Consider the following 55,668-nt stretch of genomic DNA (forward strand, 5'->3'; position numbering starts at 1 on the left):
GGGCCCCCCCCCCCCCCCCCCCCCCCGCCCCCCCGGCGCCCGCGGCCCCCCCCCCCCCCCCCCCCCCCCCCCCGGCCCCGACCCACCCACCGCACCCCGGGCGCTACCCGCACCCCCACCGAACCCGCACAGGCGCCGCAGGCACACACGCACCCCACCCCGCACAGGCGCCGCAGGCACCCCCCGCCCAAGCGCCGCAGGCACCCCGCACCCGCAAGCCCCCTGCCCCCACACAAAACGGCCCCGCCCACCCAGGACGGGACCGTTCGAGAAGCCACCCGTCAGCGACGCGCGACCCCCTCCGCCCGGGCGGCCGCGGCCACCGCCGCCGTCACCGCCGGCGCGACCCGCTCGTCGAACGGCGACGGAATCACGTACTCCGCCGAGAGGTCGTCCCCCACGACCGAGGCCAACGCCTCCGCCGCGGCCAGCTTCATCCCCTCGGTGATCCGAGAGGCCCGCACCTGCAGCGCCCCCGCGAAGATCCCCGGGAACGCCAGCACGTTGTTGATCTGGTTCGGGAAGTCCGACCGCCCGGTGGCGACCACCGCCGCGTACTTGTGCGCGACCTCGGGATGCACCTCGGGGTCCGGGTTGGCCATGGCGAACACGAACGCCCCCGGAGCCATCGACGCCACCGCTGCCTCCGGCACCGTCCCGCCGGAAACCCCGATGAAGACGTCCGCGCCTTCCAGCGCCGCCTCCAGCGACCCGCTCCGCCCGGCCTTGTTCGTGAACTCGGCCAGCTCCCGCTTCACCGGCGTCAGATCGTCCCGGTCCGCCGACACGACCCCCTTCCGGTCCGCCACGGCGACGTCCCCGACACCGGCCTCGACCAGCATCTTCGCGATGGCGACGCCCGCCGCTCCCGCGCCCGAGATCACCGCCCGCAGCTCGCCCAGCGACCGCCCGCTCAGCCGCGCCGCGTTCCGCAGCGCCGCCAGCGTCACGACCGCCGTACCGTGCTGGTCGTCGTGGAAGACCGGGATGTCCAGCCGCTCCTGCAGCTTCCGCTCGATCTCGAAGCACCGCGGCGCCGAGATGTCCTCCAGGTTGACCCCGCCGAACGACGGCGCGAGCCGCGCCACCGTCTCGACGATCTCGTCCGCGTCCGTGCAGTCCAGCGCGATCGGCACCGCGTCCACGCCGCCGAACTGCTTGAACAGGATCGCCTTCCCCTCCATCACCGGAAGGGAGGCCCGCGGCCCGATGTCCCCGAGCCCGAGCACGGCCGTACCGTCCGTCACGACCGCCACGACCGACGACTTCCATGTGTACTCGTCGACCAGCTCCGGCTGCTCGGCGATCGCGCTGCACACTTTCGCGACACCGGGCGTGTACGCCAGGGACAGGTCGTCCTTGTCCCGGACCGGCACCGTGGCCCGCACGGCCATCTTGCCGCCGCGGTGCAGGGCGAACGCGGGATCGAGATCGAGGGAGTCGAGGGAGTCGAGGGAGGACCCACTGCCGCTGACGCCGCCACCGACGCCGCCGGCACTGAGCCCGCCGCCGACACCGGGACTGTCGTCGTCACTGATGCTGTCGCCGACGCCGATGCTGTCGCCGACACTGTCGCTGCGAGGATTGACGATCTCCGCTGCCACTTCGTAGTACCCCTTAAGAGTTCATGGTGTGAGGGTGTGTCCGCTCCGGGTGAGGAGCGGGCGGGACCGCGCAAGACCCAGGTGATTGATGCGTACGGGCCTGTACGCGACGAGCGCGCCGCACACGCGCCCTGAGCCCCGGATGAGGGGTGTGAAGAACCTTCATACCGGACGCGGGCTCCCCAGGACGAGTCCAATGGGCGCAAGCTCACACACCGGCCCACGCGTGCCCCCGGGGAGGCCCGCATAACGAACACGATCAGTCATATGCCAGTGACATGACCCACACCATCACTTCCGGCCAACATCCCGACAACTCTTGACACCACCCCGGAGAAGCCGCGCCTCGCCCCATCCCGCCCCGCCTCACCGAAGATCTTCCGGCCGGAAGCATCGATTCCCGCAAACGTTCGGTCGCGATTGACCGGCCTGCTCCGGTTCGCGACACCACCCGTTATCCGATTTTGACATCACAGGTCCCCTGAACGGCTCCGTCCGAATGGCAAGATGCCGTAATCGCACGAGGTCGCGGCACTCGAAGAGGTGTGCCCAAGCCGACCCCCGTGCGCTGCCGTCGACGACCGCCGCACGCACCCCGTCGACCGTCGACCGTCGGCCCACGGCGCCCGCCGGCCCCTCCGTCGGACGCCCCGCCCCATCGGCTGCTCCACCCATCCGCCGGAGGAACCCACATGACCGCACGCTCCACCCGTCGTACGACCGCCGTGTCCTCCCGCACCGCCGCGGTCGGCGCCGTCGCGGTCGCGGGCGCGCTGCTGCTCACCGGCTGCGGCGACCAGACCAAGGACGACGGCTCCGACGGCACGAAGTCGTCGAGCAGCGCCCCGCTGGCCGACAAGCTCCCCCAGGCCATCCGCGACAAGGGCGTCATCAAGGTCGGTTCCGACATCGCCTACGCGCCGGTGGAGTTCAAGGACGACTCCGGCAAGACGGTCGGCATCGACCCGGACCTCGCGGAGGCGATGGGCAAGCAGCTCGGCGTGACGTTCGAGTTCGAGAACGCCACCTTCGACACGCTCATCGGCGGCCTCGCCGCCAAGCGCTACGACATCGCCATGTCGGCCATGACCGACACCAAGAAGCGCCAGGAGGGCATCGACGCCGAGACCGGCAAGAAGGTCGGCGCGGGCGTCGACTTCGTCGACTACTTCACCGCGGGTGTCTCCCTCTACACCAACAAGGGCGACGACCAGTCCATCAAGACCTGGGACGACCTGTGCGGCAAGACCATGGCCGTGCAGCGCAACACCTTCTCCCACGACCTCGCCAAGGAACAGGCGGCGAAGTGTACGAAGGACGGCGAGAAGACCCTGAAGATCGAGGACTTCAGCACCAACCCCGAGGCCGAGACCCGGATGCGCTCCAAGGGCGCGGACGTCGTCTCCGCCGACTTCCCGATCGCCGCGTACTCCGTGAAGAACTCCGGCGGTGGCGAGTACTTCGAGCTGGTCGGCGACCAGGTCGAGGCGGGCCCGTACGGCATCGCCGTGGCCAAGGACAACACCGAACTGCGTGACGCGCTCCAGGCGGCCGTCCAGGCGATCATCGACAACGGCGAGTACAAGAAGATCATCGACAAGTGGGGCGTCGCGGACGGCGCGGTCACCGAGTCCAAGATCAACGGCGGCTCCTGACCCGGCACCGCCCGGCTCGGCCCGGCCGACTCGGCACCGCCCGGCTCGGTACCACCCGGCTCGGCCCGCCCGACTCGGCACCGTTCGACTCAGCACCGTTCGATTCGACATCGTTCGACTCGGCACTGAAAGGCTCCACCCGTGACTGCTGACGTCAGCAAGACGGACGGTCCCGGCACGACTCCCCCCGCCCGCCCGGAGGCCGTCAAGGCCGTCCCGGTCCGGCACCCGTGGCGGTACGTGTCCGCGGTCGTCGCCCTCGCCCTGCTGGGCGCCGTCGTCTACGCCTTCGCCCAAGGCAAGATCAACTGGGCTGCGATCCCCGACTACTTCTTCGACGACCGCATCCTCGAAGGCGTCTGGAACACCCTGCTCCTGACCGTGCTGTCGATGCTCATCGGCATCGTCGGCGGCATCCTGCTCGCGGTGATGCGCCTGTCGAAGAACCCGGTGACCTCGTCCATCGCGTGGTTCTACATCTGGTTCTTCCGCGGCACCCCGGTCCTGGTCCAGCTCTTCGTCTGGTTCAACCTCGGCCTGGTCTTCGAGTACATCAACCTGGGTCCGGTCTACAAGGACTACTGGTCGTCCTTCATGACGCCGCTGCTGACGGCGCTGCTCGGCCTCGGCCTCAACGAGGCCGCCTACATGGCCGAGATCTGCCGGGCCGGCCTGCTCTCGGTCGACGAGGGCCAGACCGAGGCGTCGCACGCGCTCGGCATGAGCCAGGGCAAGACCCTGCGCCGGATCGTCATCCCGCAGGCGATGCGGGTGATCGTGCCGCCCACCGGCAACGAGGTCATCAACATGCTGAAGACGACCTCGCTCGTCTCGGCGGTGCAGTACTACGACCTGTTCAAGGAGGCTCAGGACATCGGCCAGAACGCGGGCTCCACGGTGGAGATGTACTTCCTCGCCGCCGCCTGGTACCTGATCATGACCTCGGTCCTGAGCGTCGGTCAGTACTACATCGAGCGCCACTACGCCCGGGGCTCGACCCGCGCCCTCCCGCCGACCCCGCTCCAGCGCTTCCGCTCCGCCGTCCTCCCCACACGCCGCCCGAAGGGGGTCCCGGCATGACCCGGACCGCGACACCGGCCACCACCACCCCCATGGTGAAGGCCGAGGGCGTCCACAAGTCCTTCGGCCAGGTCGAGGTCCTCAAGGGCATCGACCTCCAGGTGAACTCCGGCGAGGTCTTCTGCCTCATCGGCCCCTCCGGCTCCGGCAAGTCCACCTTCCTCAGGTGTATCAACCACCTCGAAAAGATCAACGCCGGGCGTCTGTACGTCGACGGCGAGCTGGTCGGCTACCGCCAGAAGGGCGACAAGCTCTACGAGCTCAAGGACAGCGAGGTCGCCCTCAAGCGCCGCGACATCGGCATGGTGTTCCAGCGCTTCAACCTGTTCCCGCACATGACGGCCGTGGAGAACGTCATGGAGGCCCCGATCCAGGTCAAGGGCGTACCGCGGGCCCAGGCCCGGGAGCGCGCCGGCCAGCTCCTGGAACGCGTCGGCCTCGCCGACAAGGCCGGCAACTACCCCTCCCAGCTCTCCGGCGGCCAGCAGCAGCGCGTCGCCATCGCCCGCGCCCTGGCGATGGACCCCAAGCTGATGCTGTTCGACGAGCCGACCTCGGCCCTCGACCCGGAGCTGGTCGGCGACGTCCTGGACGTCATGCGCGACCTCGCGGAGTCCGGCATGACGATGGTGGTCGTCACCCACGAGATGGGCTTCGCCCGCGAGGTGGGCGACAGCCTGGTCTTCATGGACGGCGGCGTGGTGGTCGAGTCGGGCGACCCGCGCGACGTCCTGACCGATCCGCGGCACGAACGGACGAAGGCGTTCCTGTCCAAGGTGCTCTGAGGGACGAGGGGCGGCACGGCGCCGCGCGGACCGCCCCTCGCCCACGTCCCCTCCCGCCTACTTCAAGGCGAGCAGCAGCGTGTCCGACGGCGAGCACCACACCGGCCGCGCTTCCCCGAAGCCCTTCTCCCGCAGCACGCGCGCGTGCCACGCCACCGGCGGGGTGTCCCCCTCCGCGTGCTCGCCGTAGAGGGCGAACCGCCGGGCCGTCGGCTCCGCGAGCACCGGGTCCTCGGCGGCGAGCTGCCACCACCGGGACCAGTCGAGGGCGCCGTCCCGCTCGGCGGCCGCCATCTCCGCGTGCCGCCGCTCCCGCTCCGCCGCGTTGATCCGGGGCGTCGTGTCGTCGATCATGTGGTCCGCGTTCATGAAGACACCGCCGTCGCGGACCAGCTCCGCGACCCGACCGTAGAGGGCCGCGAGGGGTTCGGTGTGGAGCCAGTGCAGGGCCGTGGCGGTCAGTACCGCGTCGTACGAGTCGTACGGCAGCCCGCTCGCCCACGCGGGGTCCCTCAGGTCGGCGGTGACCAGCGAGACCCGCTCGTCCCCGGCGAAGGTGCCCGCCGCGATGGCCAGCAGCGCCGGGTCGAGGTCGACCCCGGTACTGGTGGCCCCGGGGAACCGGGCGAGCACCCGCGCCGTGATGCTCCCCGTGCCGCAGGCCAGGTCGAGCACCCGCGGCGCCGTGCCGACGAGCGCCTCCACCATGTCCAGCATGATCCGGAACCGCTCCTCGCGGTCGGGCATGTACCACTCCTGCTGCCGGTCCCAGCTCCTCTGCCAGGCCTGCCAGTCGGTACCGGTCGTGGCCGTGTCCGCGTCCGCCATCGAGCCCCTCCTCAGGTGCCGTCACGTAATACCCTGAAACCACGATCAGCCATTACCCGACCGCAGGCACGACCCTAGAGCCCCTCCGTAAGGACTACAAGTGGAACTGGCCTATTACTCGGATTACGCCGTACGACTCGTCAACACCGAGGAGCCGGAGCGGGGCAAGGACTCCCTGACCTCGGTCGAGGCCGTCCGCGAGCTCTTCGGCGCCAACCAGTCGGCGGCCCGGCGGGCCGCGGAGGCGGACGTGACCCGGTTCCGCGGGGTCCGCGCCCGCCTGCGCGCGGTGTTCGAGGCGGCCGACACCGGTGACGAGACCCTCGCCGTCGACCTGCTGAACTCCCTCCTCCTGGAGTTCCCGGTCAGCCCCCAGATCTCCGGCCACGACCACCGCGACGACGACGGCCGCCCCCTGTGGCACATGCACCTGGCCGACCACCCGTCCAACGCCACGGCCGGCTACGCCGCCATCGCCGCCATGGGCCTCGCCTTCCACCTCACGGAGTACGGCGTGGACCGTCTGGGCCTGTGCGAGGCGGCCCCGTGCCGCAACGCCTACCTGGACACCTCCACCAACCGCTCCCGCCGCTACTGCTCCGACCGCTGCGCCACCCGCGCCAACGTGGCCGCCTACCGCGCCCGCAAGCGCCTGGAGGCGGACCGGCCCGACAGCACCGGCCTGACCGCCGACAGCGCCCAGCGCACCAGCGCGAACGGCGACCGCCGCCCCGGCCCGGGCGGCCGGTAACGCAGCCGTACCCGCCCCAGCACGAGCTCCTCGGGAACGGCCCCGTAATCGGTGCTGTCACCCCCCGCGTACGGGTTGTCCCCCAGCACCCACCACCCGCCCTCACGCGGTTCCACGGCCCGCTTGACGACGAGCAGGTCCTGCTGGAAGGGATGCCGCAGCACGACCACGTCGCCCGGCCGGACCCTCGCCCCCCAGTGCACCACCACCACATCCCCGTGGTGCAGCGTGGGCACCATGGACGGCCCGGTCACCTCGGCCGGCCCGAAGGGCAGCGTCCCTCTCGCGCGCTCGGTCCCCTGCGACAGCTCCGGCATCACCCGGCACCTCCCCGGTCATTCCTCCACCAGTCCCAGTCTCACCCCGGACTTTTGTCCCAAGCCCATGGGGGCACTCGCGAAATCGCCTCCTCCAGGGAGTAATGTCCCCCCTGAGAAGACGATCACGAGGAAGGAACGCTTCATGCTTTCCCGCCTGTTTGCCCCCAGGGTCAAGGTCAGCGCCCACTGCGACCTGCCCTGCGGCGTGTACGACCCGGCCCAGGCCCGTATCGAGGCGGAGTCGGTCAAGGCCGTCCAGGAGAAGATGGCCGGCAACGACGACCCGCACTTCCAGGTGCGCGCCACCATCATCAAGGAGCAGCGCGCGGAGCTGGCCAAGCACCACGTGTCGGTTCTGTGGAGCGACTACTTCAAGCCGCCGCACTTCGAGAAGTACCCGGAGCTGCACCAGCTGGTCAACGACACCCTGAAGGCCCTCTCGGCCGCCAAGGCGTCCACCGACCCGGCCACCGGTCAGAAGGCCCTGGACTACATCGCGCAGATCGACAAGATCTTCTGGGAGACCAAGAAGGCCTGACGACCGCTCCGCTTTCCCAGGTCCCCCAGGCCGCGATCGGTGCACCATCGCGCGCCCACGGGCACCCCGAGGGGGCCCGCGGACGGGAGACGGGCCCCGCACCCATGTCGCGTGTCGCGGTGCGGGGCCCGTCGGGCCGGAGCCTTCGGCGGTGCGGCCGCACGCGGTCAGGCGCCGTGCGGACCTGCGGGCTCCGGGGTCGCGGACCTCGGCTGGTTCCCGGGCCCCAGATGTCTCTCTGACCTCTGCCGTTTCCCAGACCCGGCCTCAGGTGCCTGCCGGGCTTCACACCGGCCCCGGTGTTTCTCCGACCCCAGGTGTTTCTCACACCCCAGGCGTCTCTCACACCTCAGGCGTTTCTCCGGGTCACGAACTCGGCCAGCGCGAGCAGGCCCCCCGCCGCCTCCGGGTCGGGCACGGCCCGGGCCAGTTCCTGCATCGCCCGGCCCATCCGGTCGGCCGCCTCGGCCTGGGCCCAGTCCCGGCCGCCCGCCCGCTCCACCAGCAGCGCCGTGGCGGTGAGGTCCTCCGTGGCCTCCTCGTAGGGCGCCGCGTAGAGCGCGGCCAGCTCGGCCGCCGCGGGGGTGCCGGAGGTGAGCGCCGCCACCACCGGCAGCGACTTCTTGCGGGCCGCCAGGTCCGCCCCGGCCGGCTTGCCGGTGCGGTGCGGGTCGCCCCACAGGCCGATGACGTCGTCGATCAGCTGGAAGGCGAGCCCGGCCTCCCGGCCGAACGCGTCCAGCGCCCGTACGTCCTCCTCCGGGACGCCCGCGTACAGCGCGCCCAGCGCCGCGGCGCAGCCCAGCAGCGCGCCGGTCTTGGACTCGGCCATGGCGAGGGTCTCGCCGAGGGTGATCCCGGCCGGGTTACGCCGCTCCATCGCGGTGTCCGCCTGCTGCCCCACGCACAGTTCCACGACGCAGCCGGCGAGCCGGGCGACCGCCGCCGCGGACGCCGGGTGCGGGTCCTCGGCGAGCAGTCGCAGGGCCAGCGCCTGCAGGGCGTCACCCGCCAGGACCGCGTCGGCGTCCCCGAACACCGTCCAGGCGGTGGGCCGGTGGCGGCGGGTGGTGTCCCGGTCCATCACGTCGTCGTGCAGCAGCGTGAAGTTGTGGACCAGTTCCACCGCGACCGCCGCCCGCACGGCCGCCGCCCTGGCCCCGGGCCCGCCGAGCGCGGCGGCCGAGGCGAGGACCAGCGCGGGCCGGATCGCCTTGCCGGCGTTGCCGGCCGCCGGTGTCCCGTCGGCGTCCTGCCAGCCGAAGTGGTAGAGCGCCACCCGGCCCAGCGGGCCCGGCAGCGACGCGAGCGCCGCCCGCAGGTCCGGGTCGACCGAGGCCCGCGCCCGCCGCAGCAGCTCCGCCGCCTCGTGCCCGTCGGCGCCCTCGGGCTCCACGGCTCCCCTCTCCCCGGCGGGCCCGCGTTCCCCGGCGGGCCCGCCCCTGTCCGGCGGCACGTGCCGTTCCAGTGTCACGGTGGGCCGCGGTGCCCCGGGGGACCGGTCGCGAGCCCCCGTCATCCGCTCACCTCACGCCGGCGGGACCACGACGCGCCGGGCGTCACTGCCAGCGGCCGATCTCGACGTTCTCCAGCACGCCGAGCGCGTCCGGCACCAGCACCGCCGCCGAGTAGTAGGCCGTCACCAGGTACTTGATGATGGCCTGTTCGTTGATGCCCATGAAGCGCACCGACAGGCTCGGCTCGATCTCGTCCGGGATGCCGGTGGCGCGCAGGCCGATGACGCCCTGGTCCGCCTCGCCGGTACGCAGGGCGATGATCGAGGACGTGCGGGCCTCGGTGACCGGGATCTTGTTGCACGGGTAGATCGGCACGCCGCGCCAGGTGGGGATGCGGTTGCCGGCGATGTCGATGGTCTCGGGGACCAGGCCCCGCCTGTTCAGCTCGCGCCCGATCGCGGCGATGGCGCGCGGGTGGGCGAGGAGCAGCTTGGTGCCGCGGCGGCGGCTGAGCAGTTCGTCGAGGTCGTCCGGGCCGGGCGCACCGTCGTGCGGCTGGATGCGCTGGTCGTACTCGCAGTTGTGCAGGAGGCCGAACTCGCGGTTGTTGACCAGCTCGTGCTCCTGGCGCTCCTTGAGCGCCTCGACCGTCAGCCGGATCTGCTGCTCGGTCTGGTTCATCGGCTGGTTGTAGAGGTCGGCCACGCGCGAGTGGATGCGCAGGACGGTCTGGGCGACGCTCAGTTCGTACTCGCGGGGCTTGGCCTCGTAGTCGACGAACGTGTGCGGGATGTCGGGTTCGCCGCTGTGGCCGGCGGAGAGGTCGATCGCCTTCTCGCCGTGCTTGTTGGTGGCCTGCCGGGGCTCGGCGCGGCGCTGCTGGAGGTGCTCGCGCAGGGAGTCGCTGCGCTCGGCGATCTGCTCCACCTCCTGGCGGGGCAGCACCAGTACGGTGCAGGCGGTCACCGCGCGGGCCGTGTACTCCCAGATGGCGTCCCCGTCGAGCAGGGCCCGGTCGCCGAAGTAGGCGCCGTCGGCGAGGACTCCGAGGACCGCGTCGTCGCCGTAGGGGCCGGTGCCGATCTTCTCCACCTTGCCGTGCGCCAGCAGGTGGACCTCTTCGTTCGGGCTGCCGAACGAGGCGATGACGTCGCCCGGTCCGAACTGCCGTTGCTCACAGCGGCGGGACAGTTCCGAGAGCACCTCGTCGTCCTCGTAGGACCGCAGGGCCGGCAGTTCGGTCAGCTCCGCGGGGATCACCTCGACGCGGTCGCCGGTCTTCACGAACGTCACCCGGCCGTCGCCCACGGCGAAGGTCAGGCGCCGGTTCACACGGTACGTACCGCCCTGGATGTCGACCCAGGGCAGCATGCGCAGCAGCCAGCGCGAGCTGATCTCCTGCATCTGGGGAACGGACTTGGTGGTGGTGGCCAGGTTCCGCGCCGCCGCCGTGCCGAGGCTCTGCTGCGGCCTGGTCTGCTCGGTGCGGACCTCTTCGCCTACCGACATAAGGAATTGCCCTCCCGGTCATGCCCGGCGCACCCGCGCCGGGCATCGATGTGCGGGCCTCAGCCTTCCTCACCCGGCGTGCCGGTGCTATTACCCGAAAGAGCGGGAATGGGACACCGGCCCCCGGGGCAGACTTGGGCCTTCGGTCCCGCGCTCCCGGGGCTCCGCGGCCCGGCGCAACGCCCTTGTCGGAAAAGGACGTTGTCCGAAACAGACCGTACGGAGACCGGACAGGCGGTAGACGTGGCTCCGTTTTGGTACAAGCACCGTACGAGGCGGTCGCGTCGGGCGGCCGCGCGGAGCGAAGGAGCCGGTGATGGCCGCACCGATGTCCGCGAGCAGTTTCCTCAGAGCGCTGAAGGCCGAGGGCCTCACGGTCGTCGAGGTCGGCGACTGGCGCACGCACAACCGCAACTCCAAGGGCGCCTGGGGCCCGGTCCACGGCGTGATGATCCACCACACCGTGACCAAGGGCAGCGCGCGGACCGTGGACATCTGCCGCAAGGGCTACGAGGGGCTGCCCGGCCCGCTGTGCCACGGCGTCATCACCAAGGACGGCAGGGTCCACCTGGTCGGCTACGGCCGCGCCAACCACGCCGGCCTCGGCGACGACGACGTACTGCGCGCGGTGATCGCGGAGAAGGGGCTGCCCAAGGACAACGAGGCGAACACCGACGGCAACGCCCGCTTCTACGGGTTCGAGTGCGAGAACCTCGGTGACGGCGAGGACCCGTGGCCGGAGAAGCAGCTGGAGGCCATCGAGAAGGCCGCCGCGGCCGTCTGCCGCCACCACGGCTGGAACGAGCGGTCCGTCATCGGGCACCTGGAATGGCAGCCGGGGAAGGTGGACCCGCGCGGGTTCACCATGAAGGCGATGCGCGAGCGCATCCGGGACCGCCTGAAGTGACCGGGCCCCGAGCCGCCGGCGCACCGGGGTGACAATGGCAGGGTGACCAGCGACGACGTACCCGGCCTGACCGCCCTCGGCCCCCGGCTGCCCTCGCCGGTGCGGGAGCTCGCCGACGAGCGGTTCGAGCGGCGGGGCGTGCGGCTGCTGCTCAAGCGGGACGACTTGATCCATCCGGCGCTGACCGGCAACAAGTGGCGCAAGCTGGCGCCCAACCTCGCGGCCGCCGCCGGCCGTACCGTGCTGACCTTCGGCGGGGCCTGGTCCAACCACCTGCGGGCCACCGCCGCCGCCGGGCGGCTGCTCGGCCTGGCCACGGTCGGCGTGGTGCGCGGCCACGAGCTGGCCGGCCGCCCGCTCAACGACTCGCTCGCGCGGTGCGCCGCCGACGGCATGCGGCTGCACTTCACCGACCGGTCGACGTACCGCCGCAAGACCGAGCCAAAGACCCTGGCGGCCCTCCTGGCGGCGGCCGGGGCGCCGGAGGCGTACGTGGTGCCCGAGGGCGGCAGCAACGCCGCGGCGGTGCGCGGCTGCCGGGCCCTCGGCGAGGAGCTGGCCGGCCGGGCCGACGTGGTCGCCGTCGCCTGCGGCACCGGCGGCACGCTGGCCGGGCTGGCCGCCGGTCTCGGCCCCGGGCAGCGGGCGCTCGGCGTCCCGGTGCTGAAGGGCGGCTTCCTGGAGGGCGACGTGCGGCGGCTCCAGGAGCGGGCGTTCGGCGGGCCCCGCGGTGCCTGGAGCCTGGACGACCGCTTCCACTTCGGCGGCTACGCGCGCGTGCCCGACGAGCTGGACGCCTTCGCCGCCGGCTTCGAACGCCGCCACGGGCTGCCCGTGGAGCGCCTGTATGTCGCCAAGATGCTGTACGCGCTGCTCACGCTGACCGAGGAGGGCGCCTTCCCGCGCGGCACGACCCTGGCGGCGGTGGTCACCGGCCGGCCGTTCCCGTAGGCGTCACACCGTCTCCCGGTACGCCGCCGCCTCCTCCAGGTCCAGCCGGCGCAGCAGCGTGCGCAGCATCTCGTCGTCGATGTGCCGGCCGTCCCGGAGCCTGACGAAGACCTCGCGTTCGGCGCCGATCATCTCCCTGGACAGCCGCCGGTAGGTGTCGTCGACGGTCTCCCCGGTGACGGGGTCGGCCCGGCCGAGCCGTTCCCAGACGGCGTTGCGGCGGCGTTCCAGGACCGTGCGCAGCCGCTCGGCGAGCGGTCCGGGCAGAGCGTTGCGCGGGTCGGCGAGCAGGTCGTCCAGGCGCTGCTCGGCGGCCCGGGACGCCTGGGCCTGGGCGTTGGCCTCGGCCAGGGTCTCGGCCTGGACGTCGTGGCCGGGGAAGTCCAGCAGGCGGATCAGCGGCGGCAGCGTCACGCCCTGGACGACCAGGGTGCCGATGACCGTGGTGAAGGTGAGGAAGAGGATCAGGTTGCGTTCGGGGAAGGGTTCGCCGCCGTGCACGGTCAGCGGGACGGAGAAGGCGATGGCCAGGGAGACCACGCCCCGCATGCCGGCCCAGGCGATGACGAAGGGCTGTTTCCAGGTCGGGTCCTCCTCACGCGCGCGCACGCGTGCCGAGACGGCGCGGGGCAGGAAGGTCGCCGGGTAGCACCACACGAACCGGGCCGCGACCACCACCAGGAAGAGGGCGAGCGCGTACCAGGCGGCCCGGACGCCCTCGTACGCGCCGAGGCCCTTGAGGACCACGGGGAGCTGGAGGCCGATCAGGGCGAAGACGGAGGACTCCAGGACGAAGGCGACCATCTTCCACACCGCCTCCTCCTGGAGGCGGGTGGCGAACCCCACCTCCCACGCGCGGTGGCCGAGGTACAGGGCGACGACGACGACCGCCAGCACCCCGGAGGCGTGCACCTGTTCCGCCACCGCGTAGGCGACGAAGGGGATCAGCAGGGAGAGCGTGTTCTGGAGCAGCGGTTCCCTCAGGCGGGCGCGCAACCGGTGCAGCGGCACCATGAGCACCAGTCCGACGCCGACGCCGCCCACCGCGGCGACCAGGAACTCGCCGATCCCGCCGGCCCAGGTGGCGCCCTCGCCCACCGCCGCCGCGAGCGCCACCTTGTAGGCGGTGATCGCGGTGGCGTCGTTCACCAGGGACTCGCCCTGGAGGATGGTGGTGATCCGGGACGGCAGTCCGACCCGGCGGGCGACGGCCGTGGCCGCGACGGCGTCCGGCGGTGCCACCACCGCGCCGAGCACCAGGGCGGCGGTCAGCGGCAGGTCCGGCACGATCAGGCAGGCGGCCCAGCCGACGACGCAGGTCGCGAAGAGCACGTAGCCCACGGAGAGCAGGGCGACGGGCCGCAGCTGGGCGCGCAGGCCCAGGTAGGAGCTGTCGGTGGCCGCCGTGTACAGCAGCGGGGGCAGCAGCAGCGGCAGCACGACGTGCGGGTCGAGGGTGTAGTCGGGCACGCCGGGGACGTAGCTGACCGCCAGTCCGGCCGCGACCAGCAGCAGCGGCGCGGGCACCGGTGCGCGCCGGCCCGCCGCGGCCACCGCCGCGCTCCCCGCCACCAGCGACAGCAGCGGCATCACGTCCATGGTTCCCGCCCGCCCTCTTCCTCCGCGCGGTCCCCCGCGCGCCCGTCGTAACCTGGCAATCATGAAACAGTGCACGCACGCCGACGCGCTGCCGCACCCGGAGCCGGAGCCGCTCAGCGGGACCTGCCCGGAGTGCCTGGCCGAGGGCACGGACCCGGTGCAGTTGCGGCTCTGCCTCACCTGCGGCCATGTCGGCTGCTGCGACTCCTCCCCGAAACGGCACGCCACGGGGCATCATGAACAGACCGGGCATCCCGTGATGCGCACCTTCGAGCCGGGCGAGGACTGGCGCTGGTGCTTCGTCGACCACATGCTCGTGTAGGGACCGAAGGGCGGCGGGAGGGTACGGTTCGACCGCCTGACGTCTGGGTACGTCAACCCGGCGCACGCTCTTCCGATTTGGTCCCGCCCAACCCCTAGCCACTGTGCGTATTCATGTGTTTACTATGAGTGACAGCAAGGGGTTGGGGTCTCGGGGACAGGAAAGCATGGAGCGCGATAACGTCACCGCTGAACCACTGAACCACGTATCGCGTCACCGCGTTACCCGAGGGGCGACCCTCGGCCCTGAAACGCTTGTACCACCTTGGAGGTGAGGGTGTCCCAGTTCGCAGGCGAGCCCGCGACCCAGGACTTCGTCGAAGTCCGGCTGCCGGCCGCGGGGGCCTACCTGTCGGTGCTGCGTACGGCGACGGCCGGCCTCGCGGCCCGTTTGGACTTCACCCTCGACGAGATCGAGGACTTGCGCATCGCGGTGGACGAGGCCTGCGCGATCCTGCTCCAGCAGGCCGTGCCCGGCTCCGTGCTCAGCTGTGTCTTCCGCCTCGTCGACGACTCGCTGGAGGTCACCGTGTCGGCGCCGACCACCGACGGCCACGCGCCCTCGCGGGACACCTTCGCCTGGACCGTCCTGTCCGCGCTGGCGGGCAAGGTCTCCTCCGCCGTGGACGAGGACGACACCGTGTCGATCAGCCTCTACAAACAGCGCGGCGCGGGACCCGGGCCGGCGTGAGGAAGGACGGGCCGGTGCGGGACGAGGAGCGCGGCACACGGGGGCTGCCGGCCGAGGGCGAACATCCTGCGAGCGGAGCCCGGAGCAGGGCGGGCGGCATCGACGGCATCCCCGAGCAGGCCCGTCCGCATCCCGAGGAGACCGGTGCCCAGTCCGGCGTCCCGGGCGGCGGACAGCGGGCCGGGGAGCGGGACGGCGCCGCGCAGAGCGTGCCTTCGGACGGGCGGAGCGGGGGCGATCCCGTCCCGCCCGGCCGATCGGAGGCGAGGGCTCCGGAAAGGGCTACGGGCGGGACGATGAGCGAGCACGAGCGACGATCCGAGGACGAGGTGCCCGGCGCGCGGGGCGTGCCGGAACAGCACGGCCGGCACGACCCGCAGGACCGCGGCGGGGCCCGTGCCCTCTTCGCCGAGCTGCGCCGCATGGACGCCGGCACCCCGGAGTACGCGGAGCTGCGCAACCGGCTGGTGCGCATGCACCTGCCGCTCGTCGAGCACCTCGCCCGCCGCTTCCGCAACCGCGGGGAGCCCCTCGACGACCTCACCCAGGTCGCCACCATCGGCCTGATCAAGTCGGTCGACCGCTTCGACCCGGAGCGCGGCGTGGAGTTCTCCACGTACGCGACCCCGACGGTGGTCGGCGAGATCAAGCGGCACTTCCGGGACAAGGGCTGGGCGGTGCGGGTGCCGCGCCGGCTCCAGGAGCTGCGGCTGTCGCTGACCACGGCGACGGCGGAGCTGTCCCAGCTGCACGGCCGCTCCCCCACCGTGCACGAGCTGGCCGAGAAGCTGGCCATCTCGGAGGAGGAGGTCCTGGAGGGACTGGAGTCCGCCAACGCGTACTCGACGCTCTCGCTGGACGTCCCCGACACCGACGACGAGTCCCCGGCGGTCGCCGACACCCTCGGCGCGGAGGACGAGGCGCTGGAGGGCGTGGAGTACCGGGAGTCGCTCAAGCCGCTCCTGGAGGACCTGCCGCCTCGGGAGAAGCGCATCCTGCTGCTGCGGTTCTTCGGCAACATGACCCAGTCGCAGATCGCCCAGGAAGTCGGCATCTCCCAGATGCACGTCTCCCGGCTGCTGGCCCGCACCCTGGCCCAGTTGCGGGAGAAGCTGCTCGTGGAGGAGTGAGCCGCGGCCCCGCCGCCGCTTCCGCCCCCTGTGCCGCCCGTGCTACTTCCGCGGCTCCCCGGGTCCCCTGATCCCGAGGGCCCGGGTGGTCTCGGGGTGGACGATCAGGACGAGCGCCGCGACGGCCACCACGGCCAGCACGATCCCGGCGGGAATGGCGACGCTGTCGGCCTGGAGCAGGTTGTAGGCCACCGGCAGCGCCATGATCTGCGTGATCACCGCCGGGCCCCGGCTCCAGCCGCGCCGGGCGAGCAGACCGCGGGCGGCGAGCAGCGGCAGCAGGGCGAGGACGATCAGGGTGATGCCGCCGGTGACGGCCTGGGAGCGGCTGTCGGGGTGCCCCGTGAGGCCGCCGACGAGCATCCAGGCCCCGCCGACGACGAGCGCGAGTCCCTCCAGTCCGGCGAGTACGGCCGCGGCGGTCAGCCGGGCGGGACGGGCGTCCGCCTCCCCGGCGGGGGAGGCTCCATCGGTGCTGGGGGTCGGCTCACTGCTCACCCCAGCAGGGTAGCCCGCACCGTCCGGCCGCCCGTGGCGAGCCCACGCCGCCGCCCGGCCAACCGGCCGACCGCCCTGCCACCGACCACCTGGCCACCGCCCGACCGCCCTGCCACCGGCCGCCCTGCCACCGGCTGCCCTGCCACCGGCCGACCACCACCCGGCCGCCCGACCACCGGCCGCCCCGCCGCCGAGGCCGGCCACCGCCCGGGCGCCCCGTGGCGCGTTCCCCACCACCGACGCACTGCGCAACACCTTCCCCACCGCCACCGGAACACCCCGTGGCGAGGTTCACGTCGGCCGCGCCGCCTGATCCACCGATCGGTCTGGGCCCGGTACCACCCAGTAGGTACGCTCGGACCCATGCGTGCACTCCTCGTGGTCAATCCGGCGGCAACCACCACGAGTGCGCGCACGCGCGACGTACTGATCCACGCGCTCGCCAGCGAGATGAAGCTGGAGGCGGTCACCACCGAGTACCGCGGCCACGCGCGCGACCTGGGCCGGCAGGCGGCGCAGAGCGACGACATCGAGCTGGTGGTGGCCCTCGGCGGCGACGGCACGGTCAACGAGGTCGTCAACGGCCTGCTGCACGCCGGCCCCGACCCGGACCGCCTCCCGCGCCTCGCGGTGGTCCCCGGCGGTTCCACCAACGTCTTCGCCCGCGCCCTCGGCCTGCCCAACCACGCGGTGGAGGCGACCGGCGCCCTGCTGGACGCCCTGCGCGAGGGCGGCGAGCGGACCGTCGGACTGGGCATGGCCTCCGGCACCCCGGGCACGGACGACGAGACCGTGCCGTCCCGCTGGTTCACCTTCAACGCCGGACTCGGCTTCGACGCCGGCGTGGTCGGCCGGGTCGAACAGCACCGCGAGCGCGGCAAGAAGTCCACCCACGCGCTCTACGTCCGCCAGGTGGTACGCCAGTTCTTCGGCGAGGCGCACCGCCGACAGGGCACGATCACGCTGTCGCGACCGGACGCGGACCCGGTGACCGGTCTGGTGCTGTCCATAGTCTCGAACACCTCGCCGTGGACGTTCCTGGGCAATCACCCGATGTACGCGTCACCTAAAGCCTCGTTCGACAAGGGCCTCGACGTGCTCGGTCTCAGCCGGATGACGACGGCCGCGGTTGCCCGGTATGGCACCCAGTTGCTCGCTTCGTCCCCCGAGCGCGGACCCCGGGGCAGACACGCGGTCTCCTTGCACGACATGTCCGAGTTCACCTTGCATTCGAAGGTGCCGCTGCCCCTCCAGATGGACGGTGACCACCTGGGGCTGCGCACGAGCGTGACGTTCACAGGCGTACGCCGTGCACTGCGTGTGATTGTGTGAGCAGAAGCAGCGAAAGTCCTTTCACTCGAACGTTTAGGCCAGGATCCACCCCATGGAAGTACGGCTGTGACCTAGTCGACACCGAAGAATCAAAAAAAACTTTCCGGAAGGGGTTGTATCCGCCGCTGAGGTTTGCGAGTCTCTACGTGGCGATCGGGACGGCCCGCAACATCGGCCTCCACAGATCACCGGAACCCCTCTTCGAATCAAGGACCACGCCAGGGAACCTGGTGGTCGGCCCTTCCCTTGTTGAGGGATTCGTGAAAGCGTTCACATTCACAAGCAATCTGCATGTAATACCAAGGAGAGGTAGCAGCCATGGACTGGCGTCACCGCGCCGTTTGCCGCGAAGAAGACCCCGAGCTCTTCTTCCCCATCGGCAACACCGGTCCTGCGCTGCTGCAGATCGAGGAAGCCAAGGCCGTCTGCCGCCGCTGCCCCGTCATGGAGCAGTGCCTGCAGTGGGCGCTCGAGTCCGGTCAGGACTCCGGCGTCTGGGGTGGTCTCAGCGAGGACGAGCGCCGTGCCATGAAGCGCCGCGCCGCCCGCAACCGGGCCCGTCAGGCCTCCGCCTGACCCACCCGCCCCGCGACAGCCTGAGCTTGGCGGCGCGTGCAGCGAGTACGCATCCCCCGCCCCCGAGCCGCAGCGCGCAGTACCCCGCAGCGAGCACTGGCCCCGGATCATCGTCGATCCGGGGCTTTTTGCTGCGCCGAGCCACCACCGATCACCGCACCGGATCGCCGCACCGAACACCCGCGGCGAACAATCGCACCGAACCCTGCGGCGAATAACCGCGGCGAATCCCCGTGGCGAATGCCGTACCGGCTCCCGCACCGGCTCCCGCACCGGCTTCCGGGCCGGCCCCTGCCGTTACTTCCGCGAGCGCACCGGAATGTCGAAGATCACCCGGGTGCCGCCCTCCGGGGCCGGGACCATGTCGAAGGAGCCGCTCAACTCGCCCTCCACCAGCGTCCGGACGATCTGGAGGCCCAGGTTCCCGGAGCGGTGCGGGTCGAAGTCCGCGGGCAGACCGACGCCGTCGTCCTGGACGGTGACCAGCAGCCGTGACTCCTTCGAGGTGCCGCCGCGGACCGCGGAGACCTCCACCGTGCCGGTGTCGCCCTCACGGAAGCCGTGCTCGAGGGCGTTCTGCAGCACCTCGGTCAGCACCATGGACAGCGGGGTCGCCACCTCCGCGTCCAGGATGCCGAAGTGACCGGTGCGCCGCCCGGCGACCTTGCCCGGCGAGATCTCGGCGACCATCGCGAGCACCCGGTCGGCGATCTCGTCGAACTCCACCCGCTCGTCCAGGTTCTGGGACAGCGTCTCATGCACGATGGCGATCGAGCCGACCCGGCGCACGGCCTCCTCCAGGGCCTCGCGCCCCCGCTCGGACTCGATGCGCCGCGCCTGGAGGCGGAGCAGGGCGGCCACCGTCTGGAGGTTGTTCTTCACCCGGTGGTGGATCTCCCGGATGGTGGCGTCCTTGGTGATCAACTCACGTTCGCGGCGGCGCAGTTCCGTGACGTCCCGCAGCAGCACCAGCGAACCGATGCGGGTGCCCTTGGGCTTGAGCGGAATGGCGCGGAACTGGATCACGCCGTCGGCGGCCTCGATCTCGAACTCGCGCGGCGCCCAGCCGCTGGCCACCTTGGCGAGCGCCTCGTCCACCGGCCCGTGGGTCGGGGCGAGTTCGGCGGTGGTACGGCCCAGGTGGTGGCCGACCAGGTCGGCGGCGAGCCCCATGCGGTGGTAGGCCGACAGCGCGTTCGGGGAGGCGTACTGCACGATCCCCTCCCCGTCGACCCGGATCAGGCCGTCGCCGACACGCGGCGAGGCGTCCATGTCGACCTGCTGGTTCTCGAACGGGAAGGCGCCGGCCGCGATCATCTGGGCGAGGTCGGAGGCGCTCTGGAGGTAGGTCAGCTCCAGGCGGCTCGGGGTGCGCACGGTGAGCAGGTTGGTGTTGCGGGCGATCACGCCGAGGACGCGGCCCTGGCGCCGCACCGGGATCGACTCGATGCGGACCGGGACCTCCTCGCGCCACTCCGGGTCACCCTCGCGCACGATCCGGCCCTCGTCCAGCGCGATGTCCAGCATGGGGCGCCGGCCGCGCGGGACCAGATGGCCGACCATGTCGTCCTGGTACGAGGTGGGGCCGGTGTTGGGCCGCATCTGGGCGACGGAGACGTACCGGGTGCCGTCACGGGTGGGCACCCACAGGACCAGGTCGGCGAAGGAGAGGTCGGAGAGGAGCTGCCACTCCGAGACCAGCAGGTGCAGCCATTCCAGGTCGGACCTGTCGAGGGCGGTGTGCTGGCGTACGAGTTCGTTCATGGAGGGCACGTGGTGAGCGTACCTGGCGGCCCGGGCCGCGGACGGAACCAGCCGTTCCCCGGCCCCGGCCCCGAAGACACCCGCGGGCCGCGGCGCCTGGGAGGGACCCTCAACCCTCCCGGCACCGCAGCCCGGAGCGACAACGGCCGCGGGCTGTGCGGTCCCGGTCGGCCGATGGCCGAGGAGCCGGGGCAGTCAGGGCAGAGAGCTCCGGTTCCTCGGTCCGCCCTCCTGTGCGGGGAGAGCGGAAGCACGAGCCCATTGTGGACTGGACCACTGTCGGTGTCCATGCACGGGGACGGGTTCGCGTTGTCGCTTCCCCACGACTGCTCGGACGTCCGAGCAGTCGGCAGCAGCCTAGCCCGGACGGGTCGTGCGCGGGGCCGGTAAGGGGTCGCTCTGTTAAATTGTTCTGAGGATTGGTCTAAACCACATGACACCGCCCGGCCCTTCCCGGGTGTTCCCGAGTCCCCCTCCTCAGAACGGCAGGCCAGCGTGGAAGTTGTCATCGTTCCGGACGCCAGGGCGGGCGGCGAGCTGATCGCCGAGGCCATGGCACAGCTGCTCAGGCGCAAGCCCGAGGCCCTGCTCGGAGTGGCCACCGGCTCGACCCCGCTGCCGGTGTACGAGGCGCTGGCGGCGAAGGCGCGCGCGGGTGCCGTGGACGCCTCCCGGGCGCGGATAGCCCAGCTCGACGAGTACGTGGGGCTGCCGGCGGAGCACCCCGAGTCCTACCGGTCGGTGCTGCGGCGCGAGGTGCTCCAGCCGCTCGGCATCGGCATGGACGCGTTCCTGGGGCCCGACGGCACGGCGGCGGACGTACCGGCGGCGTGCGCGGCGTACGACCGGGCGCTGGCCGAGGCCGGCGGGGTCGACCTGCAACTGCTGGGGATCGGGACCGACGGGCACATCGGTTTCAACGAGCCGTGCTCCTCGCTGGCCTCCCGGACCCGGATCAAGACGCTGACCGAGCAGACCCGGGTGGACAACGCGCGCTTCTTCGGCGGTGACATCACGCAGGTGCCGCACCACGTGATCACCCAGGGCATCGGCACCATCCTGGAGGCCCGGCACCTGGTGCTGCTGGCCACCGGCGAGGGCAAGGCGGACGCGGTCGCCGCGACGGTCGAGGGACCGGTCGCGGCGGTGTGCCCGGCCTCGGCGCTCCAGCTCCACCCGCACGCCACGGTCGTCGTCGACGAGGCCGCCGCGTCGAAGCTGAGGCTGGCCGGCTACTTCCGGCACACGTACGCCGACAAGCCGCGGTGGCAGGGGATCTGAGCCACGTACGGGAAGGCGCCGGCCCCCACGGGAGGGGGGACCGGCGCCTTCCTCATGCCCGCACGCCCGCGATGACCTCCGCCGCCGCCCGGCCGCAGACCCGGGCCGCGCCGTGGGTGGCCAGGTGCGGGGCGCCGCGGGGCGGGGCCTGCGGGACGCCCATCTCGACCACGACGGTGTCGGGGCGGGCGGCCAGCAGGGTGTCCAGGGCCGCCGCCATCCAGGGGTGGCGGTGCTCGTCGCGGACCACGGCCACCACCCGGTGCCCCCCGGCCGCCCGCAGCACCTCGGCGCCGGCCTCCGGGCCGGTGAAGCTGCCCGTCCGCGTGCCGGGGAGCAGCCGGAGCAGCTCGGCGGCGACGCCCCACGGGGTCTCGTCGCCGACCGCGATGTTCGGGGCGGGGGTGAGCTGCGCGACGTAGGGCGGCGCGGTGAGCGGGGCGGAAGAGGCGGCGCCGGTGACGCGCAGGGCGCGGCGGGCGGCGCGCAGGCCCACCTCCTCGTCGGGCGCGGCCGGCCGTACCGAGGCCCGGGCGGCCGTCGTCCAGCGGGCCAGGGCGCGGACCCGCCCGGCCGCGTCCGCCAGGCGTTCCTCGGGCAGCTCGCCGGAGCGCACGGCGCCGACCAGGGCGTCGCGCAGCCGCCGTACGGTGTCCTCGTCCGAGAGGCCGCCGCCCACGCAGATCGCGTCGGCGCCGGCCGCGACCGCGAGGACGGTGCCGCGTTCGATGCCGTAGGCGCCGGCGATGGCCCGCATCTCGATGCCGTCGGTGACGATCAGGCCGTCGTAGCCCAGTTCGCCGCGGAGGAGGTCGGTCAGGACCCGTGGGGAGAGCGTGCCGGGGAGGTCGGGGTCCAGGGCCGGGGCGAGGATGTGGGCGCTCATGACCGCGCGGGTGCCGGCGGCGATCGCGGCGCGGAAGGGGACCAGGTCGCGTTCGGCCAGCACCGTGGCGTCCGCGTCGATGCGGGGCACCGCGTGGTGCGAGTCGACGGCGGTGTCGCCGTGCCCGGGGAAGTGCTTCGCGCACGCTGCCACACCCGCCGATTGCAGGCCGGTGACGTAGGCGGCGGTGTGCCGGGCGACCAGGGCGGGGTCGGCGCCGAAGGACCGTACGCCGATCACCGGGTTGTCGGGGTTGGCGTTGACGTCGGCCGAGGGCGCCCAGTCGAAGTCGACGCCGCAGGCCGCGAGGCGGCGGCCCAGTTCGGCGGCGACCGCCCGGGTCAGGTCGGGGTCGTCGACCGCGCCGAGGGCGTTGTTGCCCGGGAAGGAGGAGCCGGTGCGCACCTCCAGGCGGGTGACGTCGCCGCCCTCCTCGTCGATGGCGACGAGTACGTCGTCGCGCTCGGCGCGCACCTGGGCGGTGAGCGCGGCGACCTGCTCGGCGGTGGCGATGTTGCGGCCGAACAGGGCGACGGAGGCCAGCCCCTCGCCGAGGCGGCGCAGCAGCCAGTCGGGGGCGGTGGTGCCGGTGAAGCCGGGCTGGAGGACGGCGAGGGCGTCGCGGGTGAGGGTGTCGGTACCCCTGGTGAGGGTGGTCATCGGTGGCGTCAGCCCTTCACGGCACCGGCGGTCAGGCCGCTGACGGCCTTGCGCTGGAGGAAGACGAACAGGATCAGGATCGGGACGGCGAAGAGCGAGGAGGCGGCCATCGTGGCGCCCCAGTCGTTGCCGAAGACGGTCTGGAAGCTCGACAGCCACAGCGGCAGGGTCTGCGCCCCGGCCTCCTTGTTGACCACCAGGACCAGCGGGAACTCGTTCCAGGCGGTGATGAAGCCGAACATCGAGGTGGACATCAGACCCGGCGCGAGCAGCGGCAGGATGACCCGGCGGAACGCCTGGGCACGGGTGCAGCCGTCGACCATGGCGGACTCCTCCAGTTCCTTCGGCACGGCGGCGACGAAGCCGCGCAGCGTCAGGATGGTGAAGGGCAGGATCATCATCGTGTAGAAGAGCGTCAGCGGGACCAGGCTGTTCAGCATCGAGGCGTCCCGGACGATCATGTAGATCGCGATGATCATGACTTCCCAGGGTGCCATCTGGGCGCACATGAAGCCGATGACGAAGCCGCGCCGCCCCCTGAACCGCATCCGGGCCAGGGCGAAGGAACCGAGCAGCGCGACGACCAGCGAGAAGACGACCGCCAGGGCGGTGACGATCAGCGAGTTGGCCGCCATCGTCCAGAAGTTGTCGGCGTCGACCGCCGTCCTGAAGTGCTCGAAGGTGACGTCGGTGGGGAACCACACCGGGTCCTGCGAGATGATGTCGCCGGTCGGCTTGAACGCCGTGGCGAACATCCAGTACACCGGGAAGACGAAGCCGGCGAACAGCACGACGGCCGTGACGTTGGGCCACAGCCGGCCCGGGAGCGAGCGCTTCACGCCTCGTCCTCCTCTTGCTTGAGCACGATCCTGAGGTAGTACGCGGTCAGGCCGAGCATGATCAGGATGGTCAGGACGGCGATCGCCGCGCCCATGCCGTAGTGCTGGTTGCCGACGCCCTCGACGTAGGCGTAGACCGGCAGGATCTCGGTGAGCCGGTCCGGGCCGCCGCCGTTGAAGCTGAAGACCTGGACGAACGCCTTGAAGACCCAGATGATCTCCAGGAACGTCGTCGCGTAGAGGAACGGCCGCAGGAACGGCATGGTCACGGTGGTGAAGCTCCGCCAGACGCCGGCGCCGTCCAGGGCCGCGGCCTCGTACAGCTCGCCGGGGATGGTGGTGGTCGCCGCGTAGAGGTTGATCGCGACGAACGGGACGGACATCCACACGATCAGCAGGGTGACGACGGAGAACGTCGACAGCTGGCTGCTGGTCCAGGAGTAGTCGGCCATCGAGTGCCGGCCGAGCTTGTCCAGGACCCAGTTGACGACGCCGAAGCGCTGGGCGAACAGCCACTGGTAGACGGTGGTCGCGGCGACCACCGGCATGGCCCAGGCCAGCACCAGGCCGATCAGCAGGGTGGTCCGCATCCGCCTGCCGAGGCGGGCGAGGAGGAGGCCGACCAGGGTGCCCGCGACCATGATCAGGGCGACGTTGACCGCCGTGAACAGGATGGAGCGCAGGGTGACCCGCCAGAAGTCCTCTCCGGTGAGGACCTGGGTGTAGTTGTCGACGCCGTTCCACTCGGTGGCGTGCTGGATCAGCTGCGCCATGTTGAGGTTCTGGAACGACAGCAGCAGGTCCTTCAGCAGCGGCCAGCCGAGCAGCAGCACGGTGGCCGCGACGGCGGGCAGCAGCAACAGGTACGGGACGAGCGCGCCGGTGCGCGACGCGGCTCTCGGTGCCGGCCCGCCAAACGTCCCGTCGGCCGTCCTGCTGACGTCCGCCGGGCCGGAGGGCGGCCGTTCGGTCTGCACGGTCATGCTCGCGATCTCTCTCCTCGGCCTGGACGGCTGTCGGCCTGTACGGCGCCGGGGGCGGGGGCCGGCCGGTGGCCGTCCCCCGCCGCTGCCGAAGCTCCTACTGCTGCTGCGCCAGGCGCTTGTTGAACTCGCCCTCGACCTGCTCGGCCGCCTGTGCGGGCGACTTTCCGTTCAGTACGGCGGTCATGTACGTCTTGATGGGGTTGGGGGCGTTCTCCACCGCGGCCCACTCCGGGATCAGCGGCGTGGTGCCGCCGACGGCGGCGGCCGGGGCGGCGGCCTCGGCCGGGGCGTTGCCCTTCAGGTTGGTCTGGAGGGACTCCTTGTTCGGGATGACGCCGTTCTCCTTGGCGAGCTGCCCCTCGAACTTGTCGGACAGGGCGAGCTTCAGGAACTCCTTGGCCAGCTCCTGCTTGGTGGAGCCGGCGGCGACGGCCAGGTTGGAGCCGCCCAGGAAGACGCCCTCGGGCTTGTCGGCCGTGGCGCCGGGGATGGTGAAGTAGCCGATGTCCTGCTCGATCTCCGGGTTGGCCTCGATGGCGGTGGCGGCCTCCCAGCCCATGCCGATGAAGGCGCCGACGTCGCCCTTGGCGAACACCTCGGCCTGCTGCGGGGTGGCCTCGTCCTTGTCCTTGGGGGCGTCGGAGAGGTCCTGGAACTTCTTGTAGGTCTCCATCGCCGCGGCGACCTTGGGGTCGTCCAGGTTGGAGACGTACGTGTCGCCGTCCTTCTCGACCAGTTCGCCGCCCTCGCCGATCACCAGGCCGACGAAGTGGTACCAGTTCTGGCCGGGCAGGTAGATCGGCTCGGCGTCGGTCTTGGCGCCGATCGTCTTCAGGTCCTCGTAGAACTCGTCCCGGGTCCTGGGCGTGTCCTTGATGCCCGCGTCGGCCCAGACCTTCTTGTTGTAGACGACGACGCGGTTGGCGAAGTACCAGGGCGTCGCGTACTGCTTGCCCTCGTAGACGGAGGAGGCGTTGAGGGACTCGGTCCACTCGCCGCCGATCTCCTCCTTGAGGTCGCCGAGGTCGGCGAGGCCGCCGGTCTTGGCGTAGGCGGGGGTCTGGGTGTTGCCGATCTCGAAGACGTCCGGCGGGTTCTCCTCGGAGAGGGCGGTGGTCAGCTTCTGCTGGATGCCGTTCCACTGCTGGATCTCGAACTCGACCTTCGAACCGGTCTGCTTCTCGAAGGCGGCGCCCAGGTCCTTCTGCCACTGGTCGGGGGAGGATCCGTCCATCACCCACACGGTGAGGGTCTGGCCCTTCGTCCCGGCCTCGCCGTCCCCGCCGCCGTCGCCCCCGCACGCCGCGATGGAGACCATCATGCCCGCGACACCGATCGCGGATATCAGCTTGCGCTTCACGCCACCCTCCTCAGGGATGCCACAACCCCCCTGCCTCCCCGCGGTAACTCGCCGACGCGTGACCGCCCTTGGGCCGGGACTGGACCAATGGTGTAGACCAGTACGGGGAGACTGGCCCAGACCAATAGGACTGTCAAGGGTGTTCAACCGGCCTCCGGACCTCCGTGATGCGACCGAGATATGCAGGGACCCTGCATTCCGCGGGCGGCGGACCGGGCCCCGCACGGCGCCCGTACCACAACCCCGCGGACCGTGGCGCGAAGGGGCCGCGGCGGCGGGTACCACGCGGGCTTGACGGCGCGGTGGACTAGACCAACGGTGGCCCCAGAGGTATACAGAGGGGGTCACGGAGCGTGCGGGACCACCCCGCGGCGCTCCGTGCCACGATGTGAGCCGCGGCCGGCCGGGGACGTCGGCCGCTTCGGCATCCGGAGCCGGGAAGGCAGCGATGAGCACCGACGTCAGCAGTGCGGAGAACGAGGGTGGGGCGACCGTCCGTACCGCGCGCGTGCCCAAGTACTACCGCCTGAAGAAGCACCTGCTCGACATGACGCGGACCCAGGTGCCCGGCACGCCCGTCCCGCCGGAGCGCACGCTGGCCGCCGAGTTCGACACCTCCCGCACCACCGTCCGCCAGGCCCTCCAGGAACTCGTCGTCGAGGGCCGCCTGGAGCGCATCCAGGGCAAGGGCACCTTCGTCGCCAAGCCCAAGGTCTCGCAGGCGCTGCAGCTCACCTCGTACACCGAGGACATGCGCGCCCAAGGGCTGGAACCCACGTCCCAGTTGCTGGACGTGGGCTACATCGGCGCCGACGACCGGATCGCCGCGCTCCTGGACATCGCCGCCGGCGGCCGGGTGCTGCGCATCGAGCGGCTGCGCATGGCCAACGGGGAACCCATGGCCATCGAGACCACGCACCTGAGCGCCAAGCGCTTCCCGGCCCTGCGCCGCTCCCTGGTCAAGTACACGTCCCTCTACACCGCCCTCGCCGAGGTCTACGACGTCCACCTCGCCGAGGCCGAGGAGACCATCGAGACCTCGCTGGCCACCCCGCGCGAGGCCGGCCTGCTCGGCACCGACGTGGGCCTGCCGATGCTGATGCTCTCCCGGCACTCGCGGGACCGGGAGGGCCGGCCGGTGGAGTGGGTGCGGTCGGTGTACCGGGGGGACCGGTACAAGTTCGTGGCACGGCTGAAGCGGCCGCGGGACTGACGTGCGCGGACCGGCGCGGGGCCGGGCGCGGACCGGACGGATCAGCGGGCGGCAAACCCGTGTGCGGGTCCTCGCCGCTGCTGAGCGGCTTTCGCGGGGCCGTTCCGGTCCTCGGGACCGATATGCGGACAGGGTCTTCCGCTGTCGTGTAACCGTCACCTAGATTGCCTCCGCGTTACAGGGGTGACCACCTAGGGGACGGAGCCGCCGCATGTCACAAGCCTCAGGAACGAGCTCGGGACCGGTGGTGACGCCGGTGCGCGTGATCATCGGCCTCTGCCTCGTCGCACCGTTCGTCGCCATGCTCTGGGTCGGGTCGTACGCGAGGACCGACCCGGCGTTCATCGGCATCCCGTTCTTCTACTGGTACCAGATGGCCTGGGTACTGGTCTCGGCGGCGCTGACGACGGTCGCGTACAAGCTGTGGCAGCGCGACCAGCGGGCCCGGCGCGCTCCCCAGGGGGGTGCGGCCAAGTGAACGACGGCGTCAACGGCGTGGCACTCGCCGTCTTCGTCCTCTTCTTCGTCCTGGTCACCGCGATGGGCTTCCTGGCCGCGCGCTGGCGCCGGGCCGAGAACGAGGCCAGCCTCGACGAATGGGGCCTGGGCGGACGCTCCTTCGGCACCTGGATCACCTGGTTCCTGCTGGGCGGCGACCTCTACACCGCGTACACCTTCGTCGCCGTCCCCGCGGCGATCTACGCGGCGGGCGCCTCCGGCTTCTTCGCGGTGCCGTACACGATCCTGGTCTACCCGCTGATCTTCACCTTCCTGCCCCGCCTGTGGTCGGTCTCGCACAAGCACGGGTACGTGACGACCTCGGACTTCGTGCGCGGCCGGTTCGGCTCGAAGGGACTGTCGCTGGCGGTCGCCGTCACCGGCATCCTCGCCACCATGCCGTACATCGCGCTCCAACTGGTCGGCATCCAGGCCGTGCTGGACGTGATGGGCGTCGGCGGCGGCCAGGACACCCACTGGTTCGTCAAGGACCTGCCCCTGCTGATCGCCTTCGGCGTGCTCGCGGCGTACACGTACTCGTCCGGGTTGCGGGCGCCCGCGCTGATCGCGTTCGTCAAGGACACGCTCATTTACATCGTGATCGCGGTCGCCGTCGTCTACATCCCGATCGAGCTGGGCGGCTTCGACGACATCTTCGCCGCGGCCGGGGAGAAGTTCGAGGCGGCGGGCGCGGGCGGGGTGACCCCGCCCGACACCGGCCAGTGGACGTACGCCACCCTGGCCCTCGGCTCGGCGCTGGCGCTGTTCATGTACCCGCACTCGATCACCGCGACGCTGTCCTCGCGCAGCCGTGAGGTGATCCGCCGCAACGCCACGATCCTGCCGCTGTACTCCCTGATGCTGGGGCTGCTGGCGCTGCTGGGCTTCATGGCGATCGCGGCCGGCGTCAAGGTGGACAACGGCCAGTTGGCGATCCCCCAGCTCTTCGAGGACATGTTCCCGGACTGGTTCGCGGGCGTGGCCTTCGCGGCGATCGGCATCGGCGCGCTGGTCCCGGCGGCCATCATGTCCATCGCCGCCGCCAACCTCTTCACCCGCAACATCTACAAGGACTTCATCAAGCCCGACGCCACGCCTCAGCAGGAGACCAAGGTCTCCAAGCTGGTGTCGCTGCTGGTGAAGGTGGGCGCGCTGGTCTTCGTGCTCGGCATGGACAAGACGGTCGCGATCAACTTCCAGCTGCTGGGCGGCATCTGGATCCTGCAGACCTTCCCGGCTCTGGTCGGCGGCCTGTTCACCCGCTGGTTCCACCGCTGGGCGCTGCTGGCCGGCTGGGCGGTCGGCATGGTCTACGGCACGCTCGCGGCGTACGGCGTCTCCTCGCCGACGCAGGCGCACTTCGGCGGCTCGTCGGAGGAGATCCCGGGCATCGGGGAGATCGGGTACATCGGTCTGACGGCGTTCGTGCTCAACGTGCTGGTGACGGTGGTCCTGACCTTCGTCCTGCGCGCGGCCAAGGCCCCCGACGGCATCGACCGGACCAGCCCGGAGGACTACACGGCGGACGCGGGCGACCCGGGCGTGGAGGTGGAGCTGCCGCCGGCGACGTCCGGCTCCGCGCACTGAGACGCGCCCCTGGCGGGCGCGGGGGCCGTACCACGAGCCACGACCGGCCCGCGGCGGGCCGCCGAGAAGACCCACGACGGCGGGCCCGCACCCGTGCACGCTCCTCGCCCGGACTTCCGCATCCACCCGGCCCGCCCCACCGGGCACACCACCCTCGGAGAGATCACTCCCACCGCCTGCCTCCACGACTTCGGTGCGTCCGGCGCCCGCCTCGAAGAACTCCGCGACACGGCGAAACGCGCCGCCGGTTCACCCGGGCACCGCCCCGCACGCCCGCCGGCGCACGTCCAGGAGCCCGAGGGCGCCTGGACGTGCGCTCCGCGTCCGTCAGCGGGGCAGGGCCCGCAGCCGCAGCCGGCGCGGCCGGAGCGTGATGCCGATCCGCGGCCGGGCGTCCGACCCCGGCGCGTGCTCGAACCGGAAGGCGGCGGCGATCACGGCGGTGACGAGCGTCAGCTCGGCCATGGAGAAGTGATCGCTGGGGCACTTGCGGTTGCCCACGCTGAACGGGGCCATCGCGTACTTGGGCACTTCTGCGCCCCGTCCGTCGAGCCACCGGTCGGGGTCGAACTCCGCGTGCCGCTCGAAGGAGCGCCGGTCGCGCTGGACCGCGTAGGGGCTGTAGATGACGTCCGCCCCGGCCGGGACGCGGTACCCGCCCAGCTCGGTGTCGGCCACCGCCCGGCGGGTCAGGATCCACACGGCGGGATACAGCCGCATGGTCTCCAGGACCACGTTGGCGGTGTGCGTCAGCTTCCGGACGTCCTCGAACGCCACCGGGCGGTCACCGACGACGTCCTCCACCTCGTCGCGGATCCTGTCGCCCAGCTCCGGGTGGTCGGTGAGCACCAGGAGCAACGACATGAGCACGGAGCCGACGGTCTCGCTGCCGGGGGTGAGGATCGCGATGACCTGGTCGTGGATCTCCTGTTCCCCGATGGGCTCGCCCTTCTCGTCCGTCGCGTCCAGCAAAGCCGTCAGCAAATCGTCCGGTTTGCGGCCGCCGGCCCGGCGGTCGGCGACGATCTCGTCCACCAGGAGATGCAGGTCGGCCAACGCGCGGTTGAATTCGCGGTTGCCCGGCACGGGTATCCGGTAGAGCGGCCCGAGGGGGACGACCATACGCTGGTACATGCCGCTGAACAGGATGGCGAGGTCGGTGCATATCCGTTCGGCACGGTCATCCATGTAGGTGCCGCGCATCAGGCAGCGGGCGGATATCCGGACCGCCACCCGGAAGGACTCCGAGGTGATGTCGAGGACCTGGCCGGAACTCCAGCGCCGCACCAGCGCGTACGCCTCCTCGGCCATGACCGGCCCGTAGGCGGGGATCGCGTCGAGCCGGAACGCGGGCTGGATGGTGCGCCGCTGGCGCCGGTGCGTCGGGCCGTTGGCGGTGGCCACCCCCTCCTTGCCCAGCAGGCTCTCCAGGGACTCCCAGAGCGGGCCGGCGATGACGTAGTCGGGGCTGAGCGCCAGGGCTCCGGTGAGGTGCGGGGCGGTGACGGCGTACACCGTCTTGGGGCCGAGGCGGAGGCGGACCACGTCGCCGTGGTCGCGGAGCCGGACCATGAAGGCCAGCGGGTCGCGGACGAGTTTCAGGCCGTGGCCGAGCAGCGGCAGGCCGCCGCCGGCCAGGGGCGGCTCGGTCGCCGCCGCGGTGGTGCGGGGGTTCGCCGACTCGACGGTCATGCCTCACCTGCCGCTGTGCCGAGGACGCTCTCGCCGGGGACGGCCCCGTCGGTGACGTACGGGGGTGTGGACCGGTCGTTCCAGCTGTCGACGGCGTACCGGCCGGACTCGTGGTGGAACCAGTAGACGGAACCGAACCAGTTGCGCATATTGCCCACGCAGATGTGCACGGCGTTGCTGAGTTCTTTTCCGCACACGGTCCCGTCGGCGAGTTCGTCGGCGAACCGCAGCGCGTCCCGCTCGGCCGCGATGAATTCCACGACGCATTCCTGCACACGCCGCCTCAGTTCCGCCGTCGCCTCTTCGAGGGTCAGCTCCTCATGGGTGATGAGGCTGATTCCGAGATTGTGCACCTCGGCCCCCGCCAATTCCTTCGGTAAGGAGCACAGGTCGTTGTACCAGGCGGCGTATTCCTGGCTCAGCAGTGCCGCCCGCCGGTATGCCGGGTGTTTGCGCACGGGATCCGGCAGCTCGCGGCCCGCGCTCGGCTCCAGCAGGTCCGTCCAGATCCAGTGCGCGAAGGTGAGCCGGCGCAGCGCCAGGTACTCGTCGACGGGCGGCACGACGCCGTGCGCCCGGTTGTGGAACTCGCGGTCGTAGGCGTCGATCACCGCGTGGAAGTGCCGGGCGAACCGGGCGTTCCACGTGCCCGGCAGGAAGGAGTACAGCCGCTCCACGCTGTCCGCCAGCCCGGCCACCAGAGCGTCCTCGTGGTCCAGGTGGTCCCGGGGGGAGTCGAGCGCCGTGTGCAGCCGGTCCCGCAGCCGCCGCCAGGCTGCCGCGCGCCCGTGGACGATGTCGCGGTCGTGCCGGTCGTCCCAGACGAAGAACCAGGCGCTGTAGTCCGCTATCGCCTGGAGCACCTCGTCGGGCGCGCCCAGGTAGTACCCGGCCATGAGATCCGTGTAGCACAGGCCGTCGGCATATTCGGCGACCTTGTCCACGGGCATCAGCCGTTTCTCCAGGAGCCAGGCGCGGGTGTTCTCCTGAAGCTCTGGCCAATACTCGTGGAGGTGCCGGGGAAACGCCGCTTCGACCAGAGGGAGGGAGAGCGGGGGTGGAACCGCCGCCCCGGTCGGTGTCGGTGTGGTGCCGGTTGGGAAAGCAAGCACGAACTGGCCCCTCTCAGCCGCCGGAGGCGCGCACCCGCCGTGTACCGGGCGCACACCCTTGCGTATCACCGCACCACCATTCAGCCCCAGAACTGACCGCACAGGGAACGAATCTGCCTCATTCACCGCCCGAAAGGCCGGGATTGTTCTGTTGTGTGGCGGATTTCGGGGAGAACACGCGCGAACGGCGCCTGTTCCGGTGGGTGTTCCCGGACAGACGCCGTTCGAGAGGTGCGCGGGACTCCCGAGGACCGCGAGGGCCGGACGGGAGGGCCGGGACGGACGGTGGTCCGGCTCAGTCGTTCGCGACCACGGGGTAGCGCGGCTCGTTCTCGGCCATCTGCCGCAGCGCGTCCTTGCGCTCCCGCTTGGACAGCCGGTCGATGTACAGGTACCCGTAGAGGTGGTCGGTCTCGTGCTGCAGGCACCGTGCGAAGTAGCCGGTGCCGCGCACCTTGACCGGGTTGCCCTTCTCGTCCTGCCCGGTCACCTCGGCGTAGTCGGGGCGGGCCAGCGGCGCGTAGGCGGTCGGCACCGACAGGCAGCCCTCGTTGCTGTCGTCCAGGCGGCGCCGCTCGGCGGGCAGCTCGACCAGCTCGGGGTTGCAGACGACGCCGACGTGCCGGACGCCCTCGTCGTCGGGGCAGTCGTAGACGAAGACCTTCAGGTCGACACCGATCTGGTTGGCGGCGAGGCCGACGCCCTCGGCGGTGCGCTGGCTGGCGAACATGTCCGCGACCAGCTGCTGGAGCTCCTCGCCGAAGTCGGTGACGTCCCGGCACTCCTTGTGCAGCACCGGGTTGCCGACCACCGTGATCGGCCGCGAGGTCCCGCGCTCCCGCCAGGCAGCCTCGCGCTCCTCGCAGTCCTCCGTGTCGACGACGTACCCCTCGTCATCCACGGGGAGCACGCCCACGTGCTGCTGATCGGTGTCCTGCTGCGCCATGACGGACGTACGCCTTCCTCAGTGAAACCCGGGTGTGCTGCTCGGTACAGGGTAAAGGGAAACGCGCCCCGGCAGGGGGCGGGACCGCGTCCGTGCGCGGCTCCGCCGCGTGGGCGCGGACGACCACGGCGGACCCGCGGCTAACAGACTTCCTCGAGATCCCGCCAGTCCCGGGAGTCCGGGCTGTCCGCGACCCACCCGTCCAGCAGCCCCCGCACGAGAGAGGCCGGCGCGGCCACCCCGCACTCCCGCTCCGGCACCCACAGCTGCCCGTCCGTCCGGTGCCCGAGCGGCCCCGGGTGCCCCGGCTCACTGTGGTCGTGCGGGTCGAGGTGCTCCCCGTCGCCCTCGTCGGACGGCATCCGGGACTCCGAGCACGTCCGGCACAGCAGCCGCACCGACGACGACCAGTCCTCGGCCGCGAAGCCCGCGTCGGCGGCGAGCTGCTCCAGCGCGTCCCGGTCGGACTCGGTCGCCGCCTCCAGGAGCACCACCCAGGTCGGCACGGGCGAGGGCGCCCACAGCTCGATCTCGTCGAAGACGGGGTAGGCGTCCCCGGCGGCGGTGGTCCGCTCCCCGTGCGGGACGCCGTCGTGCAGCACGACCTCGCCCCAGCGCCGCCCGGACGACGGCAGCGGGATCGACAGCACCTCGACGCGCGCGGGGTCCAGCCGCCGCCCCCACACCACCTCGGCCTCGCCCTCGGGAGAGAGCCGTACGGCCGCGCTGCCCAGCTCCATGCCGAGCGGTTCCCCGGCGTCGGTCGCGGCGCCGGGGAGCCGCAGGCCGTACGCCTGCCAGGCCCGGCGGGCCAGCGGCCAGTCCTGCAGGGCGGTCGCGGCGATGCCGACGTTCCACCAGTCGGGAGCCCCGGTGTCCCGGTCCAGGAGGGCGACGGCCCGCAGGCCCGCCGTGCGGGCCTGCTCCCAGTCGTGCCGGAACTTGTGCAGCAGGGCGAGGTTGAACCACGACTCCGACAGCCACGGCTCCAGGTCGGCGGCCCGCGTCAGCAGCGCCCCGGCGTCCTCGTACCTGCCGTCACCGATCAGGGTGAACGCGCGGTCGGTGGCCTGCCGCCAGGAGGCGGAGGGCCGGTGCCGTACCTTGCCGAAGATCCTCACGATTCCCGCCTGCCAGTTCCGTTCTGTGGGCTGGCTGTGCCTTTCCGCCCCCCGGACACCCTCTCCCGCGCATCAAACCACGTACGGCTGGAGAGGCGCTCATTACCCATGGGTTACCCCGTCGCGCGGGAGGTAAGACCGCGGCGGGACACCGCGAGTGACCTCGCTGTGTCCCGCCGGCCGGCACGATCGGGTGAACCGCGCGTCGGTCAGGTTTCCTGCTGCCGGGCCGGCGCGGCAGCCACGTCGTGCTCGGGGACGGACTCCCCGGACCGGATCAGCTCGATCCGGCCCATGACCTTGGAGCGCAGGTCACCGGGGACGTCGTCCCGTCCGCAGCACCGCTTGACCAGCTTCTTCACGGCCTGCTCCAGGCCGTACTTCTCCAGGCACGGCGAGCATTCCTCGAAGTGCGTCTCGAACTTGGTGCACTCCGTGTCCGGCATCTCCTTGTCGAGGAACTCGTAGAGATGATCGAGGATTTCGCTGCAATCCGTCTCGTGCGGCTCTCCGCAGCTCATGACCCCGAGCCTTTCGCTTCGTTCGACTCTCCGGCGCCGGCCGGGACCAGTCCGCGGTCGCGGGCGTAGTCCTCCAGCATGCCGCGCAACTGGCGGCGCCCCCGGTGCAGCCGCGACATCACGGTCCCGATGGGTGTCCCCATGATGTCCGCGATCTCCTTGTAGGCAAAGCCCTCCACATCCGCCAGGTACACGGCGATGCGGAATTCCTCCGGGATCGCCTGGAGCGCCGACTTCACGTCCGAGTCGGGCAGGTGGTCGAGCGCCTGCGACTCGGCGGAGCGCAGACCGGTCGACATGTGCGACTCGGCGCGGGCGAGCTGCCAGTCCTCGATCTCCTCGGCCGCGCTGCGCTGGGGCTCGCGCTGCTTCTTGCGGTACGAGTTGATGAAGGTGTTGGTGAGGATCCGGTAGAGCCATGCCTTGAGGTTGGTGCCCTCGCGGAACTGGTGGAAGGACGCGTACGCCTTGGCGTACGTCTCCTGCACCAGGTCCTCCGCGTCGGCCGGGTTGCGCGTCATGCGCAGCGCGGCCGAGTACATCTGGTCGAGGAACTCGAGCGCGTCCCGCTCGAAGCGCGCGCTGCGCTCGGCGGTCGTCTCCGGGCTCGCGCCGCCCCGGCCCTCGGGCTGCTCCGCCTGGCCGTTGTCGGTCCCTGCGTCGGTACCGGTGACCGGACCCACCTCCTCCAATGCCGTCACGGAACCGAGTCCGGTCCCGCTCGAATCGGAGGATAGACGACTTCCCGGCCCGCCCGCCGCCCGGACGGGGGCGGTCTTCGCCGCGTGCAGTACCGACCACTCCAGGTCAGGGCGGCTGCCACGGGCGGCGACCGGTTCTGCCGGGCGCAGCCCGTCCACGGGGTGACGGGAGGCGGGCGGGCAGAAGGTGGAACCCATGCGGCGGACTTCCTCTCCTACGACTGCGGTGCTGGGGCGCCAGCACGTACGCCCCTGACAACAGCCGCCGGCCGCCGGTCATTCCCCGGGCTCACTCCAGTGATCCGGTCCACTCCACGACCGCGTCCGTGATCACCGCGAGTGCCTCCTCCTGGGTGAGCGGGGCCCGCCCGGGGACGGCGAAGCCGTGATCGCCGTGGGGGACCTCGGTCAGTCGGTACGGGCCGTCCGGGAACTCCGCCGGCCTGCCGAACGGGTCGTTGCCGCCCTGTACGACGAGGGTGGGCAGGCCGGTGCCGAGCAGTTCGCCGGCGCGGGACTTCTCCGGCTTGCCCGGCGGGTGCAGCGGGAAGCCGAGCGCGAGGACCGCGCGGGCGCCGAGTCCGGCGGCGGTGCGGCAGGCCACGCGGGCGCCCGCGCTGCGGCCCCCGGCGATCACCGGCCGTCCGGGGGCGGTGAGCGCGGGCCACAGGCCCCGCCAGCCGGTGTCCAGGGTCCTCGGCGCGGGCGCCAGCTTTCTGCCGGCCACCCGCCAGGGCTGCTCGACGAGGGCGACGCTCACGCCGTGCGCGGGGAGGGCGGCGGCCAGGGCCACCAGGTCACGGGCCTCGACGCCGCCGCCGGCGCCGTGGCCCAGGGCGAGGACCAGCCGGGCCCTTTGCGCGTGGTGCCAGGTGACGCGGGCCGTCCCCGCGTCCGTCTCGACGGTCTCCTGCGTTGCGTGGTTCACACCAGCAGAGTGTGCCCTCCTCGTCCACGTCAGAAGAGGGTGCCCTCCTGCGGTCCCTCCAGCTCGTTCAGCAGCTCCGGTCCGTTGTTGCGGACGTTGCTGACGGCGGTGGTGACCGGGTAGGCGCGCATCAGGCCCTCGGGCGGCGGGGCGAGCAGCGCGCGCAGGTCGTCCGGGTCGGTGCGGGCCGGGTCGAGCCAGGCGTCCCAGCGGTCCGGGGTGAGCATCAGCGGCATCCGGGGGTGGATCTCGGCGAGCGTGCGCGGGCCCTCGGCGGGCGCGACGGCCAGCGGGGCCGTCTCGGCCTCCGTGGTGATCACCGAGCAGGTCGCCCACCAGGCCGACGGGTGGTCGTCCGGCAGCGTCCGGTCCCGCCAGAACTCGTACAGCCCGGCCATCGCGAAGACCGACCCGTCGGCCGGGGTCACGAAGTAGGGCTGCTTGCGGGACCGCTTCTTCCTGCCCTCGACCTCCAGGTCCCGCTCCTGCCTGCCGGTGACCCACTCGTAGTAGCCGTCGGCGGGCAGGACGCAGCGGCGGGTGGCGAAGGCGCGGCGGAAGGACGGCTTCTCGTGCACGGTCTCCGCGCGGGCGTTGATCAACCGGGCGGCGCCCTCGGGCGTCTTGGACCAGGAGGGGACCAGCCCCCACCGCAGCTTCCGCAGCTGGCGAACCGGCCGGGGGTCGGCGGCGTCCTTGAGGGGGCGGTCGAGGACGGCGTAGACCTCTTTTGTAGGGGCCACGTTGTAATCGGGCCCCAGATTCGTCTCCTCGGGCTCCCACCTCTCGATCTCAAAGACTCCCGCGAGATCCTCGGGTCCACGACTCGCCGCATACCGTCCGCACATACGTGCAACACTGCCAGATCCACCGGACCGGAGGGGCCCTCACCGCACATGGACAGCACCACAGCCACCTCGCTCTGGGACGAGCTCACCGGCACCCAGCCCGACCCCGACCTGTGGGTGGTGATCGCCACCCTGGCCGCCGCGCTGGTGGTCGTCGTGCCGCACCGGCCGTGGCGGATAGCGCGCAACGCCATCACCATCGCGCACGAGGGCGGGCACGGGCTGGTGGCGCTGCTCACCGGCCGGCAGCTCACCGGCATCCGCCTGCACTCGGACACCAGCGGCCTCACCCTCAGCCGCGGCAAGCCGACCGGCCTCGGCATGATCCTGACCGCCGTGTCCGGCTACACCGCTCCCCCGCTGCTGGGCCTGGGCGGCGCCGCGCTGCTGGGCGCGGGGCGGATCACGCTGCTGCTGTGGCTGGCGACCGCGCTGCTGCTGGCCCTGCTGGTGATGATCCGCAACGCCTACGGGGTGCTGACCGTGGTCGTCACCGGCGGCCTCTTCGTCGTGGTGTCGTGGCTGGCCGGTCCGCAGGTACAGGCGGCGTTCGCGTACGCGGTGGTGTGGTTCCTGCTGCTCGGCGGGGTGCGCCCGGTGTTCGAACTCCAGGCGAAGCGGTCCCGGCGGAGGGGGCGCGAAGCGCCGTTCGGGGGTGGTGGCGGGCACCGGGCGGGCGCCGGGGACTCGGACGCGGACCAGCTGGCCCGGCTCACGCACGCCCCGGCCGGGGTGTGGTTCTTCCTGTTCCACATGGTGTCGCTGTGCTCGCTGCTGGGCGGGGGCCGCTGGTTGCTGGAGCTGTGAGACGGCACCGGACGTGCCACCGGCACGTGGGACCGGCCGCATATATGCATGGCACGTACCATGACGGTGTTTCGGTCTGGTTTCACCGCTTTTGATCAAGATCTCCGGCCGCTCTCAGCCACTAAAGTGGGCCCCATGACGCTGAACCCCGCGCACACCGCCCTCTGGCCCGCCCCGCACGCGAGCGGAGCCGTCGACGCGACCGTCCACGTGCCCGGGTCCAAATCGGTCACCAACCGCGCCCTGGTGCTGGCCGCCCTCGCCTCCGAGCCCGGCTGGCTGCGCCGCCCGCTGCGCTCCCGCGACACCCTGCTGATGGCGGGCGCGCTGCGCGAGCTGGGCGTGGGCATCGAGGAGGGCGTCGGACCGGACGGGACCGGGGAGTTCTGGCGGGTCATCCCGGCGGGCCTGCGCGGCCCGGCCACCGTCGACGTCGGCAACGCCGGCACCGTGATGCGCTTCCTGCCCCCCGTCGCCACCCTCGCCGACGGCCCGGTCCGCTTCGACGGCGACCCCCGCTCCTACGAGCGTCCGCTGCACGGCGTGATCGACGCGCTGCGCGCCCTGGGCGCCCGCATCGACGACGACGGCCGCGGCGCGCTGCCGCTGACCGTGCACGGCAGCGGCGCCCTGGAGGGCGGCCCGGTGGCGATCGACGCCTCCTCGTCGTCGCAGTTCGTCAGCGCGCTGCTGCTCTCCGGCCCCCGGTTCAACCAGGGCGTCGAGGTCCGCCACACGGGCTCCGCGCTGCCCTCGATGCCGCACATCCGGATGACCGTGGACATGCTGCGCTCGGTCGGCGCCCAGGTCGACACCCCCGAGTCGGGCGGCGAGCCGAACGTCTGGCGGGTGACGCCGGGCGCGCTGCTCGGCCGGGACCTGACCGTCGAGCCGGACCTGTCCAACGCCCAGCCGTTCCTCGCGGCGGCGCTGGTGACCGGCGGCAAGGTCACGATCCCGGACTGGCCGGCCCGTACCACCCAGCCCGGCGACCGGCTGCGCGAGATCTTCACCGAGATGGGCGGTTCCTGCGAACTGACCGACTACGGCCTGGTCTTCACCGGATCGGGCGCCGTGCACGGCATCGACGTGGACCTCTCCGAGGTCGGCGAGCTGACCCCGGGCGTCGCGGCCGTCGCCGCCCTCGCCGACTCCCCCTCGACCCTGCGCGGCGTCGCCCACCTGCGCCTGCACGAGACGGACCGGCTGGCCGCGCTCACCAAGGAGATCAACGAACTGGGCGGCGACGTCACCGAGACCGCCGACGGCCTGCACATCCGCCCCCGCCCGCTGCACGGCGGGACCTTCCACACCTACGAGGACCACCGCATGGCCACCGCCGGCGCGATCATCGGCCTGGTGGTGAAGGACGTGACGATCGAGAACGTGGCGACGACGGCGAAGACCCTGCCGGACTTCCCCGAGCTGTGGACCGGGATGCTCGGGGCGTAAGGGACGCGGGGAACACCATGCGCCGTTACGGCAAGCACACCGACGAGGACGACATCCGCACCCGGCCGGGCCGCCGCAACACCCGGCCCAGGACCAACATCCGCCCCAAGCACGAGGACGCCGCCGAGGGCATGGTCCTCACCGTCGACCGGGGGCGGCTGACCTGCCTCGTCGAGGGCCGTACGGTCATGGCGATGAAGGCCCGCGAACTGGGCCGCAAGGCGGCGGTGGTCGGCGACCGGGTGGCCCTGGTCGGCGACCTGTCCGGCGCCAAGGACACCCTCGCGCGGATCGTCCGCATCGAGGAGCGCACCTCGGTGCTGCGCCGCACCGCGGACGACGACGACCCCTTCGAGCGGGTCGTCGTCGCCAACGCCGACCAGCTCGCCATCGTCACCGCCCTCGCCGACCCCGAGCCGCGCCCCCGTCTCATCGACCGCTGCCTGGTGGCGGCGTTCGACGGCGGCCTCACCCCGCTGCTCGTCCTGACCAAGTCGGACCTGGCCCCGCCGGACGACCTGCTGGAGCTGTACGGCGCCCTGGACATCCCCTACGTCGTCACCAGCCGTGCGGAACTGGCGGCCGGCGACGCCGCCGACCGCGTCCGCGACCATCTCACCGGCAAGGTCACCGCGTTCGTCGGCCACTCCGGCGTCGGCAAGACCACCCTGGTCAACGCGCTGGTCCCGGACGACCGGCGGCGCTCCACGGGCCATGTGAACGCGGTGACGGGACGCGGCCGGCACACCACCACCTCGGCGCTGGCGCTGCCGCTCGCGGCCCCCGACAGCTGGGTCGTCGACACCCCGGGCGTACGGTCGTTCGGGCTCAACCACGTCGACCCCTCCCGCGTGATCCACGCCTTCCCGGACCTGGAGCCGGGGACGGAGGGCTGCCCGCGCGCGTGCGGTCACGACGAGCCCGACTGCGCGCTGGACGCCTGGGTGGCCGAGGGCCACGCGGACCCGGCGCGGCTGTACTCGCTGCGCCGGCTGCTCGCCACGCGGGAGCGCAGGGAGGGCGACTGACCTTCGCGTTGTTTGCGGGGGCGGGACGCCGGTAAGTGCATAATCGCACCAAGCCGGGCCCAAGCGCGGGCAAAGCGTCCACGGTGTCCGGTCACGGCTGGACCGGCTGGACCGGCTGGACTACGGGAGGACGACACATGGCGTGGCTGCTGGTCATAGTGGCCGGGTTGCTGGAGACCGGGTTCGCCGTGTGTCTGAAGCTGTCGCACGGCTTCACCCGGCTGTGGCCGACCATCGCCTTCGCCGCCTTCGCGCTGGGCAGCTTCGGCCTGCTGACCCTCTCCCTGAAGAAGCTCGACGTCGGCCCCGCCTACGCCGTGTGGACCGGCATCGGCGCGGCGGGCACCGCGATCTACGGCATGGTCTTCCTCGGCGACCTGGTGTCGACCCTGAAGATCGTCTCGATCAGCCTGGTCATCCTCGGCGTCATCGGACTCCAGCTCTCGGGTTCCTCGCACTGATCCCGGCGGGCCGTCACGGCGCCGGCCACCGCGCCAGCGCCGTCCGCACCAGGTCGGCCACACCGCCCTCGGCCGGCGGCGCGGCGACACAGGACAGGGCGAGCCGGACGACGAGTTCGCAGACCCGGGACAGCTCGGCGGCGTCTGCCCGGGCCTTCGGCGCCGCGCTCCCGGCCAGGGTCGCCGCCGCGCGGTCGCGCACCAGCACCACGAGGTCACCGGGTGAGGGCAGCGGCCCGTCCGCCCGGTGCCGGGCCGGGGCCGGGGCGGCGGAGGCCACCGCCGCGGGCGCGGGCAGCCGGGCCTCCCAGCAGCCGGTGAGCAGGGCCCGTACCAGCGCGTTGCGGCGGGCGGCCGACGTGGTCCACTCGGCGGCGGCGGTGAGCCGCGCGTCGGGGCCCCCGGGACCGGCGAGGGCGCGGTCCACCCCGGCCAGGAAGCCGTCCGCCTCCCTGCGCAGCAGCGCCCGCGCGAGCCCCTCCTTGCCGCCGAACTCGTTGTAGAGCGTCTGCCGGGACACGCCGGCCGAGGCGGCCACGTCCACCATGCGCACCGCGGACCAGGGCTGTCGGGCCAGCGCCGCGCAGGCGGCGTCGAGCAGGCGATCGCGCGCCGCGGGCATCGTCGCCTCCCCAGGAGCGAGCGGCTCTGCGGCACAGGTTTGACGCGGTCCGGGGCGCTGTCAAGGGTCCGCGCGCGCCCCCGGGGCGCCACCGGGCGCCCGCGGGCCGGCAGCCCTGTTGGCCCGTCCCGGCCCCCGGCCGATACGGTTGCCGCATGCCCGACTACCTGGACGACCTCCGTCTGGCCCACGTCCTCGCGGACGCCGCCGACGCGACGACCATGGACCGCTTCAAGGCCCTCGACCTCAAGGTCGAGACCAAGCCGGACATGACGCCGGTCAGCGAGGCGGACAAGGCCGCCGAGGAACTGCTGCGCGGCCACCTCCAGCGGGCCCGCCCGCGGGACGCGGTGCTCGGCGAGGAGTACGGCGTGGAGGGCACCGGCCCCCGCCGCTGGGTCATCGACCCGATCGACGGCACCAAGAACTACGTCCGCGGCGTCCCGGTCTGGGCCACGCTGATCGCCCTGATGGAGGCGGGTGAGGGCGGCTACCGGCCCGTCGTGGGCGTGGTCTCCGCACCCGCCCTGGGCCGCCGCTGGTGGGCGGCGAAGGACCACGGCGCCTTCACCGGACGCAGCCTGACCTCGGCCACCCGGCTGCGCGTCTCCGAGGTGGCCGGTCTCTCCGACGCCTCCTTCGCGTACTCCTCGCTCAGCGGCTGGGAGGAGCAGGGCCGTCTCGACGGCTTCCTGGAGCTGACCCGCAAGGTGTGGCGCACGCGCGCGTACGGCGACTTCTGGCCGTACATGATGGTCGCCGAGGGATCGGTGGACTTCTGCGCGGAGCCCGAGCTGTCCCTGTGGGACATGGCCGCCCCCGCGATCGTCGTCACCGAGGCCGGCGGCACCTTCACCGGGCTGGACGGCCGTCCGGGACCGCACAGCGGCAACGCGGCGGCGTCCAACGGGCTGCTCCACGACGAGCTGCTGCGCCACCTGGAGGGGCGGCACTGACCGAGGCGGCCGCGCCCTTGTCCGCCTCCGCTTCGCCTGCCACTCTGAGAGCCCCCACTTGTGAGCTTGTGAATCCATGGGTCACGTCATGGATCACCAGGAGGTGGCTCCCCCCATGCTCGTCCGCGACGTCATGAGCACGGTCGTCCTCACCATCGGCCCCGACCACACGCTGCGCCAGGCCGCCGCCCTGATGGCCGCCCGGCGCGTGGGCGCGGCCGTCGTCCACGACCCCGACGCCGGGGGCATCGGCATCCTCACCGAGCGCGACATCCTGGTCTCCGTCGGCCGGGGCCAGGACCCGGACGCCGAGCGCACCCACGCCCACACCACCGGCGACGTCGTGTTCGCCGCGCCGTCCTGGACGCTGGAGGAGGCGGCGCGGGCGATGACGCGCGGCGGCTTCCGCCACCTCATCGTCCTGGACGGCGGCGAGCCGGCCGGCATCGTCTCGGTCCGCGACATCATCCGCTGCTGGGCTCCGGCCCGCGCGCCCGCCTGATCACCCGCTGCCGGACTCCGGCCCGCGCGCCCGCCTGAACATCCGCTGCCGGACGCCGGCCCCGCCTGCCCACCTGAACATCCACTGCCGGACGCCGGCCCGTCCGCCCGTCCGCCCGTCTGCCCGTCCGAACAGACGAAACGGGCCGGAGCCCCCGCAGGGGTTCCGGCCCGCCGCTACGACAAGCGGTCCAGTGCTGTCAGCCGCGCAGGGCCTGGACCGCGGCCTCCAGCCGCTTGCCGAAGTCCTCGTCCGCCTGACGGAAGTTGTTGATCGCGCGCTCGGCGATGTCGTCGCGCGTGACCCCGGAGATCGCCCCGGCCAGGTTCTTGACCAGGCGCTCCTTCTCGTCCTCCGTCATCAGGCGGTACAGGTTGCCCGCCTGGACGAAGTCGTTGTCCTCGGCGTGCACCGGGGTGACGGTCTCACCGGTGACACCGGTGACCTGGACGCCCTGCCACAGGGCGCGGCCGGTCTGGTGCGGGCCGCCGAAGCTGTTCGGCTCGTAGTTCTTCGCCGCGCCGTGCCGGCCGTCGTACAGGAAGCCGTCCCGGGAGTGGGTGCGCGCCTCGGTGGCGTGCGGGCGGTTCACCGGCAGGTGGTCGGCGTTGATGCCGACGCGGTAGCGGTGGGCGTCGCCGTAGGCGAAGAGGCGGCCCTGGAGCATCTTGTCCGGGGACGGGCCGATGCCGGGCACGAAGTGCGCCGGGGAGAAGATCGACTGCTCGACCTCGGCGAAGATGTTCTGCGGGTTGCGGTTGAGCTCCATCTTGCCGAACCAGACGATCGGGTAGTCCGCGTGCGGCCACACCTTGGTCAGGTCGAACGGGTTGAAGCGGTAGGTCGCCGCCTCGGCCACCGGCATGATCTGCACACCGACGGTCCAGGACGGGAAGTCACCGCGCTCGATGGCCTCGCGCAGGTCGCGCTGGTGCGAGTCGGGGTCCTTGCCCGCCAGGACCTCGGCCTCCTCGGCGGTCAGGTTCTTGATGCCCTGGTCCGTCTTGAAGTGGTACTTGACCCAGAAGGCCTCGCCGGCCTCGTTGTTCCACTGGTAGGTGTGCGAGCCGAAGCCGTCCATGTGGCGGTACGAGGCGGGGATGCCGCGGTCGCCGAACAGCCAGGTCACCTGGTGGGTGCTCTCCGGGCTCAGACCCCAGAAGTCGAAGACGTTGTCCGCCTCCTGCGAGCCGGTGTACGGGTCGCGCTTCTGGGTGTGGATGAAGTCGGGGAACTTGATCGCGTCCCGGATGAAGAAGACCGGGGTGTTGTTGCCGACGAGGTCGTAGTTGCCCTCTTCGGTGTAGAACTTCACCGCGAAGCCGCGCGGGTCGCGCACCGCGTCCGCCGCGCCCAGGTTGCCGGCCACGGTGGAGAAGCGGACGAAGACCTCGGTCTCCTTGCCGACCTCGGAGAGGAAGGCGGCACGGGTGTACTTGGTGACATCGGCGGTCACCTTGAACGTGCCGTAGGCGCCGGCGCCGCGGGCGTGCACGACACGCTCCGGGATGCGCTCGCGGTTGAAGTGGGCCAGCTTCTCCAGGAGGAGCTGGTCCTGGACGAGCACGGGGCCGCCGACGCCCGCGGTCTCGCTGTTCTGGTTGTCGGATACCGGAGCTCCGGCCTCCGTAGTGAGCGGTCCCTGAGTCACGTGGGCCTCCTGCGCCGTTTCTTGCTGTTCCTGTCCCTTGGCCGAAGCCGTAAGCGATCCTACAATGGACATTGTCTAAGTCAAGTTAGGCTCCAAAGTCACACTGGTTCGGGACCTGGCTCCCCTGGCTGTTAGGCTGGTTGGCATGAGTGACCTACTGGAACGGCTGCGCGGACGCGGATGGCGTATGACCGCCCAGCGGCGCGTGGTGGCCGAGGTCCTGGACGGCGAGCACGTCCACCTGACGGCCGACGAGGTGCACGCCCGGGCCGTTTCGAAACTCCCGGAGATCTCCAGAGCCACCGTCTACAACACGCTGGGCGAGCTGGTCTCGCTCGGCGAGGTGCTGGAGGTCGCGACGGACAAACGCGCCAAGCGCTACGACCCGAACGCCCACCGGCCCCACCACCACCTGGTCTGCGCCCAGTGCGGCGCGATCCGCGACGTCCACCCGGCGGGCAACCCGCTGGCCGACCTCCCCGACTCGGAGCGCTTCGGCTTCACGGTGTCGGACGTCGAGGTGACCTACCGAGGCGTCTGCCCCAACTGCGCGACGGGCTGACCGGACACCCGAAGAGCCCCGGCACCGATCACGGTGCCGGGGCTCTTTCGCGCGCGTGCCGGACGAGCGGCGCCCATGCGCCGAGGGCCGGAACCCTTTCGGATTCCGGCCCTCGGCCATCAGTAGCGGGGACAGGATTTGAACCTGCGACCTCTGGGTTATGAGCCCAGCGAGCTACCGAGCTGCTCCACCCCGCGGCGATGAATGCAACGTTACGTCAAGGTCGCGGACGGAAGCAAATCGGGTGGCGTGGACGCGCGCGGCGTACGCGCCCCCCGCCTCACGCCGACAGCTCCTCGCGCAGCGCGTCCCGCAGCCGCCGCGCCCGCTGGGCGACCTCCCCGGGACCCAGGGCGACCGCGCGGTCGGCCCAGCGCTGGCCCTCGGAGAGCTCCCCGCGGCGGGCGTAGACCAGGGCGAGGCGCAGCGCCGCCCGGCCGTGGCCGGCGTCGGCCGCCCGGGTCCACCACAGGGCCGCCTCCGGCTCGCTGCCCTCGCGGGCCAGCAGCAGCCCGAGGTTGAAGGCGCCGTTGCGGGAGCCCGCCTCGGCCGCCGCCCGGTACCAGCGGGCGGCCTCGGCGACGTCGCCGCGCGCCGCGGCCAGCATCCCGACCCGGACCTGGGCGCGGCGGTGGCCCTGGCCGGCCGCCCGCTCGTACCACTCCTCGCACTCGGTCTTCTCGTGCGCCGGCTCGCCCAGCTCGTGCGCGGGCTCCGGCGGCCGGCGCGCGTCGAGCAGCGTGGCCAGCCGGTAGGCGGCCTCCGCGCTGCCGCCCCCGGCCGCGCACCGCAGGTGCCGCTCGGCCTCCTGCTCGTCCCCGTCCCGCAGCCGGGCCATCCCGACCTGGAGCGCCGCCTCGGCGTGCCCGGCGGAAGCGGCCCGCTCGTACCAGCGCAGCGCCTCCTCGTCCGCCCCGCGTCCGGCGTACAGGATGCCGAGGTTGAAGGCGGCGTCGACGCTGCCGGCCTCGGCGGCCTTGGAGAACCAGGGCTCGGCCCCGGTCCGGTCACCGCCCTGGAGCAGCAGGATCCCCAGCGCGTTGGCGGCCTCCCGGTGCCCGGCGTAGGCCGCGCGCCGGTACCACTGCTCGGCCTGCTGGGTGCGGCCCTGCTCGGCGCAGAGCAGCCCCAGGTTGTACGCGCCGTTGTCGTCGCCCGCGTCCATCGCCGCCCGGTACCAGCGCTCGGCGGTCTGCGGCTCGCCCCGCTCGGCGTGCAGCGCGCCCAGCGCGTTGGCCGCGTTGCCGTCGCCCTCCTGGGCGGCCCGCAGCCACCACGCGGCCGCGCTCTCGGTGTCCCCGGCGTCGCGCAGCAGGAAGCCCAGCGCGCAGGCGGCGCGCGCCTCGCCGTCCTTGGCGGAGGTCAGGTACCAGCGCCCGGCCTCCCTCAGTTCGCCCCGCCGCTCCAGGATCGTCCCGAGGTGCAGCGCGGCCCGCCGGTGCCCGCGGGCCGCCGCCTGCCGGTACCACTGCTCGGCCTCCTGGGCCGCCCGCTCGGCGTCGTCGCCCCCGGCACCCTTCTCGCTCCGCCGGTCCAGTGCCCGGGCCAGCCGGTACGCGGCCTCCCGGTGCCCCCGCTCGGCGGCCACCCGCATCCAGCGCTCGGTCTCGGTGTCGCCGCGGTGTTCCAGCAGGTCGGCGAGGGCGTAGGCACCCAGGACGTGCCCCTGTTCGGCGGACTGGCGCAGCCAGTACTCGGCGGCGGGCTCGTCGCCGCGTTCGCGGAAGTGGCGGCCCAGCGCGTGCGCGGCCGCGGCGGATCCGGCGACGGCGGCGATCCGCCACCATCCGGCGGCCTCGTCGGCGTACCCGCGCTGGTGCAGCAGGACACCCAGGTTGTTGGCGGCGGCGCGGTCACCGGCCGCGGTGGCGGCCCGCAGGTGCGGCTCGGCCCCGTCGAGATCGCCGCGGCGCAGCAGCATGGACCCGAGAACGCTCATCGCCTCGACATCGCCGGCCTCGGCGGCGAACCGCCGGCGCATCTCCTCGGCCGCCTCCTCGGCGGCCTCCCCCGTCTCGTCCCGGACCCTTCCGGGACCGGAAGACTGCACAAATCGCCCCGTCTCGAACAGAGTTGCCATGTCCCCCATAACGTCCATCGTCGCACCACCTGCAACCTGCGTACACCCGGTATACCGCAGTCAGTGAGGTCACTTCAGCGTTTTGTCGACATGCCCACAGAGAGACAAGTCAAACACAGATCGCCCAACTCCCCCCGCAGACGCGGCCGTCACCGGGGCCGCCGTCCGCCTCCACCCGCGTCCGCGCATGACGAAGGCCCGGATCCCTGATGGGATCCGGGCCTTCGCCGTCAGTAGCGGGGACAGGATTTGAACCTGCGACCTCTGGGTTATGAGCCCAGCGAGCTACCGAGCTGCTCCACCCCGCGCCGTTGTGTTCTCAACCTATCACGGCGCGGGAGGGAGCCCGACCGGCGGCCGGTCAGCCGCTGTCCGCGGAAGCGGTGTCGCTCGCGGTGGGAGAGGGACTGGCCGCGTCCTCCCCGTTCGCGTCCCCGCCACCGCTCTGGCCGGCCTCCGCCTGGGCCTCCTCGGCCCGGTTCAGCGCGTCCTCCAGGTCCTTCTGGGCCTCGCCGTACGCCGTCCAGTCGTTCTCCTTCAGGGCCTTCTGGCCGGCCTCGAAGGCTTCCTGGGCGTCGTTCAGCGCCTCCTGGACCGTCGGGTCGCTCGACGTCGGCGGCGGATCGGTGCCGTCGTCGCCCTCCTCCGGCGGCTCGGTCGTCGTGCCTCCCTCGCCGAAGACCTTGTCGAGCGCCTCCTCCAGGGTGTCCTCGAAGGCCGTCTGGCCGCCGTAGGTCACCAGCACCTTGCGCAGCAGCGGGTACTTGAGGCCGCCGCCGCGTACGTAGACCGGCTCCACGTAGAGCAGCCCGCCGTCCAGCGGCACCGTCAGCAGGTTGCCGTACTCCACTTCCGAGTCGCCGCCCCTGAGCAGCCTGATGGACTCGGCGATGTCCTGTTCGGAGTTGAACTGGCTCTGCACCTGTTTGGGGCCGTCGACGGTCGTGCTCGTCGGCAGCTTCAGGATTCTGATCTTGCCGTAGCCGCTGGTGCCGGCCTCGGCGTCGACCGCCATGAACGCGCTGAGGTTGTCCCGCCCGTTGGGCGTGAACGTGGTCGTCAGCGAGAACGCCTGCTGGTCCTGGTCGGGCATCCTCATGCTCAGGTAGTACGGCGGCACCGCGTCGCCCGACTTGTTGGTCGGGTCCTCCGGCACCTGCCACACCTCGCTGCCGCTGAGGAACGTCTCCGCGTCGTCGACGTGGTAGCGGCTGAGCAGCTCGCGCTGGACCTTGAACAGGTCCTGCGGGTAGCGCAGATGGGCCATCAGGGCGTCGGAGATCTCCGACTTGGGCTGCACCGTGTCCGGGAACGCCTTCATCCAGGTCTTCAGGACCGGGTCCTGGGTGTCCCACTGGTAGAGCTTGACGTCGCCGGTGTACGCGTCGACGGTCGCCTTCACCGAGTTGCGGATGTAGTTGACCTGGTTCTGCTGGGCGACCACCGCGCGGTTGTCGTTGGCCGCGGTCAGCGAGTCGGCCGTGGTGTCGCCGAGCGTGGTGCGGGAGGCGTACGGATAGCCGTTGGTGGTCGTGTAGGCGTCCACGATCCACTGGATGCGGCCGTCCACCACCGCCGGGTAGGCGTCGCCGTCGATGGTCAGCCAGGGCGCGACGGCCTCGACCCGGTCCTTGGGCGTGCGGTTGTACAGGATGCGCGAACCGTCGCCGATCGCGCCCGAGTACAGGATCTGCGGCTCGTTGAACGCCACCGCGTACGCGGCCCGGTTGACCGGGCCGGAGAGGTCGACCCCGCCGTCACCCCGGTAGCTGGTGGTCTTCTCGCCGCTGTCGTCGGAGTAGTCGATCTCCTTCTGGGGACCGCCCACGATGGAGTACGTGTCGGTCTTCTCGCCGTAGTAGATCCGCTGTTCGTACGTGCCCAGGTCGCCCTTGGAGGGCAGGTTGGACTCGGTGAACACCGGGCGGCCCTCGGAGTCGACCTCGGTGCCCTTGGCGGCGACCACGCCGAAGCCGTGGGTGTAGCGGAAGTGGTTGTTGATCCAGTTCTGCTTGTCCACGCCGGCCAGGTTCAGCTCGCGCAGGCCGATCACCGTGTCCTGGTCGGCGCCGTCCTCGGTGCTGTAGCGGTCGACGTCCAGGTTGGTCGGGAAGGCGTAGTACTTCCGCATCTGCTGGAGCTGCTGGAAGGTCGGCGAGACGATGTTCGGGTCCATGATCCGGATGCTGGCGGCGTCGGAGACGTCGTCGCGCAGCCGGGTCAGGTCCTCGGTGTCGCTCTTGCCGTCGTACTCGGTGACCTGGGTGCCGTCGATGCCGTAGGCGTCGCGGGTCGCCTCGAGGTTCTTCTCGACGTACGGCGCCTCCTTGGCCTGCTCGTTCGGCTGGACCTGGAACTTCTGCACGATCGCCGGGTAGAGACCGCCGATCAGGATCGCGGAGAGCACCATCAGGCCGAAGCCGATGACGGGGAGCTGCCAGGTGCGGCGCCAGAGGGTGGCGAAGAACAGCAGGGCGCAGATGACGGCGATGCAGAACAGGATCGTCTTGGCCGGCAGGTAGGCGTTGGCGTCGACGTACCTCAGGCCCGTCCAGTTGTCCGTGGCCTTGAAGTCGCTGGACTTCACCGCCAGGCCGTACCGGTCCAGCCAGTACGCCACCGCCTTCAGGGTGACGAAGACGCCGATCAGCACGGAGAGGTGGCCGGTGGCCGCTCCCGTGGCGCGGGCGCCCGGGCTGGTGACGCGCAGGCCGCCGTACAGGTAGTGGGTGAGCGCGGCGGCGATCACCGAGATGATCACGGCGGCGAAGCCGAAGCCGAGCAGGAACCGGTACCAGGGCAGGTCGAAGGCGTAGAAGGCGACGTCCAGCTTGAACTGGGGGTCCTTCTGGCCGAACGGCACGCCGTTGACCCACATCAGCCAGGTGCGCCACTGGCCGGCCGCCGAGGCGCCGGCGATCAGGCCCACCAGGGCGGTGATGCCGAGCAGCAGCCACTTCTTGTAGGGCGCGATGCCCATCCGGTAGCGGTCGAGGTTCTGCTGCTCCATCGACATGGCGCTCAGCGGCGGGCGCATGCGGTGGGCGAGCCAGATGTTGAACCCGACCGCGAGCGCCATCAGCAGGCCGAAGACGAAGAACAGCCCGATCTTCGTCCACAGGGTGGTGGTGAACACCGACGAGTAGTCGACCGACCGGTACCACAGCCAGTCCGTCCAGAAGCCCGCGAACATGGTGAACGCCATGGCCAGCACGGCCAGGACGCCCAGCGTCAGCAGCAGGGTCCGGACACGCCGGGAGGGGCGTCCCACTCTCATCCGTGGCCCTGTCGGGCCTCCTCCGCCGCGGTCCGGCATCTGGAAAGCCAAGGTGAGCACCTCGAAGTTCGCTGTCGTAGGTCCGTCAGGCCCTCGGGTTCGCGGGCCCCTCGTGCGCCCCCGTGCCCGTGGGCCCACACTTATGCAACTTACTCATCGTTTACTCGGTTCCCGATTCCGGCCCCGAACGAGGCAGGATTGTGACCATGTCCAACACCCCCATGGCGGCCAGCCCGCTGACCCGGTCCGTACTCGAGATCGACGAGTACGTCGCCGGTCTCGGCTGGGACCAGCCCGCCCGCCTCTTCGCACTCGTAGACACCGCACGGCTCCAGGCCGAACAGCCCTCGCTCGCGGACCGGCTCGGTCTCGGGGACGAGGGCGAGTCGGCCGGCCTCACCCCGATCGAGCAGGACGAGGTGCCGGCGGACCGGCCGCTGGACGAGTTCCTGGCCACCATCGCCTGGCCGGACGCGGTGGCCGGCTGCGCGCTCTCGGTGGAGCGGCTGATGCTGCCGCCGTCGGCCGAGGCGCAGGTGCCCGAGGGGCTGGGCGAGGCCGAGCTGGCCCGGTGGGTGGCGGACCACCCGGACCGGCAGGAGGTCCGGATGACGGTGGCCGTGCTGCGCGACGGGGCCCGCGAGTCGGCGCTCAGGCTGCGCGAGAAGGACACGCCGACGGAGGTGCTCACCGGGTCCGGCCTGGTGCCGGGGCTGGCCGAGGCGCTGGCGGCGACGTTCGAGGAGTAGTCCGCCGGCGGTCGGCTAGCCGGCGGTGCAGGACGGCAGGTCACCGGTGTCGCCGGAGCGGATGTCCTTCAGCGCGTCCAGGGCGTCGTCGATGGTGCCCACCTTGACCAGGGTGAGACCGTCGGGGGTGTCCTTGGCGGCGGCGGCGCAGTTGTCGGCGGGCGTCAGGAAGTACCGGGCGCCCTTGTCGCGGGCGCCGACGGTCTTCATCTCGATGCCGCCGATCGCACCGACCGTGCCGGCGTCGTCGATCGTGCCGGTGCCCGCGACGAACTCGCCGCCGGTGAGGTCGCCGGGCGTCAGCTTGTCGTAGATGCCGAGCGCGAACATCAGCCCGGCGCTCGGGCCGCCGACGTCCGCGAGCTTGATGTCGATGCTGAACGGGAAGGTGTGGTCGGTGCCCGCCGAGATCCCGACGATGGCGCGCTTCTCGCCGCTGTCGTCGGAGGCGGTGGTGGTGATGGTGACCTTCTCGGTCGTCGTCGCCGTCCGGTTCTCCTTCTCGGCGGCGGCCTGCTCCTCGGCGGGCACCACCGTGAAGACGACGTCCTCGCCGGGCTTGTGCTCGGTGACCAGCTCCGCGACGTCGGCGGGCTGCTTCACCGCCGTACCGTCGACCGCCTTGATCACGTCACCGGCGTGCAGCTTCCCCTCGGACGGGGAGTCCTTGACGACGGTGGAGACCACCACCCAGGACTTCACCGGGATGTCCAGCTCCTTGAGCGCCGCGACCTTGGCGCTCTCCTGGGACTGGCTGAACTCCTCGGCGTTCTCCTGGGTCGACTCCTCCTCGGTCGTGCCGTCCGGGTAGAGCGTGTCGTGCGGCACGACCTTGTTGTCGTGGGCGAGCCAGCCGTAGACGGCCTCGACGAGGTTCATCCGGTACTCGGCGCTGGTGACGCGGACGGTCGTCATGTTGAGGTGCCCGCTCGCCTCGTACGTCTCGTGCCCGGAGATCTGCAGCACCGGCTCGCCGTCGTGGTCACCCAGCGTGTTCACCGTCGGCCCCGGGGACATCTCCGAGTAGGGCACGGGGATGAACACCCCCGCGCACAGGAGTGCGATCAGCATCAGGGTCGAGGCGAGCATCGTCGCGGTGCGGCGTGGCATGGAACGACAGTACGGGACGGTCCTGTCAGCGCACCGTCAGGGCGTCCGGGCAGGGCACCCCGCCCGCGAACGGGCCGCCTACGAACGGGAGTGCTGCTTCTCCATGGCCTCGCGGAAGCGCGCGTACCCGTCCAGTTCGGGGCCGTCACTGCGGATCTTGCGGGTCCGGTTGGCCCAACTGCCCCACAGGCCCGCGACGATCGCGGCCACCAGCGGAATGAGCAACCAGACGAGCGCAGCCATGCCGACCTCCCGACCCCACGTACGCGACTGACTGATCAGCAGATTAACCGTCCGCAGTGTCAACGGTCGTACCGGGGGTGCGGTTACGCAACCGGACGGCCCCCTCACGCCCCGGCGGGCGGCTCAGCAGGCGCCCACCCACTCCTCCGTGCCGTCGGCGAACGTCTGGTGCTTCCAGATGGGCACCTCGTGCTTGAGGTCGTCGATGAGCCTGCGGCACGCGGCGAACGCCTCGCCCCGGTGCGGGCAGGAGACGGCCACGACGACGGCGAGGTCACCGACCCGCAGGTCGCCCACGCGGTGCACGGCGGCCAGGGCGCGCACCGGGTACTCGGCGACGACCTTCCCGGCGATCCGCCGCATCTCGGCCTCGGCGCTGGGGTGGCAGGAGTAGCCGAGCCGGTCGACGTCCGCTCCCCCGTCGTGGTCGCGCACGGTGCCCACGAACAGGGCGGTCCCGCCGGCCGAGGTGTCCCCGACGGCCCGGAAGACCTCGTCCACGGAGAGCGGGGTGTCCCGGATCGCGATCAGCTTCAGGGGGTCCGGCGCGGCCTGCTCACCGGGGTGACCGTTCATGGGTGCCATGGGCCCATCGTGCCGCACGGCGCGGGCGGCACGGAACCGTGGTGTCCGCCGGTACGCGCGCGTACCGGCCCGCGGGCCGCCGAAAGGCGGCGGGGGTCAGATCCGCCGCCGGGCCTTGCGGGCACGCCGGACCACCGCCGCGGCGCCCAGCAGCGCCACCGTCGCGCCCGCGGCGCCGGCGGCCGTCGCATCCTTGCGGCCGAGCCGCCGGCCGGCGACGGTGTGCCGGCCGGACACCTCCTCCAGCAGTTCGGCGAGCACCTCCTCGTTGGTGTACCGCGGCCGCCACCCGGCGTCGTGCAGCCGGCTCCCGCTCACCACCCAGGGGTACATCGTGTAGGCGAGGTCCCCGGCCGGGGAGGGGGTGAGCCCGATGCGGTGCAGCCGGGCCGCGGCGCCCAGGGCGACCGCGGAGGGCAGCTCCATGCGCCGGATGCCGCTCAGCTCCTCGACCTCCTCCTGCTCCAGCCAGCCGTCGCAGCCGACGGCCAGCTCGCCGTCGACCTTCTCCAGGGCGGCGTACTCCAGCGCCCCGCACAGGTCGTCGACGTGGCAGAACTGCCAGGCGGGCCGCGACCCGGCCACCACGAGCAGCCGGGGTGACTCGAAGTACCTGGTCAGCGCGGTGTCGGTGCCGCCGACCAGGATGGCGGGGCGGACCACGGTGACGTTCAGGCCGGGGTGCGCGCGGGGGGCGCGGCGGGCCAGGCGCTCGATCTCCAGCAGGTCGCCGACGCCGGTGGCCTCGGCGGTGGCGCGCAGCTCGGCGTCCTCCGACAGCGGCAGCTCGTTGTCCGGCAGCGCGCCGTAGACCATCGCGGACGTGCACAGCACCACGCGGTGCACACCGGCCGCCGCGGCGGCGGTCAGGACGGTCTGCGTCCCCCGGACGTTGTAGGCCGTCCGGGCGGCGGCGTCGGTCTCCAGGTCGAGGTCGAGCGCGAGGTGCACCACGACGTCGGCGCCGCGCAGCTTGTCGGCGATGGCCGGGTCCCGCACGTCCAGGACGTGCCAGTGCGCCTCGGCGCACTCGCCGCGCCGCTCGTCGATCGCCACGACCCGCTTGACCTCGTCGGACGCGGCGAGCCGAGCGGTGAGCAGCGCGCCGGTCCCGGACGCGGCGCCGGTCACCGCGACGACGGGCCCCCGCGCCACGCGGCCGGCGGGACTGGTTGACTGGTTTCGCGCTGCGCGAACCTGCGGATCTGGGGAACTCACCGGGCGTCTCCAGCGGTTGTCTTCAGTACGTACGCGTGTGACGCGTACGTACCAGGTGGCATCCATCCTGCCGCAGGCCGTCAGTCGGCGAAGCACCGAGGCCCGATCCGCCCCGGGTGTCTACGCTGGGTGGTGAATGTCGGGCAGCCGTGCCGCCGGAGAGAACCGGCGGCCCTACCAGCCGAGGAACCCCGTGAGTGACACCCCATTCGGATTCGGCCTTCCGCCGGAGGAGCCGGACGACGGCGACGAGGGCAAGAAGAAGGACCAGCAGAGCGGTGGTGGTCAGGGACCGGCCGACCCGTTCGGTTTCGGCGCCCTGCCCGGGGCCGGAGGCCTTGGCGGCCCGGGCTCCGGGCGGGCCGACAATCCGTTCGCGGCCATGTTCGGTTCCATGAACCCCAACGACCTGGGCGCCGCCTTCCAGCAGCTGGGCCAGATGCTCTCCTACGAGGGCGGCCCGGTGAACTGGGACATGGCCAAGCAGATCGCCCGCCAGACGGTCGCCCAGGGCGCCCCGGACGGCACCAAGGACGCCAGCGTCGGCCCCGCCGAGCGCAGTGCCGTCCAGGAGGCCGTGCGGCTCGCGGACCTGTGGCTCGACGACGCCACCGCCCTGCCCTCCGGCGCGGGCACCGCCGTGGCCTGGAGCCGCGCGGAGTGGGTCGAGGCGACCCTGCCCGCCTGGAAGGAGCTGGTCGACCCGGTCGCCGAGCGCGTCGGCAACGCGATGGGCGACGTCCTGCCGGAGGAGATGCAGGCCATGGCCGGCCCGCTGATCGGCATGATGCGCTCCATGGGCGGCGCCATGTTCGGCACGCAGATCGGGCAGGCCGTCGGAGTGCTCGCCGGTGAGGTCGTCGGCTCGTCCGACATCGGCCTGCCGCTCG

Annotated in this window: 52 protein-coding genes, 2 tRNA genes and 1 pseudogene (1 of these 55 only partly in view); 25 read left to right on the plus strand and 30 right to left on the minus strand. The window is 71.9% G+C overall.

The features are described from left to right. Window positions 1-281: 281 nt before the first annotated feature. Window positions 282-1,448, minus strand: a pseudogene (locus ACY1JF_RS06730) (NAD(P)-dependent malic enzyme); the annotation flags it as partial. A gap of 848 nt (window positions 1,449-2,296) precedes the next feature. Here ACY1JF_RS06730 and ACY1JF_RS06735 point away from each other — a divergent pair. The 3 genes from ACY1JF_RS06735 (at window position 2,297) to ACY1JF_RS06745 (ending at window position 5,124) form a co-directional block, all read left to right on the plus strand. Further along, window positions 2,297-3,259 (plus strand): ABC transporter substrate-binding protein, encoded by a 963-nt coding sequence (locus ACY1JF_RS06735; RefSeq protein WP_462704062.1) that lies wholly within the window; start codon window positions 2,297-2,299, stop codon window positions 3,257-3,259. Window positions 3,260-3,400: 141 nt separating this feature from the next. Next, entirely contained in the window at window positions 3,401-4,339 is a 939-nt protein-coding gene (locus ACY1JF_RS06740) for an amino acid ABC transporter permease (RefSeq protein WP_462704063.1), read from the plus strand. Continuing rightward, window positions 4,336-5,124, plus strand: coding sequence for an amino acid ABC transporter ATP-binding protein (locus tag ACY1JF_RS06745; protein WP_462704064.1), 789 nt, complete (start codon window positions 4,336-4,338; stop codon window positions 5,122-5,124). Before ACY1JF_RS06740 ends, ACY1JF_RS06745 begins: the two co-directional genes overlap by 4 nt. Window positions 5,125-5,181: 57 nt before the next feature. Here ACY1JF_RS06745 and ACY1JF_RS06750 read toward each other — a convergent pair whose 3' ends face one another. Continuing rightward, window positions 5,182-5,952, minus strand: coding sequence for a class I SAM-dependent methyltransferase (locus ACY1JF_RS06750; protein ID WP_462704065.1), 771 nt, complete (start codon window positions 5,950-5,952; stop codon window positions 5,182-5,184). Window positions 5,953-6,052: 100 nt separating this feature from the next. Between ACY1JF_RS06750 and ACY1JF_RS06755 the strand changes: the two genes are divergently transcribed. Next, on the plus strand, window positions 6,053-6,703 hold the full coding sequence (locus ACY1JF_RS06755; RefSeq protein ID WP_462704066.1) for a CGNR zinc finger domain-containing protein: 651 nt from the start codon (window positions 6,053-6,055) through the stop codon (window positions 6,701-6,703). Here ACY1JF_RS06755 and sodX read toward each other — a convergent pair. Then, window positions 6,586-7,020: a nickel-type superoxide dismutase maturation protease gene (gene sodX, locus ACY1JF_RS06760; RefSeq protein WP_462704067.1), complete on the minus strand. Its 435-nt coding sequence runs from the start codon at window positions 7,018-7,020 to the stop codon at window positions 6,586-6,588. The two genes, ACY1JF_RS06755 and sodX, sit on opposite strands and share 118 nt — an antisense overlap. A gap of 145 nt (window positions 7,021-7,165) precedes the next feature. On the opposite strand from sodX, the gene sodN reads away from it, so the two are divergent. Then, window positions 7,166-7,561, plus strand: a complete 396-nt coding sequence (gene sodN / locus ACY1JF_RS06765) for a superoxide dismutase, Ni (RefSeq protein ID WP_462704068.1) — start codon at window positions 7,166-7,168, stop codon at window positions 7,559-7,561. A 349-nt stretch (window positions 7,562-7,910) separates the two neighbouring features. Here sodN and ACY1JF_RS06770 read toward each other — a convergent pair whose 3' ends face one another. Further along, window positions 7,911-9,080: a family 2 encapsulin nanocompartment cargo protein polyprenyl transferase gene (locus ACY1JF_RS06770; protein WP_462704069.1), complete on the minus strand. Its 1,170-nt coding sequence runs from the start codon at window positions 9,078-9,080 to the stop codon at window positions 7,911-7,913. A 40-nt stretch (window positions 9,081-9,120) separates the two neighbouring features. Further along, a complete protein-coding gene (locus ACY1JF_RS06775; protein WP_462704070.1) occupies window positions 9,121-10,527 on the minus strand; it encodes a family 2B encapsulin nanocompartment shell protein in 1,407 nt (468 codons plus the stop codon). Window positions 10,528-10,855: 328 nt separating this feature from the next. Between ACY1JF_RS06775 and ACY1JF_RS06780 the strand changes: the two genes are divergently transcribed. Further along, complete coding sequence (locus tag ACY1JF_RS06780; protein WP_462704275.1) at window positions 10,856-11,434, plus strand: N-acetylmuramoyl-L-alanine amidase; 579 nt, start codon at window positions 10,856-10,858, stop codon at window positions 11,432-11,434. A gap of 42 nt (window positions 11,435-11,476) precedes the next feature. Beyond that, window positions 11,477-12,385: a 1-aminocyclopropane-1-carboxylate deaminase/D-cysteine desulfhydrase gene (locus ACY1JF_RS06785; protein ID WP_462704071.1), complete on the plus strand. Its 909-nt coding sequence runs from the start codon at window positions 11,477-11,479 to the stop codon at window positions 12,383-12,385. 3 nt (window positions 12,386-12,388) lie between these two features. On the opposite strand, the gene ACY1JF_RS06790 is transcribed toward ACY1JF_RS06785, so the two are convergent. Continuing rightward, complete coding sequence (locus tag ACY1JF_RS06790; RefSeq protein ID WP_462704072.1) at window positions 12,389-13,984, minus strand: Na+/H+ antiporter; 1,596 nt, start codon at window positions 13,982-13,984, stop codon at window positions 12,389-12,391. A gap of 61 nt (window positions 13,985-14,045) precedes the next feature. On the opposite strand from ACY1JF_RS06790, the gene ACY1JF_RS06795 reads away from it, so the two are divergent. The 3 genes from ACY1JF_RS06795 to ACY1JF_RS06805 all read left to right on the plus strand — a co-directional run bounded on the left by ACY1JF_RS06795 (window position 14,046) and on the right by ACY1JF_RS06805 (window position 16,126). Beyond that, window positions 14,046-14,306 carry a UBP-type zinc finger domain-containing protein gene (locus ACY1JF_RS06795; RefSeq protein ID WP_462704073.1) on the plus strand — a complete coding sequence of 87 codons (261 nt, stop codon included), beginning with the start codon at window positions 14,046-14,048 and terminating at the stop codon, window positions 14,304-14,306. A 276-nt stretch (window positions 14,307-14,582) separates the two neighbouring features. Next, window positions 14,583-14,996 carry an ATP-binding protein gene (locus ACY1JF_RS06800; RefSeq protein ID WP_462704074.1) on the plus strand — a complete coding sequence of 138 codons (414 nt, stop codon included), beginning with the start codon at window positions 14,583-14,585 and terminating at the stop codon, window positions 14,994-14,996. A gap of 14 nt (window positions 14,997-15,010) precedes the next feature. After that, the gene (locus ACY1JF_RS06805; RefSeq protein ID WP_462704276.1) at window positions 15,011-16,126 is read left to right on the plus strand and encodes an RNA polymerase sigma factor SigF; all 1,116 of its coding nucleotides are present in this window, start codon (window positions 15,011-15,013) and stop codon (window positions 16,124-16,126) included. A gap of 42 nt (window positions 16,127-16,168) precedes the next feature. Here the strand turns inward: ACY1JF_RS06805 and ACY1JF_RS06810 are convergent, their stop codons facing one another. Continuing rightward, the gene (locus ACY1JF_RS06810; protein WP_462704075.1) at window positions 16,169-16,624 is read right to left on the minus strand and encodes a hypothetical protein; all 456 of its coding nucleotides are present in this window, start codon (window positions 16,622-16,624) and stop codon (window positions 16,169-16,171) included. A 363-nt stretch (window positions 16,625-16,987) separates the two neighbouring features. Between ACY1JF_RS06810 and ACY1JF_RS06815 the strand changes: the two genes are divergently transcribed. Beyond that, window positions 16,988-17,956: a diacylglycerol/lipid kinase family protein gene (locus ACY1JF_RS06815; protein ID WP_462704076.1), complete on the plus strand. Its 969-nt coding sequence runs from the start codon at window positions 16,988-16,990 to the stop codon at window positions 17,954-17,956. Between the two features lie 318 nt (window positions 17,957-18,274). Continuing rightward, window positions 18,275-18,532 (plus strand): WhiB family transcriptional regulator, encoded by a 258-nt coding sequence (locus ACY1JF_RS06820; RefSeq protein ID WP_003973730.1) that lies wholly within the window; start codon window positions 18,275-18,277, stop codon window positions 18,530-18,532. A 297-nt stretch (window positions 18,533-18,829) separates the two neighbouring features. On the opposite strand, the gene ACY1JF_RS06825 is transcribed toward ACY1JF_RS06820, so the two are convergent. Continuing rightward, window positions 18,830-20,296, minus strand: coding sequence for a sensor histidine kinase (locus ACY1JF_RS06825; RefSeq protein ID WP_462704277.1), 1,467 nt, complete (start codon window positions 20,294-20,296; stop codon window positions 18,830-18,832). 495 nt (window positions 20,297-20,791) lie between these two features. Between ACY1JF_RS06825 and nagB the strand changes: the two genes are divergently transcribed. Further along, window positions 20,792-21,577, plus strand: coding sequence for a glucosamine-6-phosphate deaminase (gene nagB / locus ACY1JF_RS06830; RefSeq protein WP_462704077.1), 786 nt, complete (start codon window positions 20,792-20,794; stop codon window positions 21,575-21,577). 52 nt (window positions 21,578-21,629) lie between these two features. On the opposite strand, the gene ACY1JF_RS06835 is transcribed toward nagB, so the two are convergent. The 4 genes from ACY1JF_RS06835 to ACY1JF_RS06850 form a co-directional block, all read right to left on the minus strand. Continuing rightward, on the minus strand, window positions 21,630-23,123 hold the full coding sequence (locus ACY1JF_RS06835; protein WP_462704078.1) for a glycoside hydrolase family 3 protein: 1,494 nt from the start codon (window positions 23,121-23,123) through the stop codon (window positions 21,630-21,632). A gap of 8 nt (window positions 23,124-23,131) precedes the next feature. Continuing rightward, a complete protein-coding gene (locus ACY1JF_RS06840; protein ID WP_462704079.1) occupies window positions 23,132-23,962 on the minus strand; it encodes a carbohydrate ABC transporter permease in 831 nt (276 codons plus the stop codon). Then, window positions 23,959-24,945 carry a carbohydrate ABC transporter permease gene (locus ACY1JF_RS06845; protein ID WP_462704080.1) on the minus strand — a complete coding sequence of 329 codons (987 nt, stop codon included), beginning with the start codon at window positions 24,943-24,945 and terminating at the stop codon, window positions 23,959-23,961. The genes ACY1JF_RS06840 and ACY1JF_RS06845 overlap by 4 nt, the downstream gene beginning before the upstream one ends. 97 nt (window positions 24,946-25,042) lie before the next feature. Beyond that, window positions 25,043-26,308 carry an extracellular solute-binding protein gene (locus ACY1JF_RS06850; protein WP_462704081.1) on the minus strand — a complete coding sequence of 422 codons (1,266 nt, stop codon included), beginning with the start codon at window positions 26,306-26,308 and terminating at the stop codon, window positions 25,043-25,045. Window positions 26,309-26,756: 448 nt separating this feature from the next. Between ACY1JF_RS06850 and ACY1JF_RS06855 the strand changes: the two genes are divergently transcribed. The 3 genes from ACY1JF_RS06855 to mctP all read left to right on the plus strand — a co-directional run bounded on the left by ACY1JF_RS06855 (window position 26,757) and on the right by mctP (window position 29,606). Next, window positions 26,757-27,521, plus strand: a complete 765-nt coding sequence (locus ACY1JF_RS06855; protein WP_462704082.1) for a GntR family transcriptional regulator — start codon at window positions 26,757-26,759, stop codon at window positions 27,519-27,521. Window positions 27,522-27,732: 211 nt separating this feature from the next. Beyond that, the gene (locus ACY1JF_RS06860) at window positions 27,733-27,999 is read left to right on the plus strand and encodes a DUF3311 domain-containing protein (protein ID WP_462704083.1); all 267 of its coding nucleotides are present in this window, start codon (window positions 27,733-27,735) and stop codon (window positions 27,997-27,999) included. Next, window positions 27,996-29,606, plus strand: coding sequence for a monocarboxylate uptake permease MctP (gene mctP, locus ACY1JF_RS06865; protein ID WP_462704084.1), 1,611 nt, complete (start codon window positions 27,996-27,998; stop codon window positions 29,604-29,606). The genes ACY1JF_RS06860 and mctP overlap by 4 nt, the downstream gene beginning before the upstream one ends. 327 nt (window positions 29,607-29,933) lie before the next feature. On the opposite strand, the gene ACY1JF_RS06870 is transcribed toward mctP, so the two are convergent. The 8 genes from ACY1JF_RS06870 to ACY1JF_RS06905 all read right to left on the minus strand — a co-directional run bounded on the left by ACY1JF_RS06870 (window position 29,934) and on the right by ACY1JF_RS06905 (window position 37,475). Further along, a complete protein-coding gene (locus ACY1JF_RS06870; protein WP_462704085.1) occupies window positions 29,934-31,298 on the minus strand; it encodes a bifunctional albaflavenone monooxygenase/terpene synthase in 1,365 nt (454 codons plus the stop codon). Continuing rightward, window positions 31,295-32,410: an epi-isozizaene synthase gene (gene cyc1 / locus ACY1JF_RS06875; protein ID WP_462704086.1), complete on the minus strand. Its 1,116-nt coding sequence runs from the start codon at window positions 32,408-32,410 to the stop codon at window positions 31,295-31,297. Before cyc1 ends, ACY1JF_RS06870 begins: the two co-directional genes overlap by 4 nt. 295 nt (window positions 32,411-32,705) lie before the next feature. Continuing rightward, complete coding sequence (gene def / locus ACY1JF_RS06880) at window positions 32,706-33,356, minus strand: peptide deformylase (protein ID WP_462704087.1); 651 nt, start codon at window positions 33,354-33,356, stop codon at window positions 32,706-32,708. A gap of 140 nt (window positions 33,357-33,496) precedes the next feature. Beyond that, window positions 33,497-34,477, minus strand: coding sequence for a tetratricopeptide repeat protein (locus ACY1JF_RS06885; RefSeq protein WP_462704088.1), 981 nt, complete (start codon window positions 34,475-34,477; stop codon window positions 33,497-33,499). Window positions 34,478-34,686: 209 nt separating this feature from the next. Continuing rightward, entirely contained in the window at window positions 34,687-34,998 is a 312-nt protein-coding gene (gene rsrA / locus ACY1JF_RS06890) for a mycothiol system anti-sigma-R factor (RefSeq protein ID WP_462704089.1), read from the minus strand. Then, window positions 34,995-35,681 (minus strand): RNA polymerase sigma factor SigR, encoded by a 687-nt coding sequence (sigR, locus tag ACY1JF_RS06895; protein WP_462704278.1) that lies wholly within the window; start codon window positions 35,679-35,681, stop codon window positions 34,995-34,997. Before sigR ends, rsrA begins: the two co-directional genes overlap by 4 nt. A 307-nt stretch (window positions 35,682-35,988) precedes the next feature. Further along, complete coding sequence (locus ACY1JF_RS06900; RefSeq protein WP_462704090.1) at window positions 35,989-36,627, minus strand: alpha/beta hydrolase family protein; 639 nt, start codon at window positions 36,625-36,627, stop codon at window positions 35,989-35,991. Between the two features lie 29 nt (window positions 36,628-36,656). Continuing rightward, complete coding sequence (locus tag ACY1JF_RS06905; protein ID WP_462704091.1) at window positions 36,657-37,475, minus strand: SOS response-associated peptidase; 819 nt, start codon at window positions 37,473-37,475, stop codon at window positions 36,657-36,659. Window positions 37,476-37,523: 48 nt separating this feature from the next. Between ACY1JF_RS06905 and ACY1JF_RS06910 the strand changes: the two genes are divergently transcribed. The 4 genes from ACY1JF_RS06910 (at window position 37,524) to ACY1JF_RS06925 (ending at window position 41,223) form a co-directional block, all read left to right on the plus strand. Further along, window positions 37,524-38,282 (plus strand): M50 family metallopeptidase, encoded by a 759-nt coding sequence (locus ACY1JF_RS06910; RefSeq protein WP_462704092.1) that lies wholly within the window; start codon window positions 37,524-37,526, stop codon window positions 38,280-38,282. Window positions 38,283-38,417: 135 nt separating this feature from the next. Then, window positions 38,418-39,734: a 3-phosphoshikimate 1-carboxyvinyltransferase gene (aroA, locus tag ACY1JF_RS06915; protein WP_462704093.1), complete on the plus strand. Its 1,317-nt coding sequence runs from the start codon at window positions 38,418-38,420 to the stop codon at window positions 39,732-39,734. A gap of 17 nt (window positions 39,735-39,751) precedes the next feature. Then, a complete protein-coding gene (rsgA, locus tag ACY1JF_RS06920; RefSeq protein ID WP_462704094.1) occupies window positions 39,752-40,762 on the plus strand; it encodes a ribosome small subunit-dependent GTPase A in 1,011 nt (336 codons plus the stop codon). 137 nt (window positions 40,763-40,899) lie between these two features. Then, window positions 40,900-41,223 (plus strand): DMT family transporter, encoded by a 324-nt coding sequence (locus ACY1JF_RS06925; protein WP_215168212.1) that lies wholly within the window; start codon window positions 40,900-40,902, stop codon window positions 41,221-41,223. A 13-nt stretch (window positions 41,224-41,236) separates the two neighbouring features. On the opposite strand, the gene ACY1JF_RS06930 is transcribed toward ACY1JF_RS06925, so the two are convergent. Continuing rightward, a complete protein-coding gene (locus tag ACY1JF_RS06930; protein ID WP_462704095.1) occupies window positions 41,237-41,845 on the minus strand; it encodes a TetR/AcrR family transcriptional regulator in 609 nt (202 codons plus the stop codon). A 155-nt stretch (window positions 41,846-42,000) separates the two neighbouring features. Between ACY1JF_RS06930 and hisN the strand changes: the two genes are divergently transcribed. Together hisN and ACY1JF_RS06940 are read left to right on the plus strand one after the other, a co-directional pair. Beyond that, window positions 42,001-42,801, plus strand: a complete 801-nt coding sequence (gene hisN, locus ACY1JF_RS06935; protein ID WP_462704096.1) for a histidinol-phosphatase — start codon at window positions 42,001-42,003, stop codon at window positions 42,799-42,801. Between the two features lie 115 nt (window positions 42,802-42,916). Further along, the gene (locus ACY1JF_RS06940; protein WP_462704097.1) at window positions 42,917-43,303 is read left to right on the plus strand and encodes a CBS domain-containing protein; all 387 of its coding nucleotides are present in this window, start codon (window positions 42,917-42,919) and stop codon (window positions 43,301-43,303) included. A 199-nt stretch (window positions 43,304-43,502) separates the two neighbouring features. On the opposite strand, the gene ACY1JF_RS06945 is transcribed toward ACY1JF_RS06940, so the two are convergent. Beyond that, entirely contained in the window at window positions 43,503-44,954 is a 1,452-nt protein-coding gene (locus ACY1JF_RS06945; RefSeq protein ID WP_462704098.1) for a catalase, read from the minus strand. A 145-nt stretch (window positions 44,955-45,099) separates the two neighbouring features. On the opposite strand from ACY1JF_RS06945, the gene ACY1JF_RS06950 reads away from it, so the two are divergent. Then, window positions 45,100-45,516: a Fur family transcriptional regulator gene (locus tag ACY1JF_RS06950; RefSeq protein WP_462704099.1), complete on the plus strand. Its 417-nt coding sequence runs from the start codon at window positions 45,100-45,102 to the stop codon at window positions 45,514-45,516. A 123-nt stretch (window positions 45,517-45,639) separates the two neighbouring features. Here ACY1JF_RS06950 and ACY1JF_RS06955 read toward each other — a convergent pair. From ACY1JF_RS06955 to ACY1JF_RS06970, 4 genes are all read right to left on the minus strand, one after another. Beyond that, window positions 45,640-45,713: transfer RNA gene (locus ACY1JF_RS06955), tRNA-Met, on the minus strand. A gap of 83 nt (window positions 45,714-45,796) precedes the next feature. Continuing rightward, window positions 45,797-47,614: a tetratricopeptide repeat protein gene (locus ACY1JF_RS06960; RefSeq protein ID WP_462704100.1), complete on the minus strand. Its 1,818-nt coding sequence runs from the start codon at window positions 47,612-47,614 to the stop codon at window positions 45,797-45,799. 216 nt (window positions 47,615-47,830) lie between these two features. After that, a tRNA-Met gene (locus ACY1JF_RS06965) sits at window positions 47,831-47,904 on the minus strand. A 53-nt stretch (window positions 47,905-47,957) separates the two neighbouring features. Next, window positions 47,958-50,912: a UPF0182 family membrane protein gene (locus tag ACY1JF_RS06970; RefSeq protein ID WP_462704279.1), complete on the minus strand. Its 2,955-nt coding sequence runs from the start codon at window positions 50,910-50,912 to the stop codon at window positions 47,958-47,960. Between the two features lie 167 nt (window positions 50,913-51,079). Here ACY1JF_RS06970 and ACY1JF_RS06975 point away from each other — a divergent pair, with 167 nt between their 5' ends. Continuing rightward, complete coding sequence (locus ACY1JF_RS06975; RefSeq protein WP_462704101.1) at window positions 51,080-51,622, plus strand: PPA1309 family protein; 543 nt, start codon at window positions 51,080-51,082, stop codon at window positions 51,620-51,622. 15 nt (window positions 51,623-51,637) lie between these two features. On the opposite strand, the gene ACY1JF_RS06980 is transcribed toward ACY1JF_RS06975, so the two are convergent. From ACY1JF_RS06980 to ACY1JF_RS06995, 4 genes are all read right to left on the minus strand, one after another. Then, on the minus strand, window positions 51,638-52,732 hold the full coding sequence (locus ACY1JF_RS06980) for a YlbL family protein (RefSeq protein WP_462704102.1): 1,095 nt from the start codon (window positions 52,730-52,732) through the stop codon (window positions 51,638-51,640). Window positions 52,733-52,810: 78 nt separating this feature from the next. Next, window positions 52,811-52,975, minus strand: a complete 165-nt coding sequence (locus tag ACY1JF_RS06985; protein WP_462704103.1) for a hypothetical protein — start codon at window positions 52,973-52,975, stop codon at window positions 52,811-52,813. Between the two features lie 123 nt (window positions 52,976-53,098). Beyond that, complete coding sequence (locus ACY1JF_RS06990) at window positions 53,099-53,560, minus strand: molybdenum cofactor biosynthesis protein MoaE (protein ID WP_462704104.1); 462 nt, start codon at window positions 53,558-53,560, stop codon at window positions 53,099-53,101. A 96-nt stretch (window positions 53,561-53,656) separates the two neighbouring features. Then, window positions 53,657-54,778: an SDR family oxidoreductase gene (locus ACY1JF_RS06995; protein WP_462704105.1), complete on the minus strand. Its 1,122-nt coding sequence runs from the start codon at window positions 54,776-54,778 to the stop codon at window positions 53,657-53,659. A 193-nt stretch (window positions 54,779-54,971) separates the two neighbouring features. Between ACY1JF_RS06995 and ACY1JF_RS07000 the strand changes: the two genes are divergently transcribed. Next, window positions 54,972-55,668, plus strand: the start of a protein-coding gene (locus ACY1JF_RS07000; RefSeq protein WP_462704106.1) for a zinc-dependent metalloprotease. The gene runs 743 nt beyond the window's last position; 697 of the gene's 1,440 nt are visible here — the first part of the coding sequence; the start codon lies at window positions 54,972-54,974; the stop codon falls past the right edge of the window.

It is taken from the genome of Streptomyces sp. SYSU D01066-1 (assembly GCF_054956795.1).

What these genes read in the sequence shown, in the direction of transcription:
- ACY1JF_RS06735 (WP_462704062.1), top strand. Translation starts at nt 2,297, where the DNA reads ATGACCGCACGCTCCACCCGTCGTACGACCGCCGTGTCCTCCCGCACC.
- ACY1JF_RS06745 (WP_462704064.1), top strand. Translation starts at nt 4,336, where the DNA reads ATGACCCGGACCGCGACACCGGCCACCACCACCCCCATGGTGAAGGCC.
- ACY1JF_RS06750 (WP_462704065.1), bottom strand. Translation starts at nt 5,952, where the DNA reads ATGGCGGACGCGGACACGGCCACGACCGGTACCGACTGGCAGGCCTGG.
- sodX (WP_462704067.1), bottom strand. Translation starts at nt 7,020, where the DNA reads ATGCCGGAGCTGTCGCAGGGGACCGAGCGCGCGAGAGGGACGCTGCCC.
- sodN (WP_462704068.1), top strand. Translation starts at nt 7,166, where the DNA reads ATGCTTTCCCGCCTGTTTGCCCCCAGGGTCAAGGTCAGCGCCCACTGC.
- ACY1JF_RS06770 (WP_462704069.1), bottom strand. Translation starts at nt 9,080, where the DNA reads ATGACGGGGGCTCGCGACCGGTCCCCCGGGGCACCGCGGCCCACCGTG.
- ACY1JF_RS06775 (WP_462704070.1), bottom strand. Translation starts at nt 10,527, where the DNA reads ATGTCGGTAGGCGAAGAGGTCCGCACCGAGCAGACCAGGCCGCAGCAG.
- ACY1JF_RS06780 (WP_462704275.1), top strand. Translation starts at nt 10,856, where the DNA reads ATGTCCGCGAGCAGTTTCCTCAGAGCGCTGAAGGCCGAGGGCCTCACG.
- ACY1JF_RS06790 (WP_462704072.1), bottom strand. Translation starts at nt 13,984, where the DNA reads ATGGACGTGATGCCGCTGCTGTCGCTGGTGGCGGGGAGCGCGGCGGTG.
- ACY1JF_RS06795 (WP_462704073.1), top strand. Translation starts at nt 14,046, where the DNA reads ATGAAACAGTGCACGCACGCCGACGCGCTGCCGCACCCGGAGCCGGAG.
- ACY1JF_RS06815 (WP_462704076.1), top strand. Translation starts at nt 16,988, where the DNA reads ATGCGTGCACTCCTCGTGGTCAATCCGGCGGCAACCACCACGAGTGCG.
- ACY1JF_RS06820 (WP_003973730.1), top strand. Translation starts at nt 18,275, where the DNA reads ATGGACTGGCGTCACCGCGCCGTTTGCCGCGAAGAAGACCCCGAGCTC.
- ACY1JF_RS06825 (WP_462704277.1), bottom strand. Translation starts at nt 20,296, where the DNA reads ATGAACGAACTCGTACGCCAGCACACCGCCCTCGACAGGTCCGACCTG.
- ACY1JF_RS06835 (WP_462704078.1), bottom strand. Translation starts at nt 23,123, where the DNA reads ATGACCACCCTCACCAGGGGTACCGACACCCTCACCCGCGACGCCCTC.
- ACY1JF_RS06845 (WP_462704080.1), bottom strand. Translation starts at nt 24,945, where the DNA reads ATGACCGTGCAGACCGAACGGCCGCCCTCCGGCCCGGCGGACGTCAGC.
- ACY1JF_RS06855 (WP_462704082.1), top strand. Translation starts at nt 26,757, where the DNA reads ATGAGCACCGACGTCAGCAGTGCGGAGAACGAGGGTGGGGCGACCGTC.
- ACY1JF_RS06860 (WP_462704083.1), top strand. Translation starts at nt 27,733, where the DNA reads ATGTCACAAGCCTCAGGAACGAGCTCGGGACCGGTGGTGACGCCGGTG.
- ACY1JF_RS06870 (WP_462704085.1), bottom strand. Translation starts at nt 31,298, where the DNA reads ATGACCGTCGAGTCGGCGAACCCCCGCACCACCGCGGCGGCGACCGAG.
- def (WP_462704087.1), bottom strand. Translation starts at nt 33,356, where the DNA reads ATGGCGCAGCAGGACACCGATCAGCAGCACGTGGGCGTGCTCCCCGTG.
- rsrA (WP_462704089.1), bottom strand. Translation starts at nt 34,998, where the DNA reads ATGAGCTGCGGAGAGCCGCACGAGACGGATTGCAGCGAAATCCTCGAT.
- ACY1JF_RS06905 (WP_462704091.1), bottom strand. Translation starts at nt 37,475, where the DNA reads ATGTGCGGACGGTATGCGGCGAGTCGTGGACCCGAGGATCTCGCGGGA.
- ACY1JF_RS06910 (WP_462704092.1), top strand. Translation starts at nt 37,524, where the DNA reads ATGGACAGCACCACAGCCACCTCGCTCTGGGACGAGCTCACCGGCACC.
- aroA (WP_462704093.1), top strand. Translation starts at nt 38,418, where the DNA reads ATGACGCTGAACCCCGCGCACACCGCCCTCTGGCCCGCCCCGCACGCG.
- rsgA (WP_462704094.1), top strand. Translation starts at nt 39,752, where the DNA reads ATGCGCCGTTACGGCAAGCACACCGACGAGGACGACATCCGCACCCGG.
- ACY1JF_RS06925 (WP_215168212.1), top strand. Translation starts at nt 40,900, where the DNA reads ATGGCGTGGCTGCTGGTCATAGTGGCCGGGTTGCTGGAGACCGGGTTC.
- ACY1JF_RS06930 (WP_462704095.1), bottom strand. Translation starts at nt 41,845, where the DNA reads ATGCCCGCGGCGCGCGATCGCCTGCTCGACGCCGCCTGCGCGGCGCTG.
- hisN (WP_462704096.1), top strand. Translation starts at nt 42,001, where the DNA reads ATGCCCGACTACCTGGACGACCTCCGTCTGGCCCACGTCCTCGCGGAC.
- ACY1JF_RS06940 (WP_462704097.1), top strand. Translation starts at nt 42,917, where the DNA reads ATGCTCGTCCGCGACGTCATGAGCACGGTCGTCCTCACCATCGGCCCC.
- ACY1JF_RS06950 (WP_462704099.1), top strand. Translation starts at nt 45,100, where the DNA reads ATGAGTGACCTACTGGAACGGCTGCGCGGACGCGGATGGCGTATGACC.
- ACY1JF_RS06960 (WP_462704100.1), bottom strand. Translation starts at nt 47,614, where the DNA reads ATGGACGTTATGGGGGACATGGCAACTCTGTTCGAGACGGGGCGATTT.
- ACY1JF_RS06970 (WP_462704279.1), bottom strand. Translation starts at nt 50,912, where the DNA reads ATGCCGGACCGCGGCGGAGGAGGCCCGACAGGGCCACGGATGAGAGTG.
- ACY1JF_RS06975 (WP_462704101.1), top strand. Translation starts at nt 51,080, where the DNA reads ATGTCCAACACCCCCATGGCGGCCAGCCCGCTGACCCGGTCCGTACTC.
- ACY1JF_RS06980 (WP_462704102.1), bottom strand. Translation starts at nt 52,732, where the DNA reads ATGCCACGCCGCACCGCGACGATGCTCGCCTCGACCCTGATGCTGATC.
- ACY1JF_RS06985 (WP_462704103.1), bottom strand. Translation starts at nt 52,975, where the DNA reads ATGGCTGCGCTCGTCTGGTTGCTCATTCCGCTGGTGGCCGCGATCGTC.
- ACY1JF_RS06990 (WP_462704104.1), bottom strand. Translation starts at nt 53,560, where the DNA reads ATGGCACCCATGAACGGTCACCCCGGTGAGCAGGCCGCGCCGGACCCC.